The sequence below is a fragment of the Streptomyces sp. DH12 genome (assembly GCF_020873895.1).
In the GTDB taxonomy this organism is placed as follows: Bacteria; Actinomycetota; Actinomycetes; order Streptomycetales; family Streptomycetaceae; genus Streptomyces.
This window is the reverse complement of record NZ_JAHWGT010000007.1, coordinates 1-56969: the sequence shown is the minus strand read 5'-3', so window position 1 is coordinate 56969 and position 56969 is coordinate 1. Positions and strand designations below refer to the sequence as shown.

At 75.1% G+C, this 56969-nt stretch carries 49 protein-coding genes and 1 riboswitch (1 of these 50 running past the window's edge); of the genes, 29 read left to right on the top strand and 20 right to left on the bottom strand.

Going from position 1 to position 56969, the window contains the following annotated elements:
* Positions 1-1232, bottom strand: the 5' portion of a protein-coding gene (locus LPA54_RS08230; RefSeq protein WP_228975602.1) for a chitinase C-terminal domain-containing protein. The gene continues 1090 nt to the left of window position 1, outside the view; 1232 of the gene's 2322 nt are visible here — the first part of the coding sequence; it begins with the start codon at positions 1230-1232; the stop codon falls past the left edge of the window.
* A 290-nt stretch (positions 1233-1522) separates the two neighbouring features.
* Positions 1523-1653, top strand: a riboswitch (FMN riboswitch).
* A gap of 156 nt (positions 1654-1809) precedes the next feature.
* On the opposite strand from LPA54_RS08230, the gene ribD reads away from it, so the two are divergent.
* The 8 genes from ribD (at position 1810) to LPA54_RS08190 (ending at position 7916) form a co-directional block, all read left to right on the top strand.
* Complete coding sequence (ribD, locus tag LPA54_RS08225) at positions 1810-2910, top strand: bifunctional diaminohydroxyphosphoribosylaminopyrimidine deaminase/5-amino-6-(5-phosphoribosylamino)uracil reductase RibD (protein WP_228975306.1); 1101 nt, start codon at positions 1810-1812, stop codon at positions 2908-2910.
* A complete protein-coding gene (locus tag LPA54_RS08220) occupies positions 2911-3513 on the top strand; it encodes a riboflavin synthase (RefSeq protein WP_228975305.1) in 603 nt (200 codons plus the stop codon).
* Positions 3510-4160, top strand: coding sequence for a nicotinamide mononucleotide transporter family protein (locus tag LPA54_RS08215; protein WP_228975303.1), 651 nt, complete (start codon positions 3510-3512; stop codon positions 4158-4160). Before LPA54_RS08220 ends, LPA54_RS08215 begins: the two co-directional genes overlap by 4 nt.
* Positions 4157-5476 carry a bifunctional 3,4-dihydroxy-2-butanone-4-phosphate synthase/GTP cyclohydrolase II gene (locus LPA54_RS08210; RefSeq protein WP_228975301.1) on the top strand — a complete coding sequence of 440 codons (1320 nt, stop codon included), beginning with the start codon at positions 4157-4159 and terminating at the stop codon, positions 5474-5476. The genes LPA54_RS08215 and LPA54_RS08210 overlap by 4 nt, the downstream gene beginning before the upstream one ends.
* A 224-nt stretch (positions 5477-5700) precedes the next feature.
* Complete coding sequence (ribH, locus tag LPA54_RS08205; RefSeq protein WP_228975299.1) at positions 5701-6186, top strand: 6,7-dimethyl-8-ribityllumazine synthase; 486 nt, start codon at positions 5701-5703, stop codon at positions 6184-6186.
* A gap of 34 nt (positions 6187-6220) precedes the next feature.
* Positions 6221-6493, top strand: coding sequence for a phosphoribosyl-ATP diphosphatase (locus LPA54_RS08200; protein WP_228975297.1), 273 nt, complete (start codon positions 6221-6223; stop codon positions 6491-6493).
* 84 nt (positions 6494-6577) lie between these two features.
* Positions 6578-7426: an ATP phosphoribosyltransferase gene (hisG, locus tag LPA54_RS08195; RefSeq protein WP_228975296.1), complete on the top strand. Its 849-nt coding sequence runs from the start codon at positions 6578-6580 to the stop codon at positions 7424-7426.
* Positions 7427-7448: 22 nt separating this feature from the next.
* Positions 7449-7916 (top strand): PH domain-containing protein, encoded by a 468-nt coding sequence (locus LPA54_RS08190; RefSeq protein ID WP_228975293.1) that lies wholly within the window; start codon positions 7449-7451, stop codon positions 7914-7916.
* Between the two features lie 57 nt (positions 7917-7973).
* Here the strand turns inward: LPA54_RS08190 and LPA54_RS08185 are convergent, their stop codons facing one another.
* Both LPA54_RS08185 and LPA54_RS08180 read right to left on the bottom strand, forming a co-directional pair.
* Positions 7974-9944 (bottom strand): AAA family ATPase, encoded by a 1971-nt coding sequence (locus LPA54_RS08185; RefSeq protein WP_228975291.1) that lies wholly within the window; start codon positions 9942-9944, stop codon positions 7974-7976.
* 406 nt (positions 9945-10350) lie between these two features.
* Positions 10351-10998: a uridine kinase gene (locus LPA54_RS08180; RefSeq protein ID WP_228975290.1), complete on the bottom strand. Its 648-nt coding sequence runs from the start codon at positions 10996-10998 to the stop codon at positions 10351-10353.
* Between the two features lie 293 nt (positions 10999-11291).
* On the opposite strand from LPA54_RS08180, the gene LPA54_RS08175 reads away from it, so the two are divergent.
* From LPA54_RS08175 to LPA54_RS08165, 3 genes are all read left to right on the top strand, one after another.
* Entirely contained in the window at positions 11292-12716 is a 1425-nt protein-coding gene (locus tag LPA54_RS08175; RefSeq protein ID WP_228975288.1) for a peptidase C39 family protein, read from the top strand.
* 91 nt (positions 12717-12807) lie between these two features.
* Positions 12808-12954, top strand: a complete 147-nt coding sequence (locus LPA54_RS08170; protein WP_228975286.1) for an SCO1431 family membrane protein — start codon at positions 12808-12810, stop codon at positions 12952-12954.
* 251 nt (positions 12955-13205) lie between these two features.
* Positions 13206-14378 carry an acyl-CoA dehydrogenase family protein gene (locus tag LPA54_RS08165; RefSeq protein ID WP_228975284.1) on the top strand — a complete coding sequence of 391 codons (1173 nt, stop codon included), beginning with the start codon at positions 13206-13208 and terminating at the stop codon, positions 14376-14378.
* On the opposite strand, the gene LPA54_RS08160 is transcribed toward LPA54_RS08165, so the two are convergent.
* Positions 14341-14622, bottom strand: coding sequence for a hypothetical protein (locus tag LPA54_RS08160; RefSeq protein ID WP_306806482.1), 282 nt, complete (start codon positions 14620-14622; stop codon positions 14341-14343). The two genes, LPA54_RS08165 and LPA54_RS08160, sit on opposite strands and share 38 nt — an antisense overlap.
* 164 nt (positions 14623-14786) lie before the next feature.
* On the bottom strand, positions 14787-15176 hold the full coding sequence (locus tag LPA54_RS08155; RefSeq protein ID WP_228975282.1) for a hypothetical protein: 390 nt from the start codon (positions 15174-15176) through the stop codon (positions 14787-14789).
* A 202-nt stretch (positions 15177-15378) separates the two neighbouring features.
* Here LPA54_RS08155 and LPA54_RS08150 point away from each other — a divergent pair, with 202 nt between their 5' ends.
* The 4 genes from LPA54_RS08150 (at position 15379) to fxsA (ending at position 19442) form a co-directional block, all read left to right on the top strand.
* Positions 15379-15819, top strand: coding sequence for an Lrp/AsnC family transcriptional regulator (locus LPA54_RS08150; protein WP_058941044.1), 441 nt, complete (start codon positions 15379-15381; stop codon positions 15817-15819).
* Between the two features lie 54 nt (positions 15820-15873).
* Positions 15874-17505: an amidohydrolase gene (locus LPA54_RS08145; RefSeq protein ID WP_228975280.1), complete on the top strand. Its 1632-nt coding sequence runs from the start codon at positions 15874-15876 to the stop codon at positions 17503-17505.
* A gap of 534 nt (positions 17506-18039) precedes the next feature.
* The gene (locus tag LPA54_RS08140; protein ID WP_228975278.1) at positions 18040-18813 is read left to right on the top strand and encodes a polyprenol monophosphomannose synthase; all 774 of its coding nucleotides are present in this window, start codon (positions 18040-18042) and stop codon (positions 18811-18813) included.
* 80 nt (positions 18814-18893) lie between these two features.
* The gene (gene fxsA / locus LPA54_RS08135; RefSeq protein ID WP_228975276.1) at positions 18894-19442 is read left to right on the top strand and encodes an FxsA family membrane protein; all 549 of its coding nucleotides are present in this window, start codon (positions 18894-18896) and stop codon (positions 19440-19442) included.
* A gap of 185 nt (positions 19443-19627) precedes the next feature.
* Here the strand turns inward: fxsA and LPA54_RS08130 are convergent, their stop codons facing one another.
* The 4 genes from LPA54_RS08130 to LPA54_RS08115 form a co-directional block, all read right to left on the bottom strand.
* Positions 19628-20002: an RNA polymerase-binding protein RbpA gene (locus LPA54_RS08130; protein WP_228975275.1), complete on the bottom strand. Its 375-nt coding sequence runs from the start codon at positions 20000-20002 to the stop codon at positions 19628-19630.
* Between the two features lie 277 nt (positions 20003-20279).
* On the bottom strand, positions 20280-21641 hold the full coding sequence (locus LPA54_RS08125; RefSeq protein WP_228975273.1) for an MFS transporter: 1362 nt from the start codon (positions 21639-21641) through the stop codon (positions 20280-20282).
* A 46-nt stretch (positions 21642-21687) separates the two neighbouring features.
* The gene (locus LPA54_RS08120) at positions 21688-22467 is read right to left on the bottom strand and encodes a glycerophosphodiester phosphodiesterase family protein (RefSeq protein ID WP_228975271.1); all 780 of its coding nucleotides are present in this window, start codon (positions 22465-22467) and stop codon (positions 21688-21690) included.
* Positions 22464-23165, bottom strand: a complete 702-nt coding sequence (locus tag LPA54_RS08115; protein WP_228975268.1) for a YitT family protein — start codon at positions 23163-23165, stop codon at positions 22464-22466. The genes LPA54_RS08120 and LPA54_RS08115 overlap by 4 nt, the downstream gene beginning before the upstream one ends.
* A gap of 262 nt (positions 23166-23427) precedes the next feature.
* On the opposite strand from LPA54_RS08115, the gene LPA54_RS08110 reads away from it, so the two are divergent.
* A complete protein-coding gene (locus LPA54_RS08110; RefSeq protein WP_228975266.1) occupies positions 23428-24933 on the top strand; it encodes a PLP-dependent aminotransferase family protein in 1506 nt (501 codons plus the stop codon).
* A gap of 166 nt (positions 24934-25099) precedes the next feature.
* Here LPA54_RS08110 and LPA54_RS08105 read toward each other — a convergent pair whose 3' ends face one another.
* Both LPA54_RS08105 and LPA54_RS08100 read right to left on the bottom strand, forming a co-directional pair.
* Entirely contained in the window at positions 25100-26677 is a 1578-nt protein-coding gene (locus tag LPA54_RS08105) for a hypothetical protein (RefSeq protein ID WP_228975264.1), read from the bottom strand.
* 46 nt (positions 26678-26723) lie between these two features.
* A complete protein-coding gene (locus LPA54_RS08100) occupies positions 26724-26918 on the bottom strand; it encodes a hypothetical protein (RefSeq protein WP_228975262.1) in 195 nt (64 codons plus the stop codon).
* 224 nt (positions 26919-27142) lie between these two features.
* On the opposite strand from LPA54_RS08100, the gene LPA54_RS08095 reads away from it, so the two are divergent.
* Together LPA54_RS08095 and LPA54_RS08090 are read left to right on the top strand one after the other, a co-directional pair.
* The gene (locus LPA54_RS08095; protein ID WP_228975260.1) at positions 27143-27535 is read left to right on the top strand and encodes an ankyrin repeat domain-containing protein; all 393 of its coding nucleotides are present in this window, start codon (positions 27143-27145) and stop codon (positions 27533-27535) included.
* A gap of 278 nt (positions 27536-27813) precedes the next feature.
* A complete protein-coding gene (locus LPA54_RS08090) occupies positions 27814-29232 on the top strand; it encodes a HEAT repeat domain-containing protein (RefSeq protein ID WP_228975258.1) in 1419 nt (472 codons plus the stop codon).
* A gap of 446 nt (positions 29233-29678) precedes the next feature.
* Here the strand turns inward: LPA54_RS08090 and LPA54_RS08085 are convergent, their stop codons facing one another.
* The 4 genes from LPA54_RS08085 to LPA54_RS08070 form a co-directional block, all read right to left on the bottom strand.
* Positions 29679-30548 (bottom strand): biotin-dependent carboxyltransferase family protein, encoded by an 870-nt coding sequence (locus LPA54_RS08085; protein ID WP_228975257.1) that lies wholly within the window; start codon positions 30546-30548, stop codon positions 29679-29681.
* A complete protein-coding gene (pxpB, locus tag LPA54_RS08080; RefSeq protein WP_228975254.1) occupies positions 30545-31162 on the bottom strand; it encodes a 5-oxoprolinase subunit PxpB in 618 nt (205 codons plus the stop codon). Before pxpB ends, LPA54_RS08085 begins: the two co-directional genes overlap by 4 nt.
* Positions 31159-31917 (bottom strand): LamB/YcsF family protein, encoded by a 759-nt coding sequence (locus tag LPA54_RS08075; RefSeq protein WP_228975598.1) that lies wholly within the window; start codon positions 31915-31917, stop codon positions 31159-31161. The genes pxpB and LPA54_RS08075 overlap by 4 nt, the downstream gene beginning before the upstream one ends.
* Positions 31918-32005: 88 nt before the next feature.
* Entirely contained in the window at positions 32006-33382 is a 1377-nt protein-coding gene (locus LPA54_RS08070; protein ID WP_228975252.1) for an MFS transporter, read from the bottom strand.
* Positions 33383-33571: 189 nt separating this feature from the next.
* On the opposite strand from LPA54_RS08070, the gene LPA54_RS08065 reads away from it, so the two are divergent.
* The 4 genes from LPA54_RS08065 to LPA54_RS08050 all read left to right on the top strand — a co-directional run bounded on the left by LPA54_RS08065 (position 33572) and on the right by LPA54_RS08050 (position 41896).
* Entirely contained in the window at positions 33572-34279 is a 708-nt protein-coding gene (locus tag LPA54_RS08065; RefSeq protein WP_228975250.1) for a GntR family transcriptional regulator, read from the top strand.
* 194 nt (positions 34280-34473) lie between these two features.
* A complete protein-coding gene (locus tag LPA54_RS08060) occupies positions 34474-36000 on the top strand; it encodes a hypothetical protein (RefSeq protein WP_228975249.1) in 1527 nt (508 codons plus the stop codon).
* Positions 36001-36045: 45 nt separating this feature from the next.
* Positions 36046-36957: a hypothetical protein gene (locus LPA54_RS08055; protein ID WP_228975245.1), complete on the top strand. Its 912-nt coding sequence runs from the start codon at positions 36046-36048 to the stop codon at positions 36955-36957.
* Positions 36958-37033: 76 nt separating this feature from the next.
* Positions 37034-41896 (top strand): hypothetical protein, encoded by a 4863-nt coding sequence (locus LPA54_RS08050; RefSeq protein WP_228975243.1) that lies wholly within the window; start codon positions 37034-37036, stop codon positions 41894-41896.
* 54 nt (positions 41897-41950) lie between these two features.
* On the opposite strand, the gene LPA54_RS08045 is transcribed toward LPA54_RS08050, so the two are convergent.
* Positions 41951-42388, bottom strand: coding sequence for a hypothetical protein (locus LPA54_RS08045; protein ID WP_228975242.1), 438 nt, complete (start codon positions 42386-42388; stop codon positions 41951-41953).
* A 430-nt stretch (positions 42389-42818) separates the two neighbouring features.
* Here LPA54_RS08045 and LPA54_RS08040 point away from each other — a divergent pair, with 430 nt between their 5' ends.
* The 4 genes from LPA54_RS08040 to LPA54_RS08025 are packed head-to-tail and all read left to right on the top strand — an operon-like array spanning position 42819 to position 47047.
* Entirely contained in the window at positions 42819-45596 is a 2778-nt protein-coding gene (locus tag LPA54_RS08040; protein ID WP_228975596.1) for a nitrate- and nitrite sensing domain-containing protein, read from the top strand.
* A complete protein-coding gene (locus LPA54_RS08035; RefSeq protein ID WP_058944973.1) occupies positions 45593-46021 on the top strand; it encodes a roadblock/LC7 domain-containing protein in 429 nt (142 codons plus the stop codon). Before LPA54_RS08040 ends, LPA54_RS08035 begins: the two co-directional genes overlap by 4 nt.
* A gap of 11 nt (positions 46022-46032) precedes the next feature.
* Positions 46033-46458 (top strand): DUF742 domain-containing protein, encoded by a 426-nt coding sequence (locus LPA54_RS08030; RefSeq protein WP_228975240.1) that lies wholly within the window; start codon positions 46033-46035, stop codon positions 46456-46458.
* Complete coding sequence (locus tag LPA54_RS08025) at positions 46439-47047, top strand: ATP/GTP-binding protein (protein ID WP_228975237.1); 609 nt, start codon at positions 46439-46441, stop codon at positions 47045-47047. The genes LPA54_RS08030 and LPA54_RS08025 overlap by 20 nt, the downstream gene beginning before the upstream one ends.
* An 18-nt stretch (positions 47048-47065) precedes the next feature.
* Here the strand turns inward: LPA54_RS08025 and LPA54_RS08020 are convergent, their stop codons facing one another.
* Complete coding sequence (locus LPA54_RS08020; protein WP_228975235.1) at positions 47066-47938, bottom strand: M15 family metallopeptidase; 873 nt, start codon at positions 47936-47938, stop codon at positions 47066-47068.
* A 45-nt stretch (positions 47939-47983) separates the two neighbouring features.
* On the opposite strand from LPA54_RS08020, the gene LPA54_RS08015 reads away from it, so the two are divergent.
* Positions 47984-48505 carry an NUDIX domain-containing protein gene (locus LPA54_RS08015; RefSeq protein ID WP_228975234.1) on the top strand — a complete coding sequence of 174 codons (522 nt, stop codon included), beginning with the start codon at positions 47984-47986 and terminating at the stop codon, positions 48503-48505.
* Positions 48506-48575: 70 nt separating this feature from the next.
* Here the strand turns inward: LPA54_RS08015 and LPA54_RS08010 are convergent, their stop codons facing one another.
* Positions 48576-50954, bottom strand: coding sequence for a glycoside hydrolase family 31 protein (locus LPA54_RS08010; protein ID WP_228975232.1), 2379 nt, complete (start codon positions 50952-50954; stop codon positions 48576-48578).
* A gap of 215 nt (positions 50955-51169) precedes the next feature.
* Between LPA54_RS08010 and LPA54_RS08005 the strand changes: the two genes are divergently transcribed.
* Positions 51170-53182 (top strand): acetoacetate--CoA ligase, encoded by a 2013-nt coding sequence (locus LPA54_RS08005; RefSeq protein ID WP_228975230.1) that lies wholly within the window; start codon positions 51170-51172, stop codon positions 53180-53182.
* A gap of 77 nt (positions 53183-53259) precedes the next feature.
* Complete coding sequence (locus tag LPA54_RS08000; RefSeq protein WP_228975229.1) at positions 53260-54153, top strand: hypothetical protein; 894 nt, start codon at positions 53260-53262, stop codon at positions 54151-54153.
* A gap of 84 nt (positions 54154-54237) precedes the next feature.
* Here the strand turns inward: LPA54_RS08000 and ptsP are convergent, their stop codons facing one another.
* Positions 54238-55908 carry a phosphoenolpyruvate--protein phosphotransferase gene (gene ptsP / locus LPA54_RS07995; RefSeq protein WP_228975592.1) on the bottom strand — a complete coding sequence of 557 codons (1671 nt, stop codon included), beginning with the start codon at positions 55906-55908 and terminating at the stop codon, positions 54238-54240.
* A gap of 85 nt (positions 55909-55993) precedes the next feature.
* Entirely contained in the window at positions 55994-56443 is a 450-nt protein-coding gene (locus LPA54_RS07990) for a PTS glucose transporter subunit IIA (RefSeq protein WP_228975226.1), read from the bottom strand.
* Positions 56444-56969 lie beyond the last annotated feature (526 nt).

Below are 56969 nucleotides of genomic sequence, written 5' to 3'. Positions count from 1 at the left end.
AGGCCGGAGCCGGCCGGGCAGCTGGTCGCCGCCGCCCTGCCCCACAGGCCGTCGGTGCCGCCCTGCACGTTCTTGAAGCCGCGCGTGTAGTAGGGCAGACCGATGTTGATGCGGCCGGCGGGCATGGAGCCGCGGAAGTAGTGGTACGCCCAGTCGGTGTTGAGGTAGCCGATGCCGCCGTACTGCTGGCTGCCGTACACGTTGGCCGCGGCGAGCTCGGCGTCCTTGCCGTCGTCGAAGAGCGAGGCGTTGGGGCCGACGTACTCGTTCCAGGCGCCGTGCAGGTCGTACGACATGATGTTGACGTAGTCGAGGTACTTCTGCTGCTGGTACGTCTCCATGCCGCGCAGCAGGTAACCCGACGACGGGGCGGCGACGGTCAGCATGTAGTGGCGCCCGTCGGCGGCACCGGCGCGGTCGAGCTTCTCGCGCAGGGTCTTCATCAGCGCCGAGTAGCCCTGGACCAGGCCGGCGCGGCGGGGGTTCGCGATCGACCAGTCGAGCGGGTTGCCCGCGTCCTTCATGGTCGTCGCGTACTCGTAGTCGATGTCGACGCCGTTGAAGCCGTACTTCTTGATGAACGCGACCGCCGAGTCGGCGAAGGTGTTGATCCCGGCGTGGTTGACCGAGCCGTCGGCGTTGGTCGCCATCGAGTAGAAGCCGCCGGACGCGACGCGCTTGCCGCTGTCGTCGAAGTAGCCGCCGGTCTCCGCCCAGCCGCCGACCGAGATCAGCGTCTTCACCTGGGGGTGCTGCTTCTTGTACTTGTTGAGCAGGTTGAAGTGGCCCTTGTACGGCAGGCCCGGGTCCATCTCGGCGCCCGGGACGCCCGGCCAGGTCATGCCGGTGGCGGCGTTGTTCGGGGAGTCGCCCCCGACGGAGATCCTGTTGTCCCCGCCGACGTGGGCGAAGGCGTAGTTGATGTGGGTGATCTTGTCCCACGGGATGTTCGAGGCGAGGTACGCGGGGGTCCCGTCCTTGCCGGTGCGCCAGCCGGTGAAGTAGCCGATGACGCGGCGCTGGTGGTCGGCGCCCATCTTCTCGCGGCCCTGGTCGTCGTACACGGAGCAGTAGGGGACGTTCACGCCGGGGGTCTTGTACAGGCCGTCGGGGCGACAGGACTCGTTGTCGACGGCGGCGTGGGAGACGCCGCCCGAGAGCGAGCTGAGCAGCAGTCCGGCGACGGCGGCGCCGGATGCGAGCAGCGAGGCCCTCGCACGGGGGGATGACAGCACGGTCGGCTCCTCCTGGGGAGTCGGGCTTCACACAACGTGCGGCGTATGGCAGGGGATTGGTCGTGCCGGGCCCGGGTGTGCGCACACCGGTGGGCGCCTCTCCGCGGGGAGGTGACGCAGACATTAAGAGGACTAGACCAGAGCGTCAATAGGTCTGGACCAATTGATCCTTCCGGAGGTGGCGGCCGGTGACCGCGCGCCGAGTCGCCGGACGCTGTGAGTCACTCCACAGAGGATCACCCGTATGGCCGGTGCGCCGCCGTGGCACACTTGCCCTGTATCAGCAGCAGCGCACTCCGGGGTCGGTGTAATTCCGAACCGGCGGTTACAGTCCGCGACCCGGCCGCATCCAGTGGCCGGTTGACCAGGTGAAATTCCTGGACCGACGGTGAAAGTCCGGATGGGAGGCAGTGCGCGGCGGGCGACCCCACCAGGGGCGCGCCGGCCGTCTGCCGGTCGCCGGGCGTTCCCGGCCGTCGGTCGGCGCCGCGGCGTACCCGGACGGCGGTGTCGTACCCGCTCCTGTCGTCATCGACAGCCCCGGAGTCCGTGCCCGACGAGGCAGGAGGACCCGGTGGCCCCAGTAGCCGATGTGGACGCCATGCGCCGAGCCGTCGCGCTCGCCGCCCGCGGACTCGGCTCCACCAGCCCCAACCCGGCCGTCGGGTGCGTCATCGTCGACGCCTCCGGCCACGAGGTGGGCACCGGGTACCACGAGCGCGCCGGCGGCCCGCACGCCGAGGTGCACGCCCTGCGCCGGGCGGGCGTCCTCGCCCGCGGCGGCACCGCCTACGTCACCCTCGAACCCTGCAACCACACCGGCCGCACCGGCCCCTGCGCCCAGGCGCTGATCGAGGCCGGGATCGCCCGCGTCGTCTACGCCGTCGCCGACCCCGACCCGCGGGCCACCGGCGGCGCCGACACCCTCCGCGCGGCGGGCGTCCGGGTGGAGGGGGGCCTGCTCGCCGAAGAGGCCGAGGCAGGCAACGCCGCCTGGCTCACCTCCGTACGCCTCGGCCGCCCCCACGTCCGCTGGAAGTACGCCGCCACCCTCGACGGCCGCGTCGCCGCCGCCGACGGCACCAGCCGCTGGATCACCTCGCCGGAGTCCCGCGCCGACGTGCACCGCCTGCGCGCCGAGGCCGACGCCGTCGTCGTCGGCTCCGGCACCGCCCGCGCCGACGACCCGCACCTCGCCGTCCGCGGGGTCGACGGGGCCGTGCAGCCGCTGCGGGTCGTCGTCGACACGGAGGCGACCGCGGTAGGGCCGGGGGCCCGCGTCCTCGACGACGCCGCCCCCACCCTGGTGGCCGTGGCCGAGGACGCCGTCGCCGACCACCTCGCGGGGACCGACACCGTACGGCTGCCCAGGGCGGCCGACGGGCGGGGCCTCTCCGTACCCGCCGTCCTCGCCGCCCTGCACGAGCGCGGCGTCCGCTCCGTCCTCCTCGAAGGCGGCCCCACCCTCGCCGGGGCCTTCGCGGCCGAGGGCGCCGTCGACGAGGTCGTCGGCTACCTCGCCCCGGTCCTCCTGGGCGCCGGCCCCGCCGCGCTCGGCGACGCCGGGATCGCCACCATCGCCGACGCCCTGCGGCTGAGCGTCACCGACACCACGCGGATCGGCCCCGACCTGCGCGTCACCGCCCGCCCCCGCCCCACCACCAAGGAGACGTGAGTGTTCACCGGAATCGTCGAAGAACTGGGTGAGGTCACCGCCGTCGAGACCCTCGACGACGCCTCGCGCTTCCGCCTCCGCGGCCCCGTGGTCACCCGGGGCGCGAAGCACGGCGACTCGATCGCCGTCAACGGCGTGTGCCTCACCGTCGTCGAGCAGGAGGGCGACGAGTTCACCGCCGACGTGATGGCCGAGACCCTCAAGCGCTCCAGCCTCGGTGCCCTCACCGTCGGATCCCCCGTCAACCTGGAGCGGCCCATGGTCGCTGACGGCCGCTTCGGGGGCCACATCGTCCAGGGCCACGTCGACGGCACCGGCACCGTGGTCGAGCGCGTCCCCTCAGAGAACTGGGAGGTCGTCAAGGTCTCCCTCCCCGCCGGACTCGCCCGGTACGTCGTCGAGAAGGGCTCCATCACGGTCGACGGCGTCAGCCTCACCGTGGTCGAGGCGGGCGACGACCACTTCACCGTCAGCCTCATCCCCACCACGCTCGCCCTCACCACCCTCGGCACCAAGCAGCCGGGCGACCCGGTCAACCTGGAGGTCGACGTCATCGCCAAGTACGTCGAGCGCCTCCTCGGCACCCGGGGAGGCAGCCGGTGAGCGCCCTGGAATGGCTCAACAGCGAGGCGTTCACCGCCTTCGGGCAGCGCATCATCTGGTCCGACCTGCTCGGCAACACCATCGGCCTCGCGGCCCTCGCCCTCGGCTGGCGCCGCTCCCTGTGGACCTGGCCCGCCCAACTCCTCTCCGGCGTCGTCCTCGTCGCCGCCTACGCCTCCGCCCACCTCGCCGGCGGGGTCGGCAAGCAGCTCCTCGTCATCACCGTCGCCCTGTGGGGCTGGCGGCAGTGGCGGCTGGGCCGCGGCCAGGCCCAGGACGGCTCCATCGCCGTCCGGTTCGCCACCTGGCGGGAGCGCGGCCTCCTCGCGGCCGGGGCCGTCGCGGGCACCCTCGCCGTCGGCGGCCTGTTCACCCTCTACCCGTCGCTGTCGTGGAGCCCGTGGGCCGACGCGTACATCTTCGTCGGCACCCTCGTCGCGATGGTCGCCCAGGCCCGCGGCCTCGTCGAGTTCTGGTTCGCGTGGCTCCTCGTCGACATCGTCGGCGTCCCGCTCGCCTTCGGCAGCGGCCTCGCCTTCTCCGGCCTCGTCTACGTCGTCTACTTCGCCCTCGTCCTGTGGGGCATGCGCGACTGGTGGCTCCGCACGCGCACCCCGGCCAAGGCTCTGGAAGGAGCACCGGCATGACCACCGCACCCGAGCTGTCCCTGTGGGATCCCGCCGACCTCACCCTCGACCCCGTCGAGCAGGCCGTCCGAGACATCGCCGCCGGGCGCCCCGTCGTGGTCGTCGACGACGAGGACCGGGAGAACGAGGGCGACCTCGTCATCGCCGCCGAGAAGGTCACCCCCGAGATCGTCGCCTTCATGATGAGCGAGTGCCGCGGACTGATCTGCGCGCCCATGGAGGGCGAGGAGCTCGACCGCCTGCGGCTGCCGCAGATGGTCGCCGACAACACCGAGTCCATGGGGACCGCCTTCACCGTCTCCGTCGACGCGGCCCCCGCCCACGGCGTCACCACCGGCATCTCCGCCGCCGACCGCGCCACCACCCTGCGGCTCCTGGCGAGCGGCACCGCCGAACCGGCCGACTTCGTCCGGCCCGGTCACGTCTTCCCGCTGCGCGCCCGGCCCGGCGGCGTCCTCGCCCGCGACGGCCACACCGAGGCCGCCGTGGACCTCGCCCGGCTCGCCGGGCTCCGCCCCGCCGGCGCGATCGTCGAGATCGCCGGCGAGGACGGCACCATGCTGCGGCTGCCCGAACTCGTCCCGTTCGCCCGCAAGCACGGCCTGACGATCATCTCCATCGCGGACCTCGTCGCCCACCTGCGCGGCGCCGCCCGCCCGGCCACCCCCGCCCCGGCCCCGCGGCCGACCGTCCGCCGGGAGGCCGAAGTGCGGCTGCCCACCGCGCACGGCGACTTCACCGCGTACGGCTACCGCTCCACCGTCGACGGCGTCGAGCACGTCGCCCTCGTCCACGGCGACCTCGGGAACGGCGAGGACGTCCTCGTCCGCGTCCACTCCGAGTGCCTCACCGGCGACGTCTTCCACTCCCAGCGCTGCGACTGCGGCCCCCAGCTGCACGCCGCCATGGACCGGGTCACGGAGGCCGGCCGCGGCGTCGTCGTCTACCTGCGCGGCCACGAGGGCCGCGGCATCGGCCTGCTGTCCAAGCTCCGCGCGTACGAGCTGCAGGAGCGCGGCCGCGACACCCTCGACGCCAACCTGGAGCTCGGGCTGCCCGCCGACGCCCGCGACTACGCCGCCGGCGCCCAGATGCTCACCGACCTCGGAGTGCGCAGCGTCCGCGTCATGACCAACAACCCCGACAAGACCACCGCCCTCACCCGCCACGGCCTCACCGTGCTGGGCCGGGAGGCGATGCCCGTGCAGGCCGGCGAACACAACGTCCGGTACCTGCGCACCAAGCGGGACCGCATGGGCCACGACCTGCCCTGGCTCGACGCCGCGGCCGACGTGTCCCCCTGCGCGACCCAGTAGCACCGGCCCCGGCGCCGCCCCGTACGATCCCGCACCACCGGGCGGTCGCGGCCACCGGGCAGCACCACGCACACCGGGCCGGCACGACCGCCGAGCAGCACCGCGCACCACCAGGCGCACCACCGCCGGGCAAGCACGAGCACCAGGCGCACCACCGCCGGGCGAGCACGAGCACCAGGCACCATCCGTCAGAGCAAGCGACACGCACCAACCCGAGGAGAGACGTGAGCGGCAAGGGCGCACCCGAACTGACCGTGAAGAACTGCGGAGACCTCCGGGTCGCCGTCGTCGCGGCCCAGTGGCACGAGAAGATCATGGACGGCCTGGTCGGCGGCGCCCTGCGCGCCCTCCACGAGCTCGGCATCGACGAGCCGACCGTGCTGCGCGTCCCCGGCAGCTTCGAGCTGCCCGTCGTCGCCAAGGTCCTGGCCGGCCGCGGTTACGACGCGGTGGTCGCCCTCGGCGTCGTCATCCGCGGCGGCACGCCCCACTTCGACTACGTGTGCCAGGGCGTCACCCAGGGCCTCGTCCAGGTCTCCGTCGACACCGGCGTCCCCGTCGGCTTCGGCGTCCTCACCTGCGACACCGAGGAGCAGGCCCTGGACCGCGCCGGCCTGGAGGGTTCGAACGAGGACAAGGGCCACGAAGCGGTCACCGCGGCCGTGGCCACCGCGACCACGCTGCGTACCGTCAGCGAACCCTGGCGCTGAGTGCGGGCCCCGCACCCCGTACTCTAAGGACATCATGGCGAACAAAACCTTCGAACAGCTCTTCGTCGAGCTGGAGCTCAAGGCCAGGACCGGCGACCCCGCCACCTCCCGCACCGCCGAACTGGTGGACAAGGGGGTCCATGCCATCGGCAAGAAGGTCGTCGAGGAGGCCGCCGAAGTCTGGATGGCCGCCGAGTACGAGGGCAAGGAAGCCGCCGCCGAGGAGATCTCGCAGCTGCTGTACCACGTCCAGGTGATGATGGTCGCCCGCGGGATCTCGCTCGACGACGTCTACGCCCACCTCTGAGCCGCCCGGGCGCCCGGCGCCCGGGACTCGCACCCCAAGACCCCCCAGCACCCCCAGCACTCCGACGCAAAGGAAGCACGTCCCATGCTGCGCATCGCCGTCCCCAACAAGGGTTCACTGTCCGGGCCTGCGTCGGCGATGCTCCATGAGGCCGGCTACAAGCAGCGCAAGGAGTCCAAGGAGCTCGTGCTGGTCGACCCGGACAACGAGGTCGAGTTCTTCTACCTCCGCCCCCGGGACATCGCGATCTACGTCAGCTCGGGCAAGCTCGACATCGGCATCACCGGCCGCGACCTGCTGCTGGACTCCGGTGCCGACGCCGAGGAGATCCTCCAGCTCGGCTTCGCCCGCTCCACCTTCCGCTACGCCACCCGGCCCGGCACGGCGAGCGGTCCGGCCGAGTTCCAGGGCATGACGATCGCCACCTCCTACGAGGGCATCGTCGCCAAGCACCTCGCCGACCACGGCATCGACGCCTCCGTCGTCCACCTCGACGGCGCCGTCGAGACCGCCGTCCAGCTGGGCGTCGCGCAGGTCATCGCCGACGTCGTCGAGACCGGCACGTCCCTGCGCAACGCCGGACTGGAGGTCGTCGGCGAGCCCATCCTCACCTCCGAGGCGGTCGTCGTGCGCCGCACCGGCGCCCCCGGCGACGACCCGGGCGTGCAGCGGTTCCTCCGCCGCCTCCAGGGCGTCCTGGTCGCCCGCAGCTACGTGATGATGGACTACGACTGCCGCGCCGAGCACCTGGAGCAGGCCGTCGCCCTCACCCCGGGCCTGGAGTCCCCGACCATCTCGCCGCTGCACAACGAGGGCTGGGTCGCCGTCCGCGCGATGGTCCCCGCCAAGGACGCGCAGCGCATCATGGACGACCTGTACGCCCTCGGCGCGCGGGCCATCCTCACCACGGCGATCCACGCCTGCCGCCTCTGAGCCCGGAAGCCGAGCGCCCCCCATGAACGACGCGCCCAGCGAAGTCCCCGCCCTCCCCGCCCTCCCGGTCACCTTCCGTCCGAGTCGCACGCGCGCCGTGCTCCTCACGGTCGGCGCGGCCATGTTCGCCGTCCTGACGGCGGTCGCCCTGATACTGGAGCGGCTGCACCCGGGCGAGCGGATCAGCTTCGTCCTCACGGCGGCCCTGTTCTACGGGGTGCTCATCCTGATGAGCCGGCCGAAGGTGGTGGCCGACGAGGACGGCGTCACGGTCGTCAACCTGACCCGCAGCCGCCGCCTGTCGTGGCCGGAGATCCTCCGCGTCAACCTGCGCGTCGGCGACCCGTGGGTCTTCCTCGACCTGAGCGACGGCACCAGCCTGCCCGCCCTCGGCATCCAGCCCGGCATCGGCCGGGCCCAGGCCATCCGCGACGCGCGGGCGCTGCGCGCCCTCGTGGAGAGCCGCGGCACGGGCCCCGAGCAGCGCTGACGGGACCTCGTACGGCGTCCGCCACCCGGCCCCGCCCGCAGGTGGCCCGTCCTTCCCTCAGTACGCGGGGGGCGGCGGGTCCTGCGGGCCGTGGCCGGCCGGGCCGCGGCCCGAGAGCACTTCGCCGTACGCCTGCATCAGGTCCGGCAGCCGCAGGGTCGCCAGGTCCTCCCGCGTAGGCGTCGCCGCGTACCCGGACAGCCGCAGGTCCCGGTACGCGCACGACTTCTCGTACAGCGTCCGCAGGAACCGGCCGTTGCCCAGCTCGTCGATCCACCCCTGCTCCACCACGTGGCCGCTGATCGAGCGCAGCTCCTCCAGCGACTCCTCGTCCCAGAGGTCGCCGTTCCCGGCGGCCAGCACCCGGCCGATCTCCGTCAGTTCCAGCGGCCGGTAGGAGGGGAAGTCGACCCGCGTGGTGAAGCGGGACGACAGCCCCGGATTGGCTGCCAGCAGCCGGTCCATCCCCTCCGGGTAGCCGGCGAGGATCACCACCAGGTGGTCGCGGTTGTCCTCGGCCCGCTTCAGCAGGACCTGGAGCGCCTCGTCGCCGTAGGCGTCGCCCTTGCTGTAGCCGGTGTTCGACAGCGAGTACGCCTCGTCGACGAAGAGCACCCCGCCGAGCGCGGAGTCGATCAGCTCGTTGGCCTTCACCGCCGTCTGGCCGAGGAACTCGCCGACCAGGTCGGCCCGCTGCGCCTCCACGAGGTGGTCGCCGCCCAGCAGCCCGAGGGCGTAGAAGACCCGCCCGAGGATGCGCGCGACGGTGGTCTTCCCGGTGCCGGAGGGGCCCGAGAAGACAAAGTGACGTTTCGGCGGCTGCACCGGCAGCCCCTGCGCCGCACGCAGCCGCGCCATCTCCAGCTGCGCGGACAACGCCTTCACCTGGCGCTTCACCGGTTCCAGCCCCACCATCCGCTCCAGTTCGGCGAGGGCCTGCCCGAGCAGCGCCGGGTCCACGGGGCTCGCCGGGAACGGGGGAGCGGCCGGCCGGCCGGGCACGGCCCCCGCAGCCTTCTCCCGCGCCCCGCCGGGCGGCGCGGGCACGCTGGGCAGCGGGGACGGGGCGGCCGGTACGGGAGGCCCGCCGGGGACCGCGCCCGCAACGCCCTGCGGGGGGATCTCCGGACCGGCGCACTCCGGTCCGTCCAGCGCGGTGTCGAGCAGATCGGCGCCGAGCCCGCCGTCACCCCCGATGCCCGCGCCGGCGCCGGCCAGCGAGACGGCCGCGACGCCCGCGGACTCCTCCGGCGAGCCGTCGAACCCGTCGTACTCGGCGATGGCCGCCAGCCGCGCCGCGGTGTCCATGAACGCGGGGTCCACCCGGTGCACCGCCCGGTACAGCGGCAGGGCGGCGGCCGTACGGCCCGTGCCCTCGTGCGCCCGGGCCAGCCAGTAGCGCAGCTCCTTGCGCTGCGGCTGCTCGCTGCGGCACCGCATCAGCGCGGCCGACAGCAGCGGCTCGGCCTGCCCGAACATCTCCAGCCGCACCCGCGCCATGCCGCCGAAGAGGCCGGCCTCGATGCCGAGCAGGGGGTCGTCGACGAGCGGCTCGGTGTGCCGTACGAGCTGGTCCCAGTCCTTGACGAGGTACGCCCGGCAGGCGTGCAGGAACCGCACCTGCGGGTCGGTGTCCACGGGCGGCAGCCCGGCCAGCGCCCGGTCGAGCTCCGGGACGTGGCGGCCGTCCAGCCAGTGCGAGGCGTGCGCGAGCAGCAGGTCGCGGGGGCTCTCCAGGACCGGCTGCACCCACCAGCCCAGCCAGTACCAGGAGTTCAGCGTCCGCCGGTGCCGCCGGCGCTGCTCGCAGAACCGCTCGCGGTGGTGGTACATGCGCAGCAGGGCGGTCGTCGTGTCGACCCGCAGGGCGTGCAGCCCGAGCCAGGCGTCGGCCATGCCGGGATCGATCCGCACCGCGGCCCGGAACTCCTCCTCGGCCTGCGGGTACGCCCCCATGGTGTAGGCGTCGACGCCCCGCAGCCAGGCGAGCTCGGCCGGGGCCTGTGTGCCCTGCGTGCCGATGTCCATCGGGTCCCCCACAACACGTGTCCCCGGAGCCCTCCGGCCGGGCGGGCGCCCGTCGGAAGTCTTCCCAATCGCCTTCTCGTGGACGGGTTTTGACCGCACCGGAAGGCATCGTACCTGCGGGGACGCCGCGCGATTAAGGGCGCAACCAGCGCTCGGGGGGCGTTCGCGGGCGCACCGGGGCCGGTGACCCAGGGTGAGCGTGGGGCGGCCGATCGGCCTGCGGGGAGGGGGTGGGAGGCAGAACGAAGCCCCCGATCACGGGGGAACAACCGGGGGCTTCGCGTCTGCGGCGACTCCGAAAAGCCGCACATTGAGAACGTAAGACCAGTAAGCCCCGTCGGTCAAGCGAAGTTGAGGCACTCTGGGCGGCTGATTTCCGACAGCTCCGGAGCCCTCCGAAAGGTCATCACTCAGGGTGACGGATCGCTGCCTCATTGACGGTCGGAAGGCGCCTCGGCCGCCACTCGTATCCCCCTGTGCACTCGCGCACCAGGATGTCCGCGAAGGGCAGCGACGGGTCCTGGGTGAAATGGCGGGTCTCCGCCACTGTCCACCCGTCCCAGAAGGCGGACTGCTCCGGCCCGTCCCGGTGCCGCCCGCGCCGCCAGGACTCCTCGGGCGGCCGTTCCATCCACAGCAGCCGGGCGAGGTGGGGCCGCAGGGCCCGCCGCCCCGCGCCGACGCCCTCGACCAGGACGACGGGGGCGGGCGGCAGCCGCCGGGGCGACCCGAACCGGCGCGAGGTCCAGTCGTACGGGTGATACTCCGCCGCCTGACCGCGACTCAGCCGTTCGAGTACCTGCTCCCGCAGCCGGTCCGTCCACCCGAAGAGCTCGTCGTGCGTGGCGAGGTCGTCGAGGTGCAGGGCGGGTGCTCCGCCGAGGGCGGCGGCGAGGCGCGCGGCGAAGGTCGACTTGCCGGAGCCCGCGTGCCCGTCGACCGCGACCAGCCGCACCGGACCGCAGGACGGCGGCAGCGCGCGCAGCGCGTCGGCGAGCGGGGCGAGCGCGGCCGGGTCGCCGGGCTCACCCGGCGCGGGGACGGCTGGGGGCATGCCGCCACCCTACGACGCGGCACGGCGCCGGAGCCGGGCCGGGCCGCCGCGCGCGACCCGGCCCCGACCCGGCGGCGCCGCGCGGGGGAACCCCGCCCCGGGCGGAGCCGCCGCCCGGGATCGGGCCGGGTGGAGGGCCGCCGCCCGGGACTGGGCCGGGTGGAGGGCCGCCGGCCGGTGACGCGCGCGGGTTGCCTGGCCAGCGGGCCACCCGCCGGGGATAGTGGGCCCGCCGACCCGTTCCGCGACCGGTCCCGTGCCGACCGGGGCCGCCCGACAGGGGGAATGCCCGCATGTCCGACCCGACCTCGCGCAGGACCGTGCTCGCCGCCGCCCTCGCCACGGCCTCCGCCACCGTCGCGGCCACCGCCGCCTCCCCGGTCCACGCCGCGGCCCCGGCCGCCGCCCCGACGGCCCCGCCCCCGGCCGACCCCGCAGCCGACCCCGGAACCGATCCGGAGCCCGTCGCCGGCACGCTCCGCCACCCGCTCGTCGACAACCGGTTCTGGACCTCCCCGGCCGACTGGCACTCCGGTGCGGGCGAGGGCGTACGGGTCGCCGCGGGCCACCGTCCCGGCCTGGTGCTCGGTGTCCCCGCGGGCCGCCTGGAGCACACCGACCCGCACACCGGCACGACGGCCGGCTGGGAGTACGCCACCTGGACCTCGCCCCGGCACGCGCCGACCGTCCCGGCCACCGAGGTGGTGGCGTCCTGGAACGCCGACACCCCCGACGGCACCTGGATCGCGGTCGACCTCTCCTGCGGCCACTCGGACGGCACCGACAGCCCCTGGTACACCATGGCCCGCTGGGCGGCGGGGGACGGGGACGTCCGGCGCGCCTCGGTCGACGGGCAGGGCGACGGACGGACCGCCGTCTCCACCGACACCCTCGCGGTGCGCGACCCCGCGAGCGGCCTGCGGATCACCTCCTACCGGCTGCGGGTCACCCTGCACCGCGCCCCGGGCACCGACCGCACGCCGACCGTGTGGCGGCTCGGCGCGATGGCCTCCGACGTCCCCGCCCGCTCCACCGTCCCAGCCGCCCCGCACCGGGTCGTCCGCGAACTGTCCGTCCCGCGCTACTCGCAGACCGTCCACACCGGCCGGTACCCCGAGTACGACAACGGCGGCGAGGCGTGGTGCAGCCCGACCTCCTCCCAGATGGTCGTCGAGTACTGGGGCCGCCGCCCCACCGCGCGCCAGCTGGCCTGGGTGAACCCCGACTACGCCGACCCCCAGGTCTGCCACGCCGCCCGCCACACCTACGACAGCCAGTACCGGGGGTGCGGCAACTGGCCGTTCAACGCGGCCTACGCCGCCACCTACGAGGACCTCGAAGCCGTCGTGACGCGTCTGCACTCGCTCACCGACCTGGAGACGCTGATCGGGGCGGGCATCCCCGTGATCACCTCCCAGTCGTTCCTCGAGGGGGAGTTGACCGGGGCGGGGTACGGCACCACCGGCCACCTGATGGTCGTGGTGGGCTTCACCGCCGACGGCGACGTCGTCGCCAACGACCCCTCCGCCCCCACCAACCAGGCCGTCCGCCGCGTCTACCGCCGACGCGAGTGGGAGAACGTCTGGCTGCGCACCAGGCGGCAGGACGCCACCGGCAGGACCGTCACCGGCTCGGGCGGCGTCTGCTACCTGTACTGGCCCAGGGAGGCCACCGCCGCGCAGCGGCGCGCCCTCGCGGAGGTCGGCGTCCCGGCGTGAGCAACGTCTCTCCCCGCGGCGGCTTCGGCGCTGGCACATTGGAGTGTCGTAGGGGGACCACCTCAGCCAGACCGACTGACAGCGAGAAGCCATGACCGCGAACGCAGCCGCCGCGCCCTTCGTCCGTGCCCGCACCGGTGGCCCGAAGGACGACGGCCCCACGTGGCTCGAGCACGCCCTCGGGTGGGTCCTCGTGATCCTCGTCGCCATGCTGGTGACGAACGCGGGCCTCATCTGACCCTCCCGCGCCTCCCACGCCTCCCGCGCCCGCCCGGACCCTCGGGCGGGCAGTGAACGAGCGTTATCGAAGGGTGTCTTTCCGCTGGTGACGGGAGCCACCCGATCGGGCATACTCGACCCGCCACAGCCGCTGAACTGCCGATTCCGTGATCCGGACGGGCAGCATCGGCGAAGCAGTGAGACCCGGCGGCGCCGCCCGACCCATCGCGCGCGCCCGCCGCAGCGCCCGACAGGGAGGAGAGCGCCGCAATGCCCGACCGCGCCCCGCAGCCGGTGGACCGCCAGCTGCCCACGGAGGAGTCCAGGGATCTGATCGCCCTGGTGCGTGACATCGTCCAGGGGGAGATCGCCCCCCGGGCGGCCGAGGAAGAGGACGCCGGGCACTTCCCGCGCGAGGTCTTCTCCGTGCTCTCCGAGGCGGGCCTCCTCGGCCTGCCGTACGACTCCGGCCTCGGCGGCGGCGACCAGCCGTACGAGGTGTACCTCCAGGTCCTGGAGGAGCTCGCCGCCGCCCGGCTCACCGTCGGCCTCGGCGTCAGCGTCCATACCCTCGCCTGCCACGCCCTCGCCGGCTACGGCGCCAAGGAGCAGCAGACCGAGCACCTGCCCGCGATGCTGGGCGGCGGGCTGCTCGGCGGGTACTGCCTCTCCGAGCCCTCCTCCGGCTCCGACGCGGCCTCCCTGCGCACCCGGGCCGTCCGGGACGGCGACGACTGGGTCATCACCGGCACCAAGGCATGGATCACCCACGGCGGCGTCGCCGACTTCTACACGGTGATGGCCCGCACGGGCGCCGAGGGGCCGCGCGGCGTCACGGCGTTCCTCGTCCCCGGCGACGCCGAGGGGCTGACGGCCGCCGCGCCGGAGAAGAAGATGGGCATGAAGGGCTCGCCCACCGCCCAGATCCACTTCGACGGCGTGCGCGTCCCCGACGCGCACCGCATCGGTGACGAGGGCCAGGGGTTCACGATCGCCCTGTCGGCGCTCGACTCCGGGCGGCTGGGCATCGCGGCCTGCGCGGTCGGCGTCGCCCAGGCCGCCCTGGACGAGGCCGTGGCGTACGCGCGGGAGCGGCGGCAGTTCGGCCGGCCCATCGCGGACTTCCAGGGGCTGCGCTTCATGCTCGCCGACATGGCGACGCAGATCGAGGCCGGCCGCTCCCTCTACCTCGCCGCCGCCCGGCTGCGGGACGCGGGCCGGCCGTTCTCCCGGCAGGCGGCCATGGCGAAGCTCTTCTGCACGGACGCGGCGATGAAGGTCACCACCGACGCCGTGCAGGTGCTCGGCGGCTACGGCTACACCGCCGACTTCCCGGCCGAGCGCTACATGCGCGAGGCGAAGGTGCTGCAGATCGTCGAGGGCACCAACCAGATCCAGCGGGTGGTCATCGCCCGCCACCTCGCGGGACCCGAGAGCCGCTGAACTCCGCGGTGCCCGCCTCGCCGGGGCGCGCCCACACCGGCGCCGCCGTGAGCCTGGTCCACTCCTGGTCGCGGCGGCCCGGCAGCGTACGCCCGGAGCCGGCCCAGTGGCGCAGCAGCGCCCGGTAGATCGGCGGGTCCCCGGCCTGCGGGAGCGGTGCGTCGCAACCGGCCGCCGCGCCGGGCACCACCAGCCGGCCCTGGACGTAGCCGCTCGTCGAGTACGTCGTGTACAGCGAGGTCATATCAGGGCAACGCGTACCCGGGTGTCCGGTCACCCCCGGTGGCAATAGGCCGCCAGTTCGCGGCGTACCCGCGGCGCCCGGGGGCGCGCACCGGTACGGTGCCGCGACGCGGGGCGCCCCGGCCGCGCGGACGCGGGCCGGCGTGGGGGCCGAACGGTGCGGCGTCAGGCGGCCCGGCGCAGGCGCGGGACCGTGGTGCCGCGCATCCGCGGGACCTTGATCGGACGGGAGCCGGGCCCGCCGACGTGCGAGAACGGCTGCGTGCGCCAGTCGAGACCCTGGGGGAGCGTCAGCAGCAGCCCCATCTCCTGCTCGTGGGGCCCGGACGCCGCGTCCACGGGCCGCGCGTCGGCGGCGTCCCGCCCCGAGCCGTCGCACACCGACAGCACGAACGGGTTCCACGGCGTCGGGCACAGCGCGTGCTCGGGCAGGACCTCCTCGTCCGCCAGCAGCGCGATCGGCTGCGCGCAGTCCGGGCAGACGACCCGGAACATCTCGAACGTGTCGTACGCGTCGAGCTCTTCGGCCTCTGCCGAATCAACAGGCTCCTGCATGGAGAATCTCCCCCTCAGGCGGGCCGACCAGGCATGCGGCCCCGACCACAGCAAGCAATTCCCTCCCACGCGCGCGGGTAACCGTCCGGTCTCGAACGACCGTGACCATGGACGTGTGGCTTTGGTCACATGCCGCTCGCAGGTGCCCGTACGGTGTGCCGCCGACTGGGCCGGAGGGCTCCCGGGGCAATAGGTTGACCGCATGGAGGAGCTGGATCGTCAGATCGTCGAGTTGCTCGTCAAGGACGGGCGCATGAGCTACACCGACCTGGGCAAGGCCACGGGCCTGTCCACGTCGGCGGTGCATCAGCGCGTCCGCCGCCTCGAACACCGCGGCGTGATCCGCGGGTACGCGGCCGTCGTCGACCCGGAGGCGGTGGGGCTGCCGCTGACCGCGTTCATCTCGGTGAAACCCTTCGACCCCAGCGCCCCCGACGACATCGCGGAGCGGCTCGCCGACATCCCCGAGATCGAGGCGTGCCACAGCGTGGCGGGCGACGAGAACTACATCCTGAAGGTCCGTGTGGCGACCCCGCTCGAACTGGAGCACCTGCTCACCCGCATCCGCTCGCAGTCGGGCGTCTCCACCCGCACGACCGTGGTCCTCTCCACCCCCTACGAGGCCCGCCCGCCCCGCGTCTGACCCGCCCCGGCCCCCGGCCGGGGGCGGGGGCCGGCGCTGTCTACGCTGGTCACCATGACCGAGCGCGAACCCGAACACCGCACCGTGCTGCTGCGCGGTGGAGACGTCCACAGCCCCGCCGACCCCTTCGCCACCGCGATGGTCGTCGAGCGGGGCCACGTCGCCTGGGTGGGGTCGGAGGGCGCGGCCGACGCCTTCGCCCCCGGCGTCGACGAGGTGATCGACCTCGAAGGCGCCCTGGTCACCCCCGCGTTCACCGACGCCCACGTGCACACCACCGCCACCGGGCTGGCCCTCACCGGCCTCGACCTGTCCGGCGCCCGCACCCTGGACGAGGCCCTCGCCCTCGTACGGGACTTCGCCACCGCCCGCCCCGACGACCGGGTCCTGCTCGGCCACGGCTGGGACGCCGCGCGGTGGCCCGAGCGCCGGCACCCCGCCCGCGCGGAGCTGGACGCGGCGACCGGTGGCCGCCCCCTGTACCTGCCGCGCGTCGACGTCCACTCGGCGGTCGTCACGACGGCCCTGCTCGACCTCGTCCCCGGAGTCACCGCCCTCGGCGGCTACCACCCCGACGCGCCGCTCACCGGCGCCGCCCACCACGCCGTGCGGGCCGCCGCGCACGCGGCGGTCACCCCCGCCCAGCGCGCCGCGGCCCAGCGCGCCGCGCTGCGCCACGCCGCCTCGCTGGGCATCGGCACCGTCCACGAGTGCGGCGGACCCGAGATCTCCGACGAGGAGGACTTCACCGCCCTGCTGGAGCTTGCCCGGTCGCAGGAGCTGCCCCGGGTCGTCGGCTACTGGGCGGAGCCCGTCGCGGGCGAGCGGGACGCCGAGCGCGTCCGCGCGCTGGGCGCCGTCGGCGCCGCCGGCGACCTCTTCGCGGACGGCTCCCTCGGCTCCCACACCGCCTGCCTCCACACGCCGTACGCCGACGCCCCCCACACGGGCGCCGCCCACCTCGACGCGGCCGCCGTCGCCGCGCACGTCACCGCCTGCACGCGGGCCGGGCTCCAGGCCGGCTTCCACGCCATCGGCGACGCCGCCGTCACGGCGGTCGTCGACGGCGTCCGGGCCGCCGCGCGGAGCGTCGGCCTGGCCCGCGTCCGCGCCGCGCGGCACCGCGTCGAGCACGCGGAGATGCTCACGCCCGAGACGATCGCCGCCTTCGCCGAGCTCGGCCTCACCGCCTCGGTGCAGCCCGCCTTCGACGCGGCCTGGGGCGGTGACGACGGCATGTACGCCGAGCGCCTCGGTGTCGAGCGGGCGCGCACCCTCAACCCGTACGCGGCGCTGCTGCGCGCCGGCGTGCCGCTGGCCTTCGGCTCCGACAGCCCGGTCACCCCCCTGGACCCCTGGGGCGGCGTCCGGGCCGCCGCCTTCCACCGCACGCCCGAGCACCGGATCTCCGTCCGGGCCGCCTTCACCGCCCACACCCGCGGCGGCTGGCGGGCCGCGGGCCGGGACGACGCCGGGGTCCTCGTCCCCGGGGCCCCCGCCGACTACGCCGTGTGGCGCACCGGCGAGCTGGTGGTCCAGGCCCCGGACGACCGGGTGGCCCGCTGGTCCACGGACCCGCGCTCCGGTACGCCCGGGCTGCCGGACCTCACACCGGGCGCCGCCCTGCCCGTATGCCTCCGAACGGTGGTCTCCGGGCACACGGTGTTCGTCCGACCGAACGAGTGACATGGGGGCGCCCCGGTCGCCGCACGGCTCGCCGGGCGGTCCGGCGCGACCTGCGGATCTTCGTCGCTGACCTGGTGGTTCCCGCGGTGACCGCAGGTCAGGCGGGTGTTGACAGGCAGCGGTGAACGGCCGGTAGGTTCGGCCGGGTCCACCACGGACGTCCGACCGGCAGAGCACGGCCTGCCCGTGGCCGCGGAGCGCCGCTGGATCGCGGGGTGGTGTGCCGCACCGGCGCACCACCGCTGGGAGCCAGGTGCAGCGTGAGCGTCCCGCGGCGCGGCGGGTCGATCCGGACGGGGCGTCCCCCCGGCTCCCGAGCCGGGGCGGGGTGCGACCCGGGTGGGGCCCGGACGTTCAGTAGACAACGGCTCTCGGACGACCCGCAGCCAGCGGGCCCCAGGTCGGCCCGAAGGACGCCGGGCCCCCGAGCGGGCCCCGCCGGGCGGCCCTCCGCACCCACGCCCCGACACCACCGAGGGTCCGCCGCGCGGGCTCGCTATGGTGGGCATCCGCGACAGGACGTGAGGGGCAGTAGTGAAAGACGACGGTCAGAGTCAGCGGCGGTACGGACCGCTCGGCAGGGCCTTGGTGATCGTTCCGACCTACAACGAGGCGGAGAACATCGGGCCGATCGTCTCCCGGGTGCGGGCCGCCGTGCCCGACGCGGACGTCCTCGTCGCCGACGACAACAGCCCCGACGGCACGGGCAAGATCGCCGACGAGCTGGCCGCCGGGGACCCCCGTGTCCACGTCCTGCACCGCAAGGGCAAGGAGGGGCTCGGCGCCGCCTACCTCGCCGGGTTCCGCTGGGGCATGGACCGCGGCTACGGCGTCCTCGTCGAGATGGACGCCGACGGCTCCCACCGGCCGGAGGAGCTGCCCCGGCTGCTGACCGCCCTCAAGGGCGCGGACCTGGTGCTCGGCTCCCGCTGGATCCCCGGTGGCCGGATCGTCAACTGGCCGAAGTCGCGCGAGTACCTCTCGCGCGGCGCGAGCGTGTACTCGCGGCTGCTGCTGGGCGTGCCGATCCGCGACGTCACCGGCGGATTCCGGGCGTTCCGCGCCGAGACCCTCCAGGGCCTCGGACTGGACGACGTGGCGTCCCAGGGGTACTGCTTCCAGATCGACCTGGCCCGGCGGGCGGTGGCCGCCGGCTTCCACGTGGTGGAGGTGCCGATCACGTTCGTGGAGCGGGAACTCGGCGACTCCAAGATGAGCCGGGACATCGTGGTCGAGGCGCTGTGGCGCGTCACCGCCTGGGGCGTGGGCGACCGCGCCGGCCGCCTGACCGGTCGCAAACCCCTCTGACCGCGGCGGCGCCCGCGCCCCGGCCCCCGTGGCCGGGGGCCTTTACGCCGTCCTGGCACGGCTCCCGGCACACTGGGGGCATGACGACCGGTGCACCGCCCCCCGCCACGCGCGGGCGCTCGCGCGCCCGCACCCTCGTACCCCTCGGACTGGCCGCCTGGCTGGTGCTGGAGATCTGGCTGCTGACCCTGGTGGCGGACGCCGCCGGGGGCCTCACCGTACTCGCGCTGCTGGTGGGTGGCGCCGTCCTCGGCGCCACCGTCGTCAAGCGGGCCGGCCGCCGGGCCTTCACCACGCTGACCGGGGCGCTCCAGCGGGAGCGGGCGGGCGAGCCGCCCGAGGCGGCCGGAGCGGGCGGCGGCAACGGCATGCTGATGCTCGGCGGTCTGCTGCTCATGCTGCCGGGCCTCGTCTCCGACGTTCTCGGCCTGCTGCTGCTCGTCCCGGCGGTCCGCACGGCCGCGGCGCGGTACGCGGAACGGGCGCTCGACCGACGCGTGGGGGCCCTCCTGAGCCAGGCCCGCGTCCACCGCCCGGACGGCCGGGTGGTCCAGGGCGAGGTCATCCGGGACGAACCCGCCGGGCCGGCGCCCGGCGGCCGCGACACCCGGCCGCCGCTGACCTCCTGACCCCGCGGGCGGCCCGGGTGTGGCGCCGGCCCCCGCGAGGGCGGCGCCACACCCGGGCCCGGGCGCCTGCCGTACCGGGCCCGGGTGCCTGCCGTACCGGGCCCGGGTACGCCAAAGCCGCGGGGCGCGGTACGCCGATGCGTACCGCGCCCCGCGGCTGTGATGGGTGACCGGGTGCTAACCGGTCACGCGGACTTCCTGCTGTCGCGCGGGTGCACGGCGATGTTCATCGCACCGGAGCGCAGGACCGCCAGCCTCTCGGCCAGCACTTCCTCCAGCTCCTCGCGGGTGCGCCGCTCCATCAGCATGTCCCAGTGCGTACGCGCAGGCTTCGCCTTCTTCTCTTCGGGGCCGTCCCCGTCCACCAGGAGAGCCTGGTGTCCGCAGACCTTGCACTCCCACTCCGGTGGGATTTCCGCCTCGACCGAGAAGGGCATCTCGAATCGATGCCCCTTCTCGCATGCGTACTCCACCGCCTGGCGCGGGGCCAGATCGATGCCGCGGTCGGTCTCGTAGCTGGTCACCACGAGGCGCGTGCCGCGAAGAGCTCGCTCACTCATGAATCGTGCCTCCCGGGCTTGTCGCCCACAGGACAGGTGTCGCTGTCGTCGTCATCCGGTCAACGTCCGGTCGGCGGTAAAGATTCCCGTTGCGGGTCATGCGTCGCCCGTCGTGCCGCCCCTTGTTGTACCCACCAATGCCCGGTTTGTCACATCTGGCAGAAGATGTCACCCAGCGTTCCCGGTATCCGAGCACGCAGTAACGGTCCGCCTGGCAGGCCAAAGGCGTACACTAGCGGCCTTTCACTTCGCCGTCTAAATCCGGACCGGTATCCGATCAGATTCGCTCCGGGACGGGGTTCCCCGCAGCGGCCACCGCACGCCGTACCGGTACCCGCGCGAGCAGCACGAAACCCACCGAGAAGAACAGCACCAGGGAGACGATCGCGTCCCGGTAGCTTCCGGTCAGCTGGTAGGCGAGTCCGAACACCAGAGGCCCGAGCCAGCTCAGCCCGCGGTCGCTCATCTCGTACGCCGAGAAGTACTCCGCCTCCTTGCCGCGCGGCACCAGGTGCGAGAACAGGGAGCGGGACAGCGCCTGGCTGCCGCCCAGCACCAGCCCGATCGCGCCGGCCAGCGCGTAGAACCAGACCGGCTCGCCGGCCGGCAGGAAGTACCCGGCCGCCAGGATCAGCGTCCACACCGCCAGCGAGCCGAGGATCGTCCGCTTCGCGCCGTACGAGCGGGCCAGCCGGCCCATCCCGAGCGCGCCGGCCACGGCCAGCACCTGCACCAGCAGCACGGCGGTGATCAGCGTCGTCTGGTCCAGGCCCAGCTCCTCGGAGCCGTAGATCGACGCCTGGGAGATCACCGTCTGCACCCCGTCGTTGTAGACCAGGTAGGCGAGCAGGAACGACAGCGTCAGCGGATGGCGCCGCATGTCCCGCAGGGTCGCCACGAGCTGGCGCCACCCCGGCCCGACCGACCCCCCGCCACCGCCCGGGGCGACCCTCCTGTCGCGCAGCCGTCGCAGCGGGACCAGCGTGAACGCGCCCCACCACAGACCCGCCGAGGCCAGGCAGACGCGGACCGCGGCCGACTCGGTGAGACCGAACGACGCGTGGCCGGAGTACAGCACCAGGTTGAGCACGAGGACGAGCGCGCCCGAGGTGTAGCCGAACGCCCAGCCCCGCGACGACACCGCGTCGCGCTCCTCCGGCCCGGCGATCTGCGGCAGGTACGCGTTGTACAGCGCCATCGACACGGCGAGCGACGCGTTCGCGACGACCAGCAGCAGGGCGCCCAGCAGGTAGCGGTCGCCCTCCAGGAAGAACATGCCGGTCGTGGCGCCGGCGCCCACGTACGCCGCGGCGGCCAGCAGCGGCTTCTTGCGTCCCGTCCGGTCCGCCACCGCGCCGGCCAGCGGCATCACCAGCACCGCGAGGACGATCGAGGCCGAGACGGCGTACGCGAAGAGCGACCCGGCGCGGACCGGGACGCCCAGCGGGTGCACGAAGCCCTCCGCGTCCGCCGCGGCCTTCGCCACCGACGTCAGGTACGGGCCGAGGAAGACGGTCAGGACGCTCGTGGAGTACACCGAGCAGGCGAAGTCGTAGAAGTACCAGCCGCGCTGCTCGCGTCGGCGGTCGGGCGGCGGCGCGTCGGCGCCGGCCTCCCGGTCGGTGGTCTCGGCGGTCACACGCGCCCCCTCGTTCGTCCCGGCCCCGGCCCCGGCCCGCCCGGGGTCAGGCCCACGCCCCCCGGTCGGTGAGCACCGTGCGCAGCGTCCCGAGGTGATCGGTCATGATGCCATCGACGCCCAGGTCCAGGAGAGCGGTCATGCGCCGCGGATCGTTGACCGTCCACACGTGCACCTGGAGCCCGCGCGCGTGCGCCTCCCGCACGAAGCGCCGGTCGACGACCCGCACCCCGCCCTGCGTCTCCGGCACCTGGGCGGCCACCGCCCCCGCGCGCAGCGCCGCCGGGACTCCGTACGAGCGCAGCCGCAGCGCGACCACGCCGCGCACCCCGTACGACGTGGCCAGCCGCCCGCCCGCCGCCCGGCGCGCCCGCGCCACGCGGCCCTCGGTGAAGGAGCCCACGCACACCCGGTCCCACGCGCCGGTCCGGCGGATCAGCGAGACGAGCGGGGCGAGCGCCGACTCGACCTTCAGGTCGACGTTCCACCGGGCCTGCGGGAACTCCTCCAGCAGCTCCTCGAAGAGCGGCAGCGGCTCCCGCCCCGCGACGCGCGCCCGCCGCACCTCGCTCCACGGCAGCCGCGCGATCCGGCCGCGCGCGTCCGTCACCCGGTCCAGGGTCGCGTCGTGGAACGCGACGAGCCGGCCGTCGGCCGTCGTGTGCACGTCCGTCTCGAAGTAGCGGTAGCCGGCCTCGGCGGCCCGCCGGAACGCGGTCGCGGTGTTCTCCAGGCCGTCCGCGGCGCCGCCCCGGTGGGCGAACGGGATGGGGGAGGGGTGGTCCAGGTACGGGTGGTCCGGTCGGCGGCGAGGCAGTCGAGTCACCGCGGCAGTATCACCCGGCCCGGTGACCCGGCGGCGACCGCGGGACGGTCGGCGGGCGTACCGGAGGTGGCGTCCGGCGCTCCGGCGGGGGAGGGGGCGGCGGGGGCGTCGGTGCCGGCGGGCGCGGCCGGGACGGTGAACAGGCGCAGCGACAGCTGGGCGAGCGGCCCGATGGCGAGCGCGTACAGCAGCGTCCCGACGCCGACGGAGCCGCCGAGGAGGAAGCCCGTGGCGACCACGCCCACCTCGATGAGGGTGCGGATCAGCCGGATCGAGCGGCCGGTGACCCGGTGGAGCCCGGTCATGAGGCCGTCCCGGGGCCCGGGTCCGAAGCGGGCGGCGATGTAGAGGCCCGTCGCCGCGCCGTTGAGGACCACCCCGGCGACCATCAGCGCGACGCGCGCCGCCGTCCCGCGCGCGTCCGGGAGGAGGGCGAGGGTGCCGTCCATCGCGGCGCCGATCAGCAGGACGTTCGCCACCGTGCCGAGCCCGGGTCGCTGGCGCAGGGGTATCCACAGGAGCAGGACGACCCCGCCCATGAGGGTCACGACGACGCCGATGGACAGGCCGGTGAGCCGGGACAGGCCCTGGTGGAGCACGTTCCAGGGTTCCAGGCCGAGGCCGCTGCGGACGAGGAGGGCCGAGCTGGCGCCGTACAGGAGCAGGCCGGCGGTGAGCTGGACGAGCCGGCGCGGCACCCGCCGCCCGGGCCGCCCCCCGGGGCGCGGTCCGCGCCTCCGCCCGGTGGTGGCTTCCGGGGGGTGGCCCGCCGTGGACACCTCGGGCCCCTCATGCCCCTCATGCCCCTCAGGCCCCACTGGCCCCTCGGTCGACTCCGGTGCGGTCGTCGGACTGGACATGTGTACCCCCGGGCTCTGGTGTGGTGGACTGGCCTGTGACACTCTCTGGCCGGGGAACGGCCGCCAACCATGGCCAATCCGAGGAAGGTGGACTGACATCATGGCCCAGTGGACTTCGGCGGTGGGCCCCGCCCAGCTCGCCCGTCAACTGACCGCGCAACAACCCCGCCCCGCCGGACCCGGCACGCGCAAGCCGCCCGCCTACCGCGCCCTGGCGGACGGCATCCGGCTCCTGGTGCTGGAGGGCCGCGTGCCCGTCGCCGCCCGGCTGCCCGCCGAACGGGAACTCGCGCTGGCGCTCTCCGTCAGCCGCACCACCGTCGCCGCCGCCTACGAGGCGCTGCGCGCCGAGGGGTTCCTGGAGTCCCGCAGGGGAGCCGGCAGCTGGACCACCGTCCCGGCAGGCAACCCCCTGCCGGCCCGCGGCCTCGAACCCCTGCCCCCCGAGTCGCTGGGCTCCATGATCGACCTGGGGTGTGCGGCGCTGCCCGCCCCCGAGCCCTGGCTCAGCCGCGGCTTCCAGGGCGCGCTGGAGGAGCTCCCGCCGTACGCGCACACCCACGGCGACTACCCCGCCGGCCTCCCCGCGCTGCGCCGCACCCTGGCCGAGCGGTACACGCGGCGCGGCATCCCGACGATGCCCGAGCAGATCATGGTGACGACCGGTGCGATGGGCGCCATGGACGCCATCTGCCACCTGTTCGCCGGCCGCGGCGAGCGCGTCGCCGTGGAGTCGCCGTCGTACGCCAACATCCTCCAGCTCATGCGGGAGGCCGGTGCCCGCCTGGTGCCCGTCGCCATGGCGGAGGGGCTGACCGGTTGGGACCTGCCCCGCTGGCGGCAGGTGCTCCGCGACGCCGCGCCCCGGCTGGCGTACGTCGTCGCCGACTTCCACAACCCGACGGGCGCCCTCGCCGACGAGGACCAGCGCCGGGCCCTGGTCGACGCGGCGCGCTCGGCCGGGACGGTCCTCGTGGTCGACGAGACCATGGTGGAGCTGCACCTGGAGGACGACCCGGAGATGCCGCGGCCCGTCTGCGCCTTCGACCCGGCCGGCAGCACGGTGCTGACGGTCGGCTCGGCGAGCAAGGCGTTCTGGGCGGGCATGCGGATCGGCTGGGTCCGCGCGGCCCCCGACGTGATCCGCTCGCTCGTCGCGGCCCGCGCCTACGCGGACCTCGGCACCCCCGTCCTGGAGCAGCTCGGCGTCAACTGGCTGATGCGGACCGGCGGCTGGGAGGAGGCGGTCACCCTGCGGCGCGCCCAGGCCCGGGAGAACCGGGACGCGCTGGTCGCCGCGGTGCGCCGGGAGCTGCCCGGCTGGGAGTTCGAGGTGCCGCTCGGCGGTCTGACGCTGTGGGTGCGCACCGGGGGCCTGTCCGGTTCGCGCCTGGCGGAGGTCGGGGAGCGCGTCGGCGTGCGGGTGCCGTCGGGGCCGCGGTTCGGCGTGGACGGCGCCTTCGAGGGGTACGTCCGGCTGCCGTTCACCGTCGGCGGCCCGCTCGCGGACGAGGCGGCCGTCCGGCTGGCGGCCGCCGCGGCCGCCGTGCGCTCGGGCGCCAGTGGCGGGCCGGCGGCGGAGGAGCCCCGGACGTTCGTGGCCTGACGGCGGGGGCGCGCGCCAGGGCTGCGAGCGGCGTGGTGGCGTACCGGCGCGGCGTACCGGCGCGGCCACGAGTGACGTACCGGCGTGGTGACGTACCGGCGCGCGGCGTACCGGCGTGTTGACGAGCGGCGTACCGGCGTGGTGGCGAGCGGCGTACCGGCCCGCGTCAGGCGGGGAGCGCCGGTTCGCCCGCCGGCAGCGGCGACTCCCGCGCCGGGCCGGGCGCGGGGGGTTCCGCGGGGCGCTGCGCGAGCAGGTCCAGCACGGCCCGGCGGTGCGGCGCGGGGGCCTCCTCGTCGTACGGGTCGGGCGTGGCCGGGACCTGGAGCCGCAGGACCGGCCCCGTACCGAGGCGGACGTACCCGCGGCCCGGCGGCACCTGGGGCGGCGGCGTGGTGTGGGGCGGCGCGCCCAGGACGGCCGCCAGCTGCTCGGGGGCGGCCGCGCCGAGGGTGACGCGGGCGCGGGTGTGGGCCCGTACGGACTCGCCCAGCGCGTCGGCGGTGTCGAACTGCTCGCCCACCACGACCGTGACGTACGCCGCCCGGCCGTGCCGCAGCGGCACCTGGAGGAGCTCCTGAGGGTCGGGGCGGCCCTCCGCCGCGGCCAGGTCGCCGAGGACGCCGAGCCGGTCGAGCAGGATCCACAGGGGGCGCCGCAGCTCCGCGGGGGCGGGCCGCCCCGCCTGCCGGGCCTCGTGGGCGACGGCGAGGCGCCGTTCGGTGGCGCGGGCGGCCCACTCCAGCGCGTTCAGCGCGCCGACCGGCCCGCACTCCACGCCCAGCACGCCGTCCCGGCCGGCCAGGCACGCGTACTCGCCGCTCCCGCACCCCTCCAGCACCAGCACGTCCCCGTCGTGCTGGAGGGCCTGGAGCGCGATCGACCGCATCAGGCTGCTGACGCCGGCGCCGGGCTGCCCGACCACCAGCAGGTGCGGCTCCGTCGCGCGCGGCCCGGTGCGCCAGACGACGGCGGGGGCGTCGCGGGTCTCCTCGCCGTCCCGGACGGGGACCGTCCGCTGTACGGCGTCGGCGTCGGTGAACCCCAGCACCGTCTCACCCGGCACCGTCACGAAGCGCTGCGCCGCGACCGACCCCGGCAGGGCCGGGAGCACGCTCATCACCAGCCGGTTGCCCTCCTCGTCCCAGTCGAAGAGGTACTCCCGACCGCGCCCGCACTTGGCGTGCAGGACGTGCTCGACCCTGGCCCGCGAGGCCGGGTCGCCGTCCGGGAAGTAAGCCGGGTACGCGACGCGCAGCCGGGTGGGCCGGCCGTCCGCGTCGAACGCGAAGTCGCCGAAGGCGCCGCTCCACTCCCCGCCGTGGGAGAAGAGCGGGCTCGGGTCGTCGGGGACCGAGAAGTACGGCACGAGGGCCTCGTACAGGGCCCGCAGCCGCGCGGTCTCGGCCTCGTCGGGCCCCGTCCGCTCGACGGGGCGTTCCCTGCCCTTCCACGCCGCCGCCGCCATCAGCGAGATCAGCGCCAGCAGCGGCCCGTACGGCAGCAGGGCGACGACCAGCACGCCCGCGGCGGCCAGGAACAGCGTGGGACCTCGCCGTTCCTTGGGGGTGGCCTTCCAGCGGGCGAGACCGGCCGCCGCCAGCTTCCGCAGGCCGCGCGAGAGCGTGATCAGCGGATGGAGGACGTCGGTGGCGTTGTCGGCGGCCGTGCGCGCGATCTCTCGGCTGCGAGCGATCGAGGCGCTGCCGCTGCGCAGGATGCGGGGGAGTGGTCGCCTGGCCACGTCGTCTCCTGGGGGTCGTGGAAGGGGAGGGCGGTGCTTCGGCGGCTCAGAAGTTGATGCCGCCCAGCAGGCTGGCGAGGCTCTGCCCGCCCGCGGTGATGCTCGGCGCGATCGCGGTGCCCGCGAGGTAGAAGCCGAACAGCGCGCAGACCATGGCGTGGGACGCCTTGAGGCCGTCCTTCTTGAAGAAGAGGAAGACGATGATGCCCAGCAGTACCACGCCGGAGATCGACAGGATCATGAGGTTTCTCCTGGTTGAAGGGACAGTCACCATGAGGTGTTCCAGGCTCACAGCAAGCATCTATGTGATAAAAGGTGCAATCGGGTGAATATTGGGCCTTTTCACTTGACTGGAGCACATCGGGTCACGGCCCGAGGGGGCAGTACCCTGTCGGTTCACTCGTACGGCTGACCTCGCCGTACGCACGGCAACGGAGCACGGACAGCACGGAAGGCGGCCCGCCGATGAGCGACATCCCCGACCCCGAGGTGGTCGACCTCGCCTCGAAGATCTTCGACCTGGCCCGCCGGGGGGAGACCGCGGCGCTCGCCGCCTACGTCGACGCCGGCGCCCCCGCGAACCTCTCCAACGACAAGGGCGACTCGCTGGTGATGCTCGCCGCCTACCACGGCCACGCCGCGACGGTGGAGGCCCTCCTGGCGCGCGGGGCCGACCCCGACGCCGTCAACGACCGCGGGCAGACCCCTCTCGCCGGAGCCGTCTTCAAGGGCGAGCGGGGCGTCATCCGGGCCCTCCTCGCAGGCGGCGCCGATCCGGAAGCCGGCACTCCGTCGGCGCTGGACACGGCCAGGATGTTCGGCAGGACAGAGCTGCTGGAGCAGGACCGACAGGGGTGAACGGCCCGGGAACGGGCAGCGAACCCTGGACGGACACGGCGCCGTAAATGTGGTCGCGGCGGAGAAAACGCTGGGTCATCATGACGACGGGCCCGCAGGGGGCCACCGATGAGAAGGCAGAGGCAGAGGAAGATGGTCGACACCAGGCAGAAGACGACGGGCGGCTCCACATGTTGTTCCCGCGCGGCCTAGCCGATCACCGGCGACCAACCCACCCGGTTGCTTCGGGACACCCGACCGCGCCCGTTGCGTCGACAGCTTGATGTGAGGCGTTTTCCATGTTCGAACCAGTCATAGCGCCGAGCGGCACCCTGCTCGGTCTGCTGCAGAGGGGCCGCGGCGACGGCACGCTGCACGCGCTCGCCGCGCCCCGTGCCGAAGCCCTCGCAGCCCTCGACCACTGCGTCCTCAACGACCCGCGCCACGACTGGCAGGTCGAGAACCGCTCCCTCTACTACGCCCGCCTCTACCTGGACCTGCACGGCGGTCTGGACGCGGTCGAGGCGCACCTGTTCGGTGTCGAGGACGCCCTCGACACCGAGGAGTGCCGCACCGGCCTCGCCCTGTCCGTGCTGGGCCACCTCGCCTCGTACGGCCGCCGCGACGCCCTCCTGCTGCTGCGCCGCTACACCGCGACCGGCACCAACTGGTCGTGGGCCCTCGACGAGCTGGCCCTCCGCGACGACGACACCGCGCTGCGCGGTCTCGCCGACGCCGTCCTGGCCCGCTTCCCGGCCACACCGGACGGGGAGGCCTCGCTGGCCGCCGCCGTCCGCGACGCCTACGAGCCCCGCCCGTGGCGCCTGTGGGGCGACGACCCCCGCGATACCGTGGGCGGCCGCGTGCGCGCCGCCCGGGAACAGGGCTCCTTCGACCGCTGGCAGCGCCAGATGCGCCCCACCGGGCCCCGCCCCGGCTGGAGCGTCCAGGCCGTCTTCGACTGGGCGCAGGAGGGGCTGGAGCGCGGCAGCGTCCTGCACGGCCCCGCCGCCCGCTGCCTCAACGCGGTCGCCGGCCCGGAGGACCGGCCGCTGATCCTGGAGGCCGCGCGCACCGGCACCGACGGCGCCCGCTGCGCCTCCCTGCACTACCTCGCCGAGTCCCGCGACCCCGCCGTGCTCGACCTGATCGAGGCCGCGGCGGGCGACCCGTCCCGCACGGTCTCGGAAGCGGCCGTCGCCGCCTTCGAGCGGATGTGCGGCGAGGCCGCCGTCGACCGCGCCCGGGGCTGGGTGCACCGGCCCGACGCCCTCGGCGCCTCCGCCGCCGGCGTCCTCGCCTCCCGGGGCGGCGAGCAGGACGCGCCGCTGGTCCTCGGCGCGCTCCGCCAGGCCGTCCGCACCGACGGACCCGACGCGCCTTCCCTCTACCCCCTCGTCGACGGAGCCGGCCGCCTGGGCATCGGCTGCGCCGCGCCCGTCCTGCGCCACGTCTACCGCGAGACGGCCTCGTCCGAGCTGCGCGGCCGCACCGCCCGCGCCCTCGCCGCCACCGACGCGTCCTTCCCCACCGGCTTCGCCGTGGAGTGCCTGTGGGACTGCGAGGAGACCACCCGGGAGATCGCCGCCCTGCACGCCGAGACCGGGGACGTACGCGTCGCCGAACGGCTGCGCAGGCTCGCCGCGGACCCGGTGGAAGAGGACGAGGTGCAGACGGCCGTCCGCAGCCGCATAGGCCCCGACGCGCCCGCCGTCTGACACCCACCCGAGCGGTACCCCGCCGCCCGAGCGGCGCCCCACCGCCCGAGCGGCGCCGCCAGCGGTCGGCACCTTCGGCACCCGCGGCGCGCCTCGCGCGCGGGGCAGGACCTCGGCGCGGAGGGCCTCGTCCCGCTGCGGGGCGGGTCCCCGGTACGCGGCCGGGCTCCGGTTCGTTCGGGCCGGCCCCGGCCACCGGCCGGCCCCGGTCACCGGCCGGGCTCCGAGGCCGGGCCGCAGTACGGCTACGGCGACGGGCTCCGGCAGGGCGAGCGACGGGCTCCGGTACGCGGACGGGCGTCCGCTACCGGGACACAGGCCGGGATCGGGTATGGGCCCCGCTACGGCCCCGCCCGAGCCCGGTCGGGCCGTAGCGGCGGAGCCCGCGGGAGAGCCCCGTCCACGCACCCCGGCCCCGCCCCGGTCCGCCGGCAGCACACCCCGCCTCACCGGGCGTCCGCGCCCGTGAACCGCACCGGCGTCCCCGGCGGGGCCTGCGCGGCCGCCGCCAGGTCGGGCTCGTGGACGACGGCCACCACCGGGTAGCCGCCGGTCGTCGGGTGGTCCGCCAGGAACACCACCGGCAGCCCGTCCGGCGGTACCTGCACGGCGCCCAGCACCATGCCCTCGCTGGGCAGCTCCCCGGCCCTCGCCCGCTCCAGCGGAGGGCCCTCGACGCGCAGCCCGATACGGTTCGACGCCGCCGACACCCGGTACCTGCGGGACGTCAGCGTGCGCAGCGCCCCACTGGTGAACCAGTCGTCCCGGGGGCCCCACCGCACCCGCAGGACCAGTTCGTCCGGCACGCCCGGCCAGGGAACGCCCTCGGGACGGGCGGGCACGGGCCGCGGAGCGCCCAGCGCCAGCACGGTCCCGTCCGCCAGGGCCGCGGGCCCCAGCCCCGACAGCAGGTCCGTCGAGCGGCTGCCCAGCACCGCTTCCGCGGCCACCCCGCCGGCGAAGGCCACGTACGACCGCAGACCCCGCACGGCGCTCCCCACGTCCAGCAGCGCGCCGGCCGGGACCCGTACCGCCGCGCCCCACGGCGCCGGGCGCCCGTCGACGGTGACCGGGCAGGGCGCGCCGCCCACCGCGACGGTCACCGCGCACTGCGGGCGCACCGCGCAGCCGACGAGGGTCGTCTCCAGGACGGCCGCCCCGTCGTCGTTGCCCACCAGCCGGTTGGCCAGCGACGCGGCGTACGGGTCGAGGGCTCCGGAGCGGGGGACCCCGAGGTGGGCGTAGCCGGCGCGCCCCCGGTCCTGCACCGTGGTGAGCGTCCCGGCGCGGACGACGGTGAAGGCCCGGTCCGTCACCCGGCCTCCTCCACGAACCGCACCCGCGTGCCCGGCGCCAGCAGCGCCGCCGGTTCCCGCGCCGGGTCCCACAGGACGGCGTCCGTCGTCCCGACGAGCTGCCAGCCGCCGGGCGACGAGCGCGGGTACACGCCCGTGTACGGGCCGGCCAGCCCGACGGAACCGGCCGGGACGGCCGTCCTCGGCGTGGCCCGGCGCGGCACCGCGTACCCCTCCGGCAGGCCCGTCAGGTAGGCGAAGCCCGGCGCGAACCCGCAGAACGCCACCCGGTACTCGGCGCTCGCGTGGATCCCCGGCACCTCCCGGGGCGCCACGCCCCACACCGCGGCCACCTCGGCGAGGTCCGGCCCGTCGTACCGCACCGGCAGCTCGACCGCCGGCTGTGCGCGCCACCGCGGCGGCGGCACCTCCCACGCCACGACCTCGGCGGCCAGCCGGCGCGGGTCGGCCACCCCGTCCAGCAGGACGGTCCGGGCGGCCGGGACGACGTCCCGCACCGGGGGCAGCGTCCCGGCCGCCCGCCGCCGCAGCAACTCGGCGTGGAAGGCGCCGGCCTCCTCGCCGTCCCGGAACTCCAGCAGCAGGGCCCGCGCACCCACCTCCAGGGCCCTCATGCGAACGCCTCCACCCGGACCCCGGCGTCCTCCAGCGCCGCCCTCACCCGCCGGGCCAGCTCCACGGACCCCGGGGTGTCGCCGTGCACGCACAACGACCGGGCCCGGACCGGGACGGGCCACCCGTCGTGCGAGGCCACCGTCCCGGACCGCGCGATGTCCACCGACCGCGCCACCACCTGGGCCGGGTCATGGAGGACGGCGCCCTGCTCCGTCCGCGGCACGAGCGTGCCGTCCGCCGTGTACGCCCGGTCCGCGAACGCCTCCGCCACCACCGGCAGCCCCGCCTCCCCGGCGCACCGGTGCAGCACCGAACCGGGCAGGCACAGCAGGGGCAGCCCCCCGCCGGCCAGCAGCACCCCCTCCACCACGGCCCGGGCCTGCTCGCCGTCGCGCACCACCCGGTTGTACAGGGCGCCGTGCGGCTTGACGTACGCCACCCCCGCCCCGGCCGCCCGCGCGAAGACCTCCAGCGCCCCGATCTGGTAGGCCACCTCGGCCGCCAGCTCGTCCGGCGGCACGTCCATGGCCCGCCGCCCGAAGCCGGCGAGGTCGCGGTAGGAGACCTGGGCGCCGATGCGCACGCCCCGCTCGGCGGCGAGGGCGCACACGCGGCGCATGGTGACCGCGTCGCCAGCGTGGAAGCCGCACGCCACGTTGGCGCTGGTCACCACCGACAGGAGCCGCTCGTCGTCGGTCAGCCGCCACCGGCCGAAGCCCTCGCCGAGGTCGGCGTTGAGGTCCATCGTCGCCATCGTCGTCCCGGTCACGTGCCTCGGCCCCTCCGCGGTCCCGTTCGCCCTGCGGCGGCGCTCGCCGCTCCTCTTCTTCCTCCACCATCCGTCACGGCAGCTCCCTCCCGCGCGTCTCGGGCAGCCCGAGCAGCGCCAGCACCGCGATGCCGTACCCCACCGCCCCGAAGACGAGGGCCCCGCCCACGCCCCAGCTCCCCGCGAGGAAGCCGACCAGGGTCGGGAAGAACGCCCCCACCGCGCGGCCCGTGTTGTACGTGAACCCCTGACCCGTGCCGCGCACCGACGTCGGATAGAGCTCCGCGAGGAACGAGCCGAAGCCGCTGAAGATGGCCGACATGCAGAAGCCGAGCGGGAAGCCGAGGACGAGCACCAGCCCGTCCGCCCCGGCCGGGATGTTCGTGTACGCCACGATGGACACCGCCGACAGGACGGCGAACAGCGCGATGTTCCGCTTCCGGCCGATCCGGTCCGTCAGGTAGCCGCCGGTCAGGTAGCCGATGAAGGCCCCGGATATGAGGAACACCAGATAGCCGCCGGTGCCGACGACGGAGAGGCCGCGCTCCGTCTTGAGGTAGGTGGGCACCCATGTGGCCAGTGTGTAGTAGCCGCCCTGCACACCGGTGGACAGCAGCACCGCGAACAGGGTGGTGCGCGCCAGCCGGGGGCGGAAGATCTCCGCGAAGGAGCCGCGGCGGGCGCTGGCCCGCCGGACCCGCTCGGCCTCCGGGGCGTCCTGGACGTTGCGCCGGACGTAGACCACCAGGAGCGCCGGCAGCGCGCCCGTCCAGAACATCACGCGCCACGCGGTGTCGGGGTCGAGGAAGTGGAAGACCAGGGTGTACACGACGACGGCGAGGGCCCAGCCGGCCGCCCACGCGCTCTGCACGCCGCCCAGGGTGCGCCCCCGGTGCCGCGCGGACGCGTACTCGGCGACGAGGATGGCGCCGACCGCCCACTCACCGCCGAAACCGAGGCCCTGCAGGGCGCGGAAGACCAGCAGCGTCCCGTAGTCGGTCGCGAAGCCGCAGGCGACGGTGAAGACGGCGTACGTCATCACGGTGATCATCAGCGCGCGCACGCGGCCGATCCGGTCGGCCAGGATGCCGGCGAGCGCGCCGCCCACGGCCGACACGACCAGCGTGACGGTGGTCAGCAGCCCGGTCTGACCGCTGTCGAGCCGGAAGTAGGCGGCGATGGCCACCATGCTCAGCGGCAGGGTGAAGAAGTCGTACGAGTCCAGGGCGTACCCGCCGAACGCGCCGGCGAAGGCGCGGCGGCCGCGGGGCCCGAGGGCGCGCAGCCAAGCGAACGGCCGCTCGTCGACCTCCGGCCCCTCCGCGTCCCCGGGCGGCGGCCCGGGCTCCGCGGCCGCGCCATCCCGGCCGGCCGCGGGCCTCGGCGGCTTCGGGGACCCAGGGGACTGCGGGGTCTTCGGTGTCTTCGGGGTCTTCCGGGTCGTACTCATCTGCACCTCGCAGAGGGTGAGGAGCGTGCCTGGGGAGCCGTGCGGTGCCCGACAACGTAGAGGATCGTTGAACGATCCGACAAGGGCTGTGGACAACCCTCCCGGCACCTCCGGCCACCCCTTCCCCGCCCGGATCTACGATGGCGGCGGCAGACGGGCTGGGGCTCCACGGGAGGGACGACGGTGCCGGTGGGAACGACGGGCGGCGGACTGCACGAGGACCGCGCGCTGCTGGGGCGCACCAGCACGGCCGAGCGGGTGGCGGACATCCTGCGCACACGCATCGCCGAGGGGTACTTCCCGCCCGGCACCCGACTGTCCGAGGACGGCATCGGCGGCGCGCTCGGCGTCTCCCGCAACACCCTGCGCGAGGCGTTCCGGCTCCTCACCCACGAGCGCCTGCTCGTCCACGAGCTGAACCGCGGCGTCTTCGTCCGGGTCCTCGCCGTCGACGACGTCGTCGACATCTACCGCATCCGCCACCTCGTCGAGTGCGCCGTCGTACACGACCTCGGCGACCCGCCGTTCGCCCTCGACGGGCTGGCCGACGCCGTCGCGGAGGGCGAGCGGAACGCCCGCGCCGGCGACTGGAAGGGCGTGTCCACCGCCAACATCCACTTCCACCGCGAGCTGGTCGCCCTCGCCGGGAGCGAGCGCACCGACGAACTGATGCGCGGCGTCCTCGCCGAACTCCGCCTCGCCTTCCACGTGGTGGACGACCCGCACGCCCTCCACGAGCCGTACCTGACGCGCAACCGGGAGATCCTCGACGCGCTGCGGGCGGGGGAGCGCACCACCGCCGAGCGACTCCTCGGCGCGTACCTCGACGACTCGCGCGCCCAGCTCGTCGACGTGTACGCCCGGCGCGTGACCCACGCCGACCCGCCCCGGGGCTGAGCCGCCCCCGCACCGCCCCGGGTCCCCGCCCGTACCGCCGTGGCAGGCCCGCCCCGTGCCGGCCGCGCACCGCCGCCCACCGCCCCGGGCGTCCGCCGGTACCGCCTGGCAGGCCCGCCCCGCGCCGGCCGCGCACCCCCCGCCGACCCGCGCCGTTTCGACCGCTGTCACCGCGAGGACCTACTCTGTGCAGCGTGACTTCGCCTGCCCCGACGGAACCGACGGAACTCGTTCCGCCCCAGCTCAGCGCGGGGCCGCGGCCCGCGCAGGGCCCGGCCGCCGACGAAGGACTGGCGCGGCGCCTGCGCGCGCTCGCCTGTACCGCGCCCCTGCACGACCTGGACGCCCGCAAGGCGAACCTGGCGGGCGAGTACTCGGTCTACGCCATGGCGGAGGTCGCCCTTGCGGCGATCGACCTCGTCACGCTCAACATGGACTTCGACACCGGCGCCGACCACGAGCAGGTCGTCGCCCGCCTGCTGCCCCGCGTCGCCGCCCAGGCCCCCCGCCGCCCGGCCGCCGAACACGAGCGCGTCGCCCGCTGGGTCCTGGAGAACCTCATCAACGTCGGCAGCGTCGACCGCGGCTTCCGCGCCGTCTACGGCACGTTCGGCGCCGACGGCGTCTACGTCCGCCGGGACTACGACTTCAAGCTCATCGAGGAGGTGCCCGGGTACGGCGGCAGCGTCTACCTCCGCACCACCGACGAAGCCGTCAACGTCCTCGTCGGGGCCCTCGACACCGACGTCACCAGCGCCCAGATCGCCGCCGAGGTCAAGCTGGAGGTGCTGATCAGCCGGGGCCGGCTCGCCGACGCCCAGCTCGCCGCCGAGCAGGCCCGGTACCGCACCGTGCAGTACGCCGAGACCCTCCGCAAGACCCTGGAGGCCACCCGGCGCAACGTCCGCGCGGTCGACTGGCTCTCCACCGTGCCCGACATGATCGACGAGGCCCTGGACCACGTCGCGGACCGCTACCGCCACGAGAACGCCATCCTCACCAACATCCGCAAGGCCCGCGACGAGGCGGAGGAGCCCGAGCACAAGCGGCGCGCCGCCGAGCTCGTCGACATCGTCAAGGACTGCATCCGCCGTCACACGCAGCTCCAGTCCCGCCTGCTGGAGGCGGGCCCGCTCTTCCGCGCCGAGCAGGACCGCCAAGCCTTCGCCCAGCCCGCCGCCCGTACCGGCCTGGACCTCTACGGGCAGCTCCTCGCGCCCGTGCTGCCGCTCCCGCTGGAGCAGGCCACCCGCGTCACCGACGCCTACTTCGCCCGCGGCACGGGTCTGCGCACCCCCGGCGCGGTACGCCTCGGCGACCTCGTCGACCTCCTCCTCACCCCGCCCGCCGAGCGCGAACACCTCGGCGCGGAGATGCCCGAGCCGGACCTGATCGCCACCCCCGACGACAGCCGTTTCAGCGAGGAGCAGCTCGCGACGGCCATGGCCCTGCTCGACCTGGAGCACGACGCGCCCCGCCGGCTCTCCGGCCTCCTCGCCGAGGCCCGCCTGAAGGACCCCGACCTGCCCTACCTGGTCGCCCTCCTCGCGGTGCACGCGGCGAGCCCCCCGGTCGGCACCGCCTACCGGCAGGGCGAGGAGCGCCTGCTGTTCGCCGTCGACGACGGCTCGCAGCTCGACGACCCCGAGTTCGGCGGCGCGGACCTCATCGTCGGTACCGCCCTGCTCGACGCGGCCGGCATGGCCGCCGACCGCACCTAGCCCCCGCATGACCGCGACCACCAGCAGCACCGAGGAGCACCAGCCGTGAGCGACCACCACGCCGAGCACGCCGACGCGTGGAGCGAGCCGGACGCCGGGCAGGCCGCCGCGCCCACCGGGTCCGCCGCGTCGGGCGGCGTCACGCCCGCCGACGCCGCCGACGCCGCGCGGCTCGTCTCCTTCGGCCTCCAGCCCAGGCTGCTCCCGGCCCGCGACGCCGAGTACGCCGAACTGCTCCGCCGCTACCGCGAGGACCCGCCCTTCGCCCGGCTCGCCGACGCCGTCGCCACCGGCCTCGGCCTCGTCGTCCTGGAGGTCTCCCCGCGCGCGGGCATGGCCGTCACCGCCGGGGAGGACTCGGTCTTCGCCGTCCGCATGGGCGACTACGCCCGCCGGGCCTCCACCGACTCCGCCGACCGCTTCCTGCACGGCCTGGCCCACCTGGCCGTCGCCGCCATGGCCTTCCCCCGGCCCGAGGACCTCGCCGACGACGGCTACATCGGCCGCATCACCGTGAACGGCGTCGACGCCTTCGTCCGCCAGGCGTGCCGCCGCCTGGAGGAGCGGGCGGAGCGGGAGGGCGAGAACACCGACCCCGCGTCCGACGCCCCCGGACTGGAGGCCGCCTGGCGCACCTACACGCGGCGCAGCGCCACCGGGGCCACCAAGGACGCCCGACGCCTCGCCGGCTCCACCACCGGCATCATCGGCAAGGCCGTCGCCTTCCTCACCGACTCCGGCTTCCTCCAGCGCACCGGGGACGACGCGGGGGGCGCCTACCGCACGACGGCCCGCTTCCAGCTCCAGGTCCGCGACATGGCCGGCAGCGCCGCCATGGCCGAGCTGCTGGACCTCGGCGTCGTCCCCGTCACCGACGGGACCGCCTCCCTCCTGCCCCCGCCCGACGGCGACGACCTGGAACTGGCCGCGGACGCGGGCCTCCCGTTCCACGGCTGACCACCGCCCGCCCCCACCGCCACCGCCCCCGGCGCCCCGCCCCGCCCTTCCGAACCACCGACGAGAGTCCGCCGCCATGTACGAGCTGTCCCGGGTCCGCCTCTACTCCATCGGACCCGCCGGTGCCCGCTACGCCGACACCGTCCTGGACCTGCGCGGAGTGGGCGAGCCCGTGCCCCGACCCGCCCCCACCCAGGCGGAGTTCTTCGAGGACGAACCGGTCGGCCCGCCCCGCCGGCCCGCCCCCGCGGGCGTGCTCTTCCTGGAGAACGGCGGCGGCAAGTCCGTCCTCCTCAAGCTGATCTTCTCGGTGATGCTCCCCGGCCACCGCAACACCCTCGGCGGCGCCAGCTCCGGCGTCCTGCGCAAGTTCCTCCTCGCCGACGACTGCGGACACGTCGCCCTGGAGTGGCAGCACACCCTCACCGGCGAACTCGTCGTCGTCGGCAAGGTCAGCGAGTGGCGCGGCCGCCAGGTCTCCAACGACCCCCGCAAGTTCGCCGAGGCGTGGTACTCCTTCCGCCCCGGCCCCGGCCTCAGCCTCGACAACCTCCCCGTGGCCGAGTCCACCGCCGTCCGCGCGCCCGGCGAGGGCGCCTCCGGCGCGCAGGGCCGCCGCCGCACCATGAAGGGCTTCCGCGACGCCCTCACCGAGGCCGGCAAGGCGTACCCGCACCTGGAGGTGTACTGGGAGGAGATCCACGACCGCTGGAACGAACACCTCGGCGACCTCGGCCTCGACCCGGAACTCTTCCGCTACCAGCGCGAGATGAACGCCGACGAGGGCGAGGCGGCCGGCCTCTTCGCGGTGAAGAAGGACTCCGACTTCACCGACCTCCTGCTGAGGGCCGTCACCGACACCCGCGACACCGACGGCCTCGCCGACCTCGTCAGCGGATTCGGCGGCAAGCTCGGCCGCCGCGCCGAACTCACCGCCGAACGCGACTTCACCGCCGGCTCCGTCGACCTCCTCGGCCGTATCGTCGACGCCGCCGACACGCGCGCCCGCATGCGCGACGTCCACGCCGCCGCCGAACGCCGCACCCGCACCCTGGCGCGCCGCCTGAGCGCGCGCGCCGCCGAGGAGCGGGCGCGCACCGCCGAACTCGCCGAGCAGGTGACCGCCGCCGCGCACACCGTCACCGAAGCCGAGCAGGCCCGCGCCCGCAGCTCCCTCGTCGCCGCCGAACTGGCCTACCGGCACGCCTCGCTGGCGCTCGCCGCCGCCGAGAAGGGCGCCGCCGCCCAGCGCCGCGAACTCTCCGACGCCCGCACCCTGCACGCCGCCTGGCAGGCCGCCGAGGCCGTCCTGCGGCACCGCGCCGCAGCCGACCGCTCCGCGCGCGTGGCCGCCGCCATCCAGGAGGCGGAACGGGATGCCGCACCTGCCCTCGCCGCCCGCGCCAAGGCCGCCTCCGACCTCGTCCGCGCCCTCCAGACCGCCGCGGCGGAGGGCGAGCGCCACGCCGACGAGCAGGAAGAGCGCTCCGCCGCCCTCCAGGAGGCAGGCGAGACCGCCCACCGCGACGCCACCGCGGCAGCGACCGAGGCGCAGCGCGCCCGCAGCGAGACCGTCCACCTGCGCCAGCGCCTCGCCGAGGTGGAGCAGGAGATCACCGAGGCGGTACGGGCGGGCTGGCTCGACGACACGGCACCCGACGCCGACCCCGCCCGCGCCGCCCTCGCCGCCGCCGACGCCGAGAAGACCGCCGTCGCCGCCTGGGACGGCGCCCGCGAGGCCGCCCGCCTCGCCGCGGAGCGCGCCCGGGAGGCCGCCGCCGGCGAGTCCCGCGCCGAACTGGCCGCCGCCCGCGCCGCCGACGCCGCGCAGGCCGCCGACCACGCCCACCAGGCGGAGCGGCGCGCCGCCGAGTCCATCGCCGCCGAGGAGCGCCTCGCCGAGCTGCTCAGCCTGCCCTCCGCCCGCAAGGCCGCCCACCTGCCCCGCCAGAACACGGGCGGCACCACTGGTGGGCACACCGGCCCCGCCCCGGGCGACGGCACCGAGGGGCCCAGCGGCGACGGGGCCAGCGGCGACGGGGCCGCCGGGCAGCGGCCCGGCGCGGGCACCGCCCCGCCCCGCACCGCACAGGGCCCCCTGACCGCCGAGGAACTCGACCGGTACGCCGACGAGCTGCGCGAACTCCTCGACCGGAACATCGCCTCGGGCGAGCGCAAGCTCTTCGACCTGCGCACCGCCGCAGCCGACGACGCGCGGATCCTCGGCGCCCTCGGCGACGGCGGCCTGCTGCCGCCCGGACCCGACGTCCTGGCCACCGTCGAGTTCCTCGGCGAGCAGGGCGTCCCCGCCCTCCCCGGCTGGCGCTACCTGGCCCAGTCCGTCGACCCGGCCGACCACGCCGCCGTCCTCGCCGCCCGCCCCGAACTCGTCGACGGCGTCGTCGTCACCGACCCCCAGTCGTACGTCCGCGCCCGCGAGGCCCTCGCGGGCGCCGCCCTCCTGCCCCGCTCCGCCGTCGCCGTCGGCACCGCCGCCGCGCTCCTCGCGCCCGTGCCCCGGGAGCCGGCGGACGACGGCGAGGTGTTCCTCGTCCCGCCGAACCCGGCCATGCACGACGAGCACGCCGCCGACGAGGAGCGCCAGGCCCTGCGCGCCCGCGCCGCCGCCCGCGACGAGGAGATCCGCGGCCTCGCCGCCCGCCTCGCCCAAGACCGCTCGCTGGCCGCCCGCATCGGCTCCTGGCGCGCCGACTGCCCGCCCGGCATGCTCGCCGAGCTGGCCGGGGCCGCGCAGGCCGCCCGCGAGGCGGCCGAGACCGCCCGGGCCGTCCTCGCCGAGGCCCGCGCCGCCCGCGCGGAGGCCGACGAGGCCGCCGCCGAGACGGCCCGCGTCCGCGACGACCGGCAGGACGCCGCCCAGCGCGCCCGCCGCGTCGCCGACGCCCTCGCCGGGCTCGCCTTCCGACTGCGCGAGCGTGCCGGCTGGCAGTCCCGCCTGCGCGAGCTCGCCGACGAGGCCGCCGAGGCGGAGGCCAGGGCGCAGGCGTGCCTGGAGCGCGCCCGCGCCGCCGACGAGGACCGCCGCGCCGCCCAGCGCGCCGCCGACGACGCCCACCGCACCGCCCGCGCCCTGCGCGCCGAACGCGCCGAGATCGCCGGCGCCCCGGAGCACGTCCCCGACGAGAAGCCCGACGGCACCGGCCTCCTCGACGGCGGCGTGCCGCGCCCCTCCCTGCCGGCCCTGCGCGAGGCGTACCGCGCCGCCTCGCAGCTGTACGAGAAGGTGGGCGTCGGCGCCGACCTGCGCGCCGAGCAGGCCCGCGCGGAGAGCGACGAGAGCGCCGCCCTCGCCGAGCTGGACCGGCTCACCAACAAGGTGCGCACCCGCGCCGCGCAGCTCCTGGACAGCCCGGACGGCGCCGACGGCCCGTCCCGGCAGGCGGCCGCCGCACGCGCCGAGGCGCTGGTGCAGCTGCTGGAGTCCCGGGCCTCCGAGGCCAGCGAGAAGCTGGGCCGACTGCGCGGCGAGGCCGAGCGGCTCGCCCCCACCGACGGCGACGCGCACACCGAGCTGCCCGACGAGCTGGTCCCCGCCGACGCCGAGCAGGCGCAGACGCTGCTGCGCACGGCCACCGGCGAACTCGCCGCGCGCACCGACGCCCTGGAGGCGGCCCGTGCCGCGCACGCGCACCTCCTGCGGGCCCACCGCGCCGCCGAGGACGCCGCGGGCGGTTTCGACGAGCTGGCCGCGCTCCTGCGCGACCAGCTGCGCGAGCACGCCGACGACGACCCGCGGGAGCCCGAGCCGCACACCGGCTCCCTGGAGGAGGCCCGCCAGGCCGCGGCGGAGGCCCGCCGCTCCCTGCGCGGCTGCGCCGCCGACCTGTCCGCGGCCGACTCCGCCGTGCGCGAGGCGTGCGACGTCCTCGTACGGCACGCCAACTCCACCCGCTACGAACAGGTGCGCACGCCCGCCCGGCAGCAGATCAGGGAGCTGCCCGCGGCCGCGCTGCCCGAGCACGCCGCCCGCTGGGCCGAGGCGTTCGCGCCGCGCCTGCGGGTGCTCACCGACGAGCTGGCCCAGCTGGAGCGCAACCGCGAGTCGATCGTGGACCGGCTGCGCGGTCTGGTCGAGTCCGCGCTCACCACGCTCCGCTCGGCCCAGCGGCTCTCGCGCCTGCCCGAGGGGCTCGGCGAGTGGTCCGGGCAGGAGTTCCTCCGCATCCGGTTCGAGGAGCCCGACCAGGCGACCCTCGTCGAGCGGCTCGGGGAGGTCATCGACGAGGCCACCCGCGCCGCCGTCAGGAAGAACTCCGACCTGCGCCGCGACGGCATGTCGCTGCTCCTGCGCGGCGTCCACGCCGCCCTGCAGCCGCGCGGCGTCGCCGTGGAGATCCTCAAGCCCGACGCGGTGCTCCGCGCCGAGCGCGTCCCCGTCGGTCAGATGGGCGACGTCTTCTCCGGCGGCCAGCTCCTGACCGCCGCCATCGCCCTGTACTGCACGATGGCGGCGCTGCGCAGCAACGACCGGGGCCGCGACAAGCACCGGCACGCCGGCACGCTCTTCCTGGACAACCCGATCGGCCGCGCCAACGCCACCTACCTGTTGGAGCTCCAGCGGGCCGTGTCGGACGCCCTCGGCGTGCAGCTCCTGTACACGACGGGCCTCTTCGACACGACGGCGCTCGCCGAGTTCCCCCTGGTGATCAGGTTGCGCAACGACGCCGACCTGCGGGCGGGGTTGAAGTACATCAGCGTCGAGGAGCACCTGCGGCCGGGTCTGCCGCAGCCCGCACAGGAGGGTGAGCCGGCGGTCCACGGCGAGATCACCGCGACCCGCATGTTCCGCCGGAGCCAGCCGACGGAGCGCCCGACATCCGAGCGCCCGGCGCCCGAACCCCCGACGTCGCAGCGGGCGTCGACCGAGCACCCGCCGCCGGAGCGCCCGTCGCCGCAGCACCGGGCCACGGCGGGCTGACGCCCGGTCGCGGCCGTACGACACCCGCCGTACGGCCGCGACCGCAGCCCTGACTCAGGCCCGGGACAGCTCGCCGTGCGCCGGCTGCGGGGCGTGCCCGCCCGCCGGACCCTGCGCGCCACGTGCCGCGGGCCGAGCGGGCGCCGTCCGTATGCGTGCCGCCGCCCGCTTCGCCAGCCGACGCTCACGCCGCAGCTGCCGCGCCGTGCTGCTCGGCTCGGAGACCACCCCGTACCGCTGCTTCCAGACCTGGCGCGTCACCCACACGTCCAGGACCGCCCAGGTGGCCCCCACCGTGCTGCCGACACTGGTCAGCACCAGCGGGAACGCCAGCCAGGAGCCCGTGACCGTCAGCAGGTACGCGGCCATCGCCTGGATCACCGTCACCGACGTGACGATCCAGGCCCGCACCGCCGCGGTGCGCACCGGGTCCGGCAGCCTGCGCCGCCCGACCGGCTCCTCCACCCAGAGCTCATGACGCCCCGTGCTCATCCACCGTCACTCCCCACCACAGATAACCCGTACCAGGGTGGCTGCCCGTCGTGGGCCGTTCTACGCCGGTCGGACCGCCGCCCCCCGTACAGGAAGACGGCCGGCGGGCCGGGAAGATTCCCGGAAGGTGCAATTCCAGCCAACCGGGAAAACGGCCGGGACGGCACCGCGCCGGCGCCCCGCCGGCCCGGCACTGACGCCTCGCCAGGTGTCATGCGCCACAGGCGGAGCGGCCCGCACCCCGGGCCCGGTACCGGCATGGCGCGGATACCGGGACAAGTCATGATCAACACCGCGTGAGGCGGCCGAAAAACGTCCGGACGCGCCTTCGGGCCCCCTCCGCGGCAGTAGTAGGCTCGCGCCGTTTGCTGCTCTGTTGATGTGTACATCCCGTGCCGCGCCGGGCGGCCCGGGCGAGCTGGGGGAGGCCATGGGCTTTCGCGGGAAGTCGATCCGCAGGAAGATCGTGGCGCTGCTGCTCGTCCCCCTCCTGTCCCTGACCGGCCTCTGGGGCTTCGCGACCTTCATCACCGGTCGCGAGGCGGCCAACCTCCTCGACGTCGGCCACATCATGCAGAAGGTCGGCTACCCGCTGGAGGACACCGTCCGCGTGATCCAGCGCGAACGCCGCCAGAGCCTCGTGTACCTCGCCGACCCGCGCGCCGCCGACGCCCTGACCGACCTGCGCCGCGACCGCGCCGAGACCGACCGCACCATCGCCGTCATCCGCGCCAACGCCCGCGACCCCCGCGTCACCGGCGCCATGCAGGACACCGCCGGGCAGCGCCTCGACTCGCTCCTCGCGGCCTTCGACAGCCTGGCGACCCTGCGCCGGTCCATCGACACCCGCGCCGTCGGCCGACTCCAGGCGCTGGACTTCTACAACCGCCTCGTCGACCCCTGCTACACCTTCCTCGTCCACCTCAACGCCCTCGACAACGTCGAGATGGAGAAGCAGGGCCGCGCCCTCGTCGGCCTCACCCGCGCCCGCGAGATGCTCGCCCGCGAGGACGCCCTCGTCGTCTCCTCGCTCATCAGCAACCGCCTCACCGCCGAGGAGATCCGGCTGATCTCCGACCTGGTCGCCCGGCGCCGGCAGTTCTACGAACTCAGCCTGGAGGTCCTCCCGCAGGGCGAGCGCGACGTGTACCGGCTCTTCTGGCACGGCCCCCAGAGCCAGCCGCTGCGCGAGGTCGAGGAGGCGGTCGTCTCCGGCGGCCCCACCGACGACCCGCGCGCCACGGACGCCGCCCGCTGGACCGAGACCGCCGGCGTCGTCCTGGACGGCCTGGCCACCGAGAACCGGGAGGCGGGCGACCGCTACCAGGACCGCGTCGGCCCCGCCGCGCGGGGCGTGCTGCTCAAGGCCGGCGCCGCGGGCGTCCTCGGCTTCCTCGCCGTCCTGTGCTCCGTCATCGTCTCCGTGCGCGTCGGCCGCGGGCTGGTCCGCGACCTGACCCGGCTGCGCAAGGAGGCCCAGGAGGTGTCCGGCGCCCGCCTGCCCAGCGTGATGCGCCGCCTGGCCGCCGGCGAGCAGGTCGACGTCGAGACCGAAGTGCCCCGCCTGGAGTACGACAAGGACGAGGTCGGCCAGGTCGGCAAGGCCCTCAACACCCTCCAGCGCGCGGCCGTCGAAGCCGCCGTCAAGCAGGCCGACATGCGCCGAGGCGTCTCCGAGGTCTTCGTGAACCTCGCCCGCCGCAACCAGGTCCTCCTGCACCGGCAGCTGACCCTCCTCGACGCGATGGAGCGGCGCACCGAGGACACCGAGGAACTCGCCGACCTCTTCCGCCTCGACCACCTCACCACGCGCATGCGCCGCCACGCCGAGGGCCTGGTGATCCTCTCCGGGGCGGCCCCCTCCCGCCAGTGGCGCAGGCCCGTCCAGCTCATGGACGTCGTCCGGGCCGCGGTCGCCGAGGTCGAGGACTACGAGCGGATCGAGGTCCGGCGCCTGCCCCGCATCGGCGTCGGCGGGCCCGCGGTCGCCGACCTCACCCACCTCATCGCGGAACTCCTGGAGAACGCCACCGTCTTCTCCCCGCCCCACACCGCCGTCCAGGTGCTCGGCGAGCGCGTCGCCAACGGCTTCACCCTGGAGATCCACGACCGGGGCCTCGGCATGTCGCCGGAGGACCTCTTCGACGCGAACCTGCGCCTCGCCGAGACTCCCGAGTTCGAGCTGTCCGACACCGACCGGCTCGGCCTGTTCGTCGTCAGCCGCCTCGCCCGCCGGCAGAACGTCCGCGTCTCCCTCCAGCCCTCCCCGTACGGCGGCACCACCGCCGTCGTCTTCATCCCGGCCACGCTCCTCACCGAGGCGCCCGAGACGCAGGGCGCCGGTTTCCGGCTGGACCGCAAGACGCCCGACCGCCGCGGCGCCGGCGCCACCGCGGTCCGGCGCACCGCGTCGCCGCACACGACGAGGGCCCTGGACGGCCCCGTGGAGCTGGAGGGCCCGTTCGACCTCCTCGGCGACCTCTCCGACGAGCTCCGGGCGGGCCTGGAGGAGGGCCTCGACCGGCGCCACCGCGGCGGCGGCCGGGCCGACCGCGCGGACGCCCCGGACGACGCGCTCTTCGCGCCCCGCCCGCCCCTGCGCCCCGCCGGCGCCCCGGCGGGCGAGCAGCACCAGCAGGTCGCCGACGCCTCCGACGACCGCCCCACCGGGCCCATCCCGCTGCCCCGCCGCAGGCCCGCCCTGGTGGCCCGGCACGGCCGGCGCGTCGACGGTCCCTCGGCCCGCGCCCACCCGGCGCCCGCGGCGGACGAGCCCGGGCCCTCTCGCGCCGAGCGGCACCCGTCGGCCCCCGACGAGCGCGAGCTCGCCCCCAGGGGCCGCGACGGCGGCGGCAGCGGCGAGGACCGCGACCGCGCCGCCCGTGACCGCGACGGCGCCGCCCCGGACCACGACCGCGCCGCCGCGCCCGACGGCAGCGCCCCGCCGGCACCTGGCGCGTCCGCCCCGACGATCGGCGGCCTGCCCCGCCGGGTCCGCCAGGCGAGCCTCGTACCGCAGCTGCGCGACCAGGCCGAGCGGCCCGCCGCGCCGGCCGCGCCCGCCCCCGCACCCGGCCCGGCCGACACCGAGGACGCCGAGCGGGACGCCGAAGACGTACGCCGAAGAATGGCCGCGATGCAGCGAGGCTGGCAGCGCGCCCGCAGTGAGTCAGCACCAGGAACGACACCGGAGGGGGACGGTCGATGACCGCACCGAACGCCGCAACACCCAACTCAACCGGCGAGCTGAACTGGCTCCTCGACGAACTGGTCGAGCGGGTCGGCTCCATCCGCAAGGCCCTGGTCCTCTCCAGCGACGGCCTGCCGACGGGCGGCTCGCGGGACCTCAGCCGCGAGGACAGCGAGCACCTGGCCGCCGTGGCCTCCGGCTTCCACAGCCTCGCCAAGGGCGTCGGCCGCCACTTCGAGGCCGGCAAGGTCCGTCAGACCGTCGTCGAACTGGAGGACGCGTTCCTCTTCGTCACCGCCGCCGGTGACGGCAGCTGCCTCGCCGTCCTGGCGGACGCCGACTCCGACGTGGGCCTCGTCGCGTACGAGATGACGCTCATGGTCAAGCGCGTGGGCGCCCACCTCGCCACCGCCCCCCGGTCCGGCCTGCCCACCGGAGGGTGAGGCGGGATGCGATGAGCGACGCAGCGGCGAGACAGGCGCGGCGCCCCCGCCACGGCGGCGACGCCCACCACTGGTTCGACGACGACGCCGGCCCGGTGGTGCGCCCGTACGCGATGACCCGCGGCCGGACCGCCACCGCCGGCCGCCACCGGCTCGACCTGATCGCCGTGGTCGTCCCGGAGCCCGCGGCCGACGACCCCGGCCGCGACCAGACGCTCTCCCCGGAACACGTGGAGATCGTCGAACGCTGCAGCGAGTTCCCGCAGTCGATCGCCGAACTCGCCGCCGGGATGGACCTGCCCGTCGGGGTGGTCCGGGTCCTGGTCGGCGACCTCGTCGAGGACGAGCTGGTCCACGTAACCCGTCCCGTTCCGCCGGCCGAACTGCCGGACGTGAGCATTCTGCGTGAGGTGATCAATGGCCTTCGGGCGCTCTAGCCGCAAGGGTCCGCCGCCGGTCGAACCCGTGACGTTGAAGATCCTGGTCGCCGGCGGGTTCGGCGTGGGCAAGACCACGCTGGTCGGGGCGGTGAGCGAGATCCGTCCCCTGCGCACCGAGGAGGAGCTGACCGAGGCGAGCCGGCCGGTCGACGACCTGGACGGGGTCGAGTCCAAGTCGACGACCACGGTCGCGATGGACTTCGGCCGGATCACCCTGCGCGAGGACCTGGCGCTGTACCTGTTCGGCACGCCCGGCCAGGACCGGTTCTGGTTCCTCTGGGACGAGCTCGCGCAGGGCGCGCTCGGTGCGGTGGTCCTCGTCGACACCCGCCGCCTGGAGGACTCCTTCGCGGCCATCGACTACTTCGAGCGGCGGCGCATCCCGTTCGCCATCGCCGTCAACTGCTTCGAGGGCGCCGACCTGCACCCGGTCGAGACGGTTCGGGCCGCCCTGGACCTGGACCCGGCCGTACCGCTGCTGATGTGCGACGCCCGGCGGCGCGAGTCGGTCAAGGAGGTCCTCGTCGCGGTGGTCCGGCACGCGATGACCTTCACCGAGCCGACCCCGGAACCGGTCGCCACCTGACCCCGCCGCCCGCGCCCCTCACGGCGCGGGCGGCCCGCCGGGGCGCCCCGGCAGCGAACGCCACGCCACGGGGAAGTCGAAGTACGTGTCGGGGAAGTCCTCCGGCCGGTACGTGAAGTGCCACCACTCCTGCGGCAGGTTCACGAACCCCTCCGCCGCGAGCACCCCCCGCAGCGCGTCCCGGTTGCGCCGCGCCGCCCCCCGGACCCGCGGGTCGTCGGTGTGCGACAGCGTGTCGAAGCAGTCGTACCCCGTCCCCATGTCGAGCGAGGCGTCGGGGAACCGCTCCGCGCGCGGCGCCGCGCAGTCCACGAGCGCCTCGCCGGGCACGTACGGGCGGGTCGGCGCCGCCGGCAGCCGCACCAGCGTCACGTCGACGGTCGAGCCCCGGCTGTGCCCGGAACGCTCCGCCACGTACCCGTCCGCGAACAGCCGCGACTTGTCCACGCGCGGGTGGAACTCCGCCCGCATGCGCTCGTCGACCGGATCCCGCGCCCACCGGACGAAGTGGTCGACGGCCCGCTGCGGCCGGTAGCAGTCGTACACCTTCAGCGAGTACCCCCGCCGCAGCAGCCGGGTCTGCGCCCGGTGCAGCGCCCGCGCCGCCGACCGGGTCAGGAGGCACACCGGCTGGTGGTACCCGTCCACCGGCTCGCCGACGAAGTTGTGCGCGGTCGTGTACCGCAGGTCCCGCAGGACGGTCGGGTCGACCGCCTCAAGCGCCACGAACCCCCGCGGCGCGACGGGTTCCGCCCCGGCCGCCGCCCGCGCCACCGCCGCCGGGCCAGCCGCCGTACGGGCCGGGGGAGGGGCGGCGGGAGCGGCGGCCAGGGCGAGCGCCCCGGCGGCGGTGGCGGCCAGGGACCGTACGAGCACACCTCGTCCTGTCATGAACGCCGTCTACCATCCCGGTCGCTCGTCGGTACAGTGCGCCCCGTGCGAAACACCCATTGCGCCCACTGCGGTGCCCCCTACGCCGACCCGGCCCAGCCCTGGCCCCGCACCTGTCCCTCTTGCACCACCGTCACCTACCGCAACCCCCTGCCCGTGGCCGTGGCCCTCCTGCCCGCCTCCGGCCCCGACGGCACCGGGCTCGTGGTCACCACCCGCACCATCGACCCCGCGCGCGGTGGCACCGCCCTGCCCGGCGGCTACATCGACCACGCCGAGGACTGGCGCGAGGCCGTCGTACGGGAGCTCCGCGAGGAGACCGGCATCGAGGCCGCCGCCCGCGACGTGGCCCTGGCCGACGCGATGAGCGCGCCCGGCGGCCACCTGCTCCTCTTCGGCCTCCTTCCCGAGCGCCCCGCGGCCGACCTGCCGCCCTCCGCCCCCACCGACGAGACGTCCGGGCACCACCTCCTTCGCGCCCCGGCGCCCCTGGCCTTCCCCCTCCACACCGAGGCGGCCCGCCGCTTCTTCGCGGGGGAATACGACCACCCGCACCCCCGCCCCTGACCCCGGCCCGGTGGGTCCCACGTCTTCCGCCCCTCAGCCCCGGCCCCGGCGGGTCCCGCGCCTCCCGCCCTCAGCCCCCGTCCCGGGCGCCCGACCCGCGCACCCGCACCCCCGCGGGCCCTACCGCCACCGCCCCCGCGTCGGTCACCAGCTCCACCCGCACCTCACCGTCGACCCACCGCGTGACGTACCGCTCCACATCCGCCCGGTCCCACCCGTCACCCGAGTCCCGCACGACCAGCCCGCCGCCGGTGCGCCCGGGCGCCGGCGCCCACACCTCCAGCTCCGTGCCACCCTCCTCGCCCCGCACCGGGACCACCGACCCCGCCCGCACCAGCACGGGCACCCGCGACAGCGGCGCCTCCACCAACACCTGCCCCGGCCCCTCGTGCGCCTGCCCGGTCACCATGTCGTACCAGCGGCCCCGCGGCAGCCGGACCGCCCGCCGGTCCGTCCCGCGCGTCAGCACCGGCGCCACCAGCAGCGCGTCCCCCAGCAGGAACGCGTCCTCGCACTCCCGCAGCACCCGGTCCTCCGGCGCACCCCACCACAGCGGCCGCGCGTACGGCGCGCCCGTCAGCCGGGCCAGCCGCGCCAGCGACACGAAGTACGGCCGCAGCCGCTCCCGTTCCTCCAGCGCCGCCCGCGCGTACTCCAGCACCTTCGGGCCGAACTCCCACGGCTCGCGCCGCCCGGCGTCGATCGCCGCGTGCGTACGGAACAGCGGCAGCCAGGCACCCAGCTGGAACCACCGCAGGTACAGCTCCGGCGAGGGGAACCCGTCGAAACCACCCACGTCCGGCCCCGAGTACGGCACCCCGCACAGCCCCAGCCCCAGCACCAGTGACAGCGACGCCCGCAGGCCCGGCCACCCCGTGGCCACGTCCCCCGACCAGGTCCCGCCGTACCGCTGCATCCCCACCCACCCCGAGCGGGAGAACAGGAACGGCCGCTCCCGGGGGCGCAGCCGCGCCAGCCCCTCGTACCCGGCCCGGGCCATCGCCAGCGCGTACACGTTGTGCGCCTCCCGGTGGTCCCCGCCCCGGCCCTCCAACGCGTGCCGCGCCGACCGGGGCAGTGTCATGTCCCCGAACGGCGTGAAAGACACCGGCTCGTTCATGTCGTGCCACACCCCGGCGAACCCCTGCGCCAGCCGCTCCTCGTACAACCGTCCCCACCAGCCGCGCACCGCCGGATCGGTGAAGTCCGGGAACACGCACTCACCCGGCCACACCACGCCCCGCACCACCTCCCCCCGCGCGTCCCGCACGAACGCCCCCCGCGCCCCCACCCGCGCACCGCCCTCGTACACCGCACCGCCCGGCTCCGCCTTCACCGCCGGGTCCACGATCGACACCAGCCGCACCCCCTGCTCCCGCAGCTCCGCCGCCAGCCCCGGCAGGTCCGGGAACCGCTCCCGGTCCACGGTGAACACCCGGTGCCCGTCGTAGTGGTCGATGTCCAGGTGCAGCGCCGCCAGCGGCAGGCCGCGCTCCCGGTACCCGGCCACCACCCGCCGCACCTCCTCTGCGCTGCCGAACCCCCACCGCGCGTGCTGCGGCCCCAGCGCCCACGACGGCGGCACCGCCGGCGCCCCGGTCAGCTGCGCCCACCCGCGCAGCACCCGAGCCGGCGTCCCCACCACCACCCAGCAGCGCAGCGGACCCCCGCTCATCCGCACCTCCACCAGCCCCGGCCGGTCATGGCCCGACCCCGCCCCCTCGCCGCCCTCCCGGAGCGTGACCCGCCCGTCCCACGGGTTGTCGTGGAACGCCAAGTGCGTCCCCGCGTCCGCCACCACCCAGTGGACCGGCATCGTGACGTACAGCGGATCGTCCTGCGGACCGAAGCTCCCGCGCGGGTCGCTGTTCCACAGCCGGTACGCCCCGTCCCGCAGGCGCGGTCCGCCCGCGCGGCCCCCCAGCCCGAAGAAGCGGGCGTCGGCCGGCACCTCCGACCGCTGCACCCACCGGGCCGCGCCCCCGCCCACCGGCTCCCACCAGCGCGGCGGGAGGTCCCGCCGCAGCACCACCCCGCCCGGTGTGCGCACCTCCACCGCCCCGTTGCGCGACACCGCCACCGTCACCCGCTCGGCCACCACCCGCCATCCGCCGTCCGTGTCCGGCTCCAGCACCACCCGCGCGTCCGGTTCGGGCACCTCGCCCGCCAACGCGTACGACGGCAGGGGCTCCGCCCCGTCCCACCCCCAGAACACCGTCCCGCCGGCCGACACGCACACCCGGAGCACCGCGCGCGCGAACCGCACCACGCCCCCGCCCGGCAGCGGCTCCACACCCGTCATCGGCCCCGGCACCCGGGCCCGCTCCGGACCCCGCGCGGGCAGCCCCGCGGCGTCCGCCCGCCACCGCCGCCACGCCGAACGCATGGCCCGCGGCCCCCGCACCCTGCCGAACACCCACATCGAACGCACCAGCTCACGACCGTCCATGCCGAGCACCCTGTCACCCCCCAGGGGGCGCACGGGAGGCGTTCAACAGCCGTTCACCCGTGGTCACACCACATGTTCAACGCCCCGACCATGGGTGGAGGACCCTGGTGTGATCCCGGCTCCCATGGCACAGTCCCTGTCAGCCGCGTCCGCGCACACCCATGCCAGTGCGCGCGACACACGCACACCCGCGTACAGCCAGGGAGCCCACCCCCATGACATCGACGTCAGCGACAGCGCACTCCGACCAGCCCCAGCCGCTCTGGCAGCCGGACCAGGACCGCATCGCCTCCGCCGCGGTCACCCGCTTCCAGGCATGGGCCGCAGAACGCCACGGCGCCCCCGCGGAGGGCGGGTACCCGGCCCTCCACCGCTGGTCCGTCGACCACCTCGACACCTTCTGGCAGGCCGTCACCGAGTGGTTCGACGTCCACTTCACCACCCCGTACACGCGCGTCCTCGGCGACCGCTCCATGCCCGGCGCCCAGTGGTTCCCCGGCGCCACCCTCAACTACGCCGAACACGCCCTGCGCGCCGCCGACCAGCGCCCCGAAGCCCCCGCGCTCCTCCACGTCGACGAGACCCACGAGCCGACCCCCGTCACCTGGGCCGAACTGCGCCGCCAGGTCGGCGCGCTCGCCGCCGAACTGCGCGCCCTCGGCGTACGCCCCGGCGACCGCGTCAGCGGCTACCTGCCCAACGTCCCGCAGGCCGTCACCGCCCTCCTCGCCACCGCCGCCGTCGGCGCCGTGTGGACCTCCTGCGCCCCCGACTTCGGCGCCCGCAGCGTCCTGGACCGCTTCCAGCAGGTCGAGCCGGTCGTCCTCTTCACCGTCGACGGCTACCGCTACGGCGGCAAGGAGCACGACCGCCGCGACACCGTCGCCGAACTGCGCCGCGAGCTGCCCACCCTCCGCGCCGTGGTCCACATCCCGCTCCTCGGCACCCCAGCCCCCGACGGAGCCCTGGAGTGGTCGGCCCTCACCGCGGGCGACGCCACCCCCCGCTACGAGCAGGTCCCCTTCGACCACCCGCTGTGGATCCTCTACTCCTCCGGCACCACCGGCCTGCCCAAGGCCATCGTCCAGTCCCAGGGCGGCATCCTGCTCGAACACTTCAAGCAGCTGGGCCTCCACAGCGACCTCGGCCCCGACGACGTGTTCTTCTGGTACACCTCCACCGGCTGGATGATGTGGAACTTCCTCGTCTCCGGCCTCCTCACCGGCACCACCGTCGTCCTCTACGACGGCAGCCCGGGGTACCCCGCCACGGACGCCCAGTGGCGCGTCGCCGAACGCACCCGCGCCACCCTCTACGGCACCTCCGCCGCCTACGTCATGGCCTGCCGCAAGGCCGGCGTCCACCCCGCCCGCGACCACGACCTGTCCCGTGTCCGGTGCGTCGCCACCACGGGCTCCCCCCTGCCCCCCGACGGCTTCCGCTGGCTCCACGACGAGTTCGCCACCGCCGGCGCCGACCTGTACGTCGCCTCCGTCAGCGGCGGAACCGACGTGTGCAGTTGCTTCGCCGGGGCCGTCCCCACCCTCCCCGTCCACATCGGCGAGCTCCAGGCGCCCTGCCTCGGCACGGACCTCCAGGCGTGGGACCCCCATGGCAAGCCGCTGACCGGCGAGGTCGGCGAACTCGTCGTCACCAACCCCATGCCGTCCATGCCGATCCGCTTTTGGAACGACCCCGACGGCAGCCGCTACCACGACAGCTACTTCGACACCTACCCCGGCGTCTGGCGCCACGGCGACTGGATCACCCTCACCGACCACGGCTCCGTCGTCATCCACGGCCGCTCGGACTCCACCCTCAACCGCCAGGGCGTCCGCATGGGCAGCGCCGACATCTACGAGGCCGTCGAGCGCCTCCCCGAGATCAAGGAGTCCCTCGTCATCGGCCTGGAGGAACCGGACGGCGGCTACTGGATGCCGCTCTTCGTCCATCTCGCCGAAGGAGCCGTCCTCGACGACGCCCTCGTCGACCGCGTCAAGCGGACCATCCGCAGCGAACTCTCCCCCCGCCACGTCCCCGACGAGATCATCCAGGTCCCCGGCGTCCCCCACACTCTCACCGGCAAGCGCATCGAGGTCCCCGTCAAGCGCCTCCTCCAGGGCACCCCCCTGGAAAAGGCCTGCAACCCCGGCTCCATCGACGACGTCACCCTCCTCCACTTCTACGAGGACCTCGCCCGCCGCCGCGCCCAGCGCCCCGCCGACTGACCCGACGGAGCGGCGCTGTCAGACCCCGCGATTACTCTGAGTGAGCACTGATCGACAGCTGATCACCAGGGGGACCCATGGCGCACACCAGGACCACCACATCGCTGCGGCGGAGGCTGCGCCGCGAAGTGCCGGGCACCGTCGGCCTCCTCGCCGACGCCCGGGACTTCGCGGCCATGCGCCGCTACCGCACCTTCCCCTTCGACGACCACACCACCTACCTCCGCGAGACCGAGCGCCTGCTGAGGACGCTCGCCGCCGGCGGCACCCACACCACCGTCACCCTCTTCGATCCCGAGGACTACGCCGCATACTGCGCCGAGACCGGCCTCGACCCCGACACCCGGGCAAGCCGCAGCCGGTACACCGCCGAGATCGCCGCCGCCCGCACCCGCGTCCCGTACCGCGGCCAGCCCCTCGACGAACTGGTGCCCCTCCTCGTCGGCGCGGCCGTCCGGCACGCCACCCGCGAGTACGCCACCCTGCTCCTCGCCGACGCCGGACGCTGCGCCGACTGCGGCCAGGACATCGGACACGCCGCCTTCGACCAGGCCACCCGCGCCGTCCTGCGCATCCTCGACGGTGCCGGCCCCGGCACCCACCACCTGGTCCTGAGCGTCCCCGCCGCCGACGACCACCTCCTCGCCGTCCTCCACACCGACCGCACCGGGCCCGACCGCCCCCGCCTGGACTCGCCGGAGGGCTCCGAGTTCGTCACCGTCCTCGCCGCCGGCCTGGCCCGTTCCGCCCCCGGCGGCATTGTCCTGCGCACCAGCGGCCCCGGCGCCCCGGACCGCCTCCACGGCTGGCGCCTGGCCCACGGACGCCTCGTCCCCCTCACCGAGGCCGAGGTCTTCAACGCCTACTGCACCGACGCCGACACCGGGGAACCCCTCCCTCCCGAACCAGGCGTCGAGTACCGGGCCGGTTTCGACCTCGCCCCCGACGACGGCCGCCCCGGCCACCACTGACACACGAAGGGGGTCCCCCCGCCACGCGGGAGGACCCCCTTCGAACACTCGGCTCACCGGCCCACGGACCGACCGCTCACCGGATCACTCCCCGGAGAGCACCGCCTGCGCGGCGACGCGCGCCTCCTCCGCCGAGTCGGCGGCCCGCGCGGCGGCCGCGGCCCGCTCGCACTGCGCCAGCGTGTACTTCGCCAGCGTCGCCCGCACATAGGGGATCGACGCCGCACCCATCGAAAGGGAGGTGACGCCCAGACCCGTCAGCACGCACGCCAGCAGCGGGTCGGAGGCCGCCTCGCCGCACACCCCGCAGCTCTTGTCCTCGGCACGCGCGGCGTCGGCGGCCATCGCGATCAGGTCGAGCAGCGCGGGCTGCCACGGGTCCTGCAGCCGCGACACGGCGCCGACCTGCCGGTCGGCGGCGAAGGTGTACTGCGCGAGGTCGTTCGTGCCCAGCGACAGGAACTCCACCTCCCGCAGGATGGAACGCGCCCGCAGCGCCGCCGACGGGATCTCCACCATCGCGCCGAACTTGGCCCGAAGCCCCGCCTCCCGGCACGCGTCGGCGAACGCCTTCGCGTCCGCCCGGTCCGCCACCATCGGCGCCATGACCTCGAGGTACACCGGCAGCCCCTCGGCCGCCTTCGCCAGCGCGGTCAGCTGCGTCCGCAGCACCTCCGGGTGGTCGAGCAGCGTCCGCAGGCCCCGCACGCCCAGCGCCGGGTTCGGCTCGTCGGCCGGCGTGAGGAAGGCCAGCGGCTTGTCGGCGCCCGCGTCCAGCACCCGCACGACGACCCGGCCCTCCGGGAACGCCTCCAGGACCTTCCGGTACGCCTCGACCTGCTTCTCCTCCGACGGCGCACGCTCGCTGTCGTCCAGGAAGAGGAACTCGGTGCGGAACAGACCGACGCCCTCGGCGCCCGCCTCCACCGCGGCCGGCACGTCCGCCGGGCCACCGACGTTGGCCAGCAGCGGCACCCGGTGCCCGTCCGAGGTCGCGCCCGGGCCGGTCGAAGCGGCCAGCGCGGCCTTGCGCTCCCGAGCGGCCCGCTCCATCGCGCCGCGCTTCTCCTCGCTCGGGTCGACGAACACCTCACCGGTGCTGCCGTCGACCGCGACCACGGTGCCCTCGGCCAGTTCGCACGCGCCCGGCAGGGCCACCACGGCCGGCACCCCGAGCGCCCGGGCCAGGATCGCGCTGTGGCTGGTCGGCCCGCCCTCCTCGGTGACGAAGCCCAGCACCAGCGCCGGGTCGAGCAGCGCCGTGTCCGCCGGCGCCAGGTCCCGCGCGATCAGCACGTACGGCTCGTCGCTGTCGGGCACACCCGGCATGGGCACGCCCAGCAACCGCGCCACGATCCGGTTCCGCACGTCGTCGAGGTCGGCGACCCGCCCGGCGAGGTACTCGCCGGCCCCGGCCAGCAGCGCCCGGTACGCGGCGAACGCGTCGTACACGGCCCGCTCGGCGGTGGACCCGACGGCGATGCGACGTTCCACGTCGGCCATCAGCTCGGGGTCCTGCGCCATCATGGCCTGCGCCTCGAGGACGTGCTGGGCCTCGCCGCCGGCGAGGTTGCCCCGCGCTATCAGGTCGGCGGCCACGGCCTCCACGGCCTGGCGGGCGCGCCCCTGCTCACGTCCGGCGTCCTCGGCGGGGATCTGCTTCGCCGGCGGCTCCAGCACCGCGGTCCCCATGTGCCGGACCTCGCCGATCGCCACACCGTGGCTGACCCCGACGCCGCGCAGCGTTGTCTCCATGTTCACCCGTCTCCGATCGAGCGGCGGCCGCGGCCGCCGCGTAGGAACATCCCGTTCACCGCCGTCCACGGGGACGGCGGTGACGTCACTGCCAGCTGAAGAGCGTGTCGCCGGTCTTCACGTCGCCGTCCTCGCGCAGCTCGCCGAGAGCGTCGGCGGTGGCCTCCAGGGCGACGACCGGGCAGATCGCGGACTTCCCGGCCTCCTCCACCGCGGCGGGGTTCCAGCGCACGACGTCCTGGCCACGCGTGACGGTGTCGCCCTTGTTGACGAGCAGCTCGAAGCCCTCACCGTTGAGCTGGACGGTGTCGATGCCCAGGTGCGTCAGCACGCCGTGTCCCTCGGCGTCGACGACGACGAAGGCGTGCGGGTGCAGGGAGACCACGACGCCGTCGACGGGCGCGACGGCCGTGGAGGGCTCGCGCACGGGGTCGATGGCGGTACCCGGGCCGACCATGGCCCCGGAGAACACCGGGTCCGGTACGGCGGCGAGTCCGATGGCGCGTCCGGCGAGGGGCGACGTCACGGTGGTCATGGAGGGCCTCCCAGAGGGCGGGGATGGGGTGCCGCCGTCACTGCCTGTCCTGGACGGCGTGCTGTTCAGAGCGTATGTCATGGAAAGTCCGGGTTCCGCGTGAGAGGCCCTGGTTGCAGGACCTCGGGACCACCGGCGGCGATTTGCCTCAACTAGTAGGCAGGAGTACTGTCGTACCCCTGCCTGGCACCGATGCGACTACGCGTCAAGGGTCGGCAGCGGCGCCTGTCAGGGCGAGATCCTAACTGGTCTACACCACTACTGGTCTACACCTCTGCGTGTGATCGGTCGGGGAGTGGTCAGGAAGGCCGATAAACCCTGATAGTGTCGGAGCCGCCGGAAAGGGAATCGCGAAAGCGGAGAACGGCCCGGCAGCCCGCTCCAGCGGGTGGCGGAAACGGAAATCGGATCTGCTAGGCTGGAGACACGAAAGACCGAAGGGAAGCGCCCGGAGGAAAGCCCGAGAGGGTGAGTACGAAGGAAGCGTCCGTTCCTTGAGAACTCAACAGCGTGCCAAAAATCAACG

Coding starts and splice junctions, on each gene's coding strand:
- LPA54_RS08095 (WP_228975260.1), top strand. CDS start 27,143: ATGAGCGACATCCCCGACCCCGAGGTGGTCGACCTCGCCTCGAAGATC.
- LPA54_RS08035 (WP_058944973.1), top strand. CDS start 45,593: ATGACCGCACCGAACGCCGCAACACCCAACTCAACCGGCGAGCTGAAC.
- LPA54_RS08175 (WP_228975288.1), top strand. CDS start 11,292: ATGTCCGACCCGACCTCGCGCAGGACCGTGCTCGCCGCCGCCCTCGCC.
- LPA54_RS08075 (WP_228975598.1), bottom strand. CDS start 31,917: ATGGCGACGATGGACCTCAACGCCGACCTCGGCGAGGGCTTCGGCCGG.
- LPA54_RS08040 (WP_228975596.1), top strand. CDS start 42,819: ATGGGCTTTCGCGGGAAGTCGATCCGCAGGAAGATCGTGGCGCTGCTG.
- LPA54_RS08000 (WP_228975229.1), top strand. CDS start 53,260: ATGGCGCACACCAGGACCACCACATCGCTGCGGCGGAGGCTGCGCCGC.
- LPA54_RS08190 (WP_228975293.1), top strand. CDS start 7,449: ATGAACGACGCGCCCAGCGAAGTCCCCGCCCTCCCCGCCCTCCCGGTC.
- LPA54_RS08010 (WP_228975232.1), bottom strand. CDS start 50,954: ATGGACGGTCGTGAGCTGGTGCGTTCGATGTGGGTGTTCGGCAGGGTG.
- LPA54_RS08170 (WP_228975286.1), top strand. CDS start 12,808: ATGACCGCGAACGCAGCCGCCGCGCCCTTCGTCCGTGCCCGCACCGGT.
- pxpB (WP_228975254.1), bottom strand. CDS start 31,162: ATGAGGGCCCTGGAGGTGGGTGCGCGGGCCCTGCTGCTGGAGTTCCGG.
- LPA54_RS08180 (WP_228975290.1), bottom strand. CDS start 10,998: ATGCCCCCAGCCGTCCCCGCGCCGGGTGAGCCCGGCGACCCGGCCGCG.
- LPA54_RS08130 (WP_228975275.1), bottom strand. CDS start 20,002: ATGAGTGAGCGAGCTCTTCGCGGCACGCGCCTCGTGGTGACCAGCTAC.
- LPA54_RS08005 (WP_228975230.1), top strand. CDS start 51,170: ATGACATCGACGTCAGCGACAGCGCACTCCGACCAGCCCCAGCCGCTC.
- LPA54_RS08025 (WP_228975237.1), top strand. CDS start 46,439: ATGGCCTTCGGGCGCTCTAGCCGCAAGGGTCCGCCGCCGGTCGAACCC.
- LPA54_RS08070 (WP_228975252.1), bottom strand. CDS start 33,382: ATGAGTACGACCCGGAAGACCCCGAAGACACCGAAGACCCCGCAGTCC.
- LPA54_RS08030 (WP_228975240.1), top strand. CDS start 46,033: ATGAGCGACGCAGCGGCGAGACAGGCGCGGCGCCCCCGCCACGGCGGC.
- LPA54_RS08150 (WP_058941044.1), top strand. CDS start 15,379: ATGGAGGAGCTGGATCGTCAGATCGTCGAGTTGCTCGTCAAGGACGGG.
- LPA54_RS08145 (WP_228975280.1), top strand. CDS start 15,874: ATGACCGAGCGCGAACCCGAACACCGCACCGTGCTGCTGCGCGGTGGA.
- ptsP (WP_228975592.1), bottom strand. CDS start 55,908: ATGGAGACAACGCTGCGCGGCGTCGGGGTCAGCCACGGTGTGGCGATC.
- LPA54_RS08110 (WP_228975266.1), top strand. CDS start 23,428: ATGGCCCAGTGGACTTCGGCGGTGGGCCCCGCCCAGCTCGCCCGTCAA.
- LPA54_RS08045 (WP_228975242.1), bottom strand. CDS start 42,388: ATGAGCACGGGGCGTCATGAGCTCTGGGTGGAGGAGCCGGTCGGGCGG.
- hisG (WP_228975296.1), top strand. CDS start 6,578: ATGCTGCGCATCGCCGTCCCCAACAAGGGTTCACTGTCCGGGCCTGCG.
- LPA54_RS08165 (WP_228975284.1), top strand. CDS start 13,206: ATGCCCGACCGCGCCCCGCAGCCGGTGGACCGCCAGCTGCCCACGGAG.
- LPA54_RS08090 (WP_228975258.1), top strand. CDS start 27,814: ATGTTCGAACCAGTCATAGCGCCGAGCGGCACCCTGCTCGGTCTGCTG.
- LPA54_RS07990 (WP_228975226.1), bottom strand. CDS start 56,443: ATGACCACCGTGACGTCGCCCCTCGCCGGACGCGCCATCGGACTCGCC.
- LPA54_RS08210 (WP_228975301.1), top strand. CDS start 4,157: ATGACCACCGCACCCGAGCTGTCCCTGTGGGATCCCGCCGACCTCACC.
- LPA54_RS08185 (WP_228975291.1), bottom strand. CDS start 9,944: ATGGACATCGGCACGCAGGGCACACAGGCCCCGGCCGAGCTCGCCTGG.
- LPA54_RS08155 (WP_228975282.1), bottom strand. CDS start 15,176: ATGCAGGAGCCTGTTGATTCGGCAGAGGCCGAAGAGCTCGACGCGTAC.
- LPA54_RS08160 (WP_306806482.1), bottom strand. CDS start 14,622: ATGACCTCGCTGTACACGACGTACTCGACGAGCGGCTACGTCCAGGGC.
- LPA54_RS08100 (WP_228975262.1), bottom strand. CDS start 26,918: ATGATCCTGTCGATCTCCGGCGTGGTACTGCTGGGCATCATCGTCTTC.
- fxsA (WP_228975276.1), top strand. CDS start 18,894: ATGACGACCGGTGCACCGCCCCCCGCCACGCGCGGGCGCTCGCGCGCC.
- LPA54_RS08050 (WP_228975243.1), top strand. CDS start 37,034: ATGTACGAGCTGTCCCGGGTCCGCCTCTACTCCATCGGACCCGCCGGT.
- LPA54_RS08200 (WP_228975297.1), top strand. CDS start 6,221: ATGGCGAACAAAACCTTCGAACAGCTCTTCGTCGAGCTGGAGCTCAAG.
- LPA54_RS08020 (WP_228975235.1), bottom strand. CDS start 47,938: ATGACAGGACGAGGTGTGCTCGTACGGTCCCTGGCCGCCACCGCCGCC.